Here is a 57671-nt window from a genome sequence, read left to right on the forward strand (position 1 = left end):
CCGAACACTCTGACAGGTACACAGATGAGTCAAACCGAAGTTACAATCTGGCAAGAAATCGCCGAAGTAAAAGATGCTGTCAGCCAGGTGCTGGCGCATGCAAAACAATTAGGTGCCAGCAGCGCCGAAGCCTCGATGAACCGCACCCGTGGTTTAAGTGTCGAAACCCGTCACGGTGAAGTGGAAACCGTTGAGTTTAATCAGGACGGTGGTTTAGGCATCAGTATTTATGTTGGTCAGCGTAAAGGTTCTGCTTCTACTGCAGATTTAAGCCCGGCTGCTTTAAAACGCACAGTCGAAGCTGCTATTGATATAGCCCGTTACACCTCTGAAGATCCACATGCAGGTTTAGCGGATGCGGCCTGGCTGGAATTATCGCCACCGGATCTGGATTTATTTCACCCTGCTTCTGTCTCTACCGAACAAGCTATTGAATGGTGTAAAGCCTCTGAAGAAGCAGCTTTTGCTTATGATGCCCGTATCACCAACTCGGAAGGTGCGTCCTTTTCCTCACATCAGGGCTTAAAAGTCTACGGCAACAGCCATGGTCAACTGGTCGGTTACCCAAGCAGCCGTCACAGCCTAAGCTGTGTCGTGATTGGTGAAGACGGCGATGATATGCAGCGTGATTACAGCTACACAGTGGCCCGTGAATTAGGTGCTTTACTGGACCCGGCCCAAATTGGCCGCGAAGCTGCACTGGAGACAGTACAACGCTTAAATGGCCGCAAGCTGGGCACGCAAAAAGTGCCGGTGATTTTCCGTGCTGATATCGCCAGCAGTATTTTTGGTCATCTGGTATCTGCGATCAGTGGTGGCAGTATCTACCGTAAATCCAGTTTCCTGCTGGATAAAGTCGGCCAGCCTGTCATGTCTGATAAAGTCACTATTATTGAACGTCCGCATTTAAAACAAGCTTTAGCTTCCAGTCCTTTTGATGGCGAAGGTGTGAAAACCCGCGATTTAACAGTGCTGGATAAAGGTGTATTAAATACTTACCTGACCACCAGTTATTCAGGCCGCAAGTTAGGTTTGCCAAGCACGGGTCATGCCGGTGGTATCCATAACTGGTTAGTGCAACATGGTGATGCCGACTTAGCTCAGCTGTGCCGTGATATGGGCACTGGCTTGCTGGTGACAGAACTGATGGGTCAGGGCGTCAATACAGTCACAGGTGACTACTCACGTGGTGCTGCTGGTTTCTGGGTTGAAAACGGCCAAATTCAGTTCCCTGTATCCGAAATCACTATAGCCGGTACTTTGCAGCAAATGTTTATGGATATTCAGGCCATAGGCAAAGACGTTGACCCTCGTGGTGGCGTGCTGACTGGTTCTGTATTGATAGGCCAAATGCAAATCGCCGGTCATTAATACCCGTCGTCCTTGAAGCTGCAGCTTTGTTGACTGCGCCACTTCGCCCCAGTCACATAGGTTAACTATGCTCCTGGGGCCTCACTGACTTGTCGCCTCGCTGCATCATCAAGTAACTTGGGTATATCTGCAGGTTGGAGTCTACGACTCTGATCTGTTTTCCTCCTTGATTTTTCTGAACTTTCCCCCAGCTATACCCACTAAAGCATTAATTATTTTTCCCGGAGTTTTGTATGAAATCTTTGTCTTTTTTAGTACCAGCTACCTTATCTTTTTTGCTGACCAGTTGTGGTTATTTAGCCGGAGACGAAAAGCAGCAGTTAGAACAAGCCTGGCTGGCGAAAGATCAGCAATTACAGCAGGCTGTAGAACAAATCCGTACTCAGGGGTTAGAAGCTGTTGCCAATGGTGCTGAAGCTGGCACTGTCGCCTCTTGTGTGGCTACCACTTTAGTGGCCGATCCGGTTGGCCGCTTAATCAGTGTGGAAGGCGCTTTGGTTGAGTCAGCCAAGGTGTCACAGTTACTGGCTGATTTACAGCAGGTGATGGAACAGGATGTATCACTGGAGCAAATGGCGGGCTTATTACAACGTGGCGCTGATGCTGCAGTCTATGCCAAAACCTTAATTGAACAACAAGGTGTAGAGCAGGCGTTGCAGACATTAAAGCAGATGGCAATCGCCAGCCAGCAGTTTGCCCAACAGGACTTAGGAGCACATTTGCAGCAGCTGTTAGGTACTTGTCATACCAAGCCCGCAGAGAATAGTGAAGCGTGACAAATAATTTGTAGAATATAGTCGCAACAACCTTCCTGATAGTTGCGACATACCGTCCATAAAAAAGCCGCTCAGTGAGCGGCTTTTGTGTCTTGAAACCAGCAGAACTTAGTTAATGCCAGTCTTTAAACCACGACGGATTAACAGAGCATCAGTGGTAGGTTCCTGACCACGGAAGGCTTTGTAGGCTTCCATAGGGTCTTTGCTGTTACCAATAGACAGGATGTTTTTACGGAAGTTAATGCCGTTTTCCAGCTTCAAACCGCCCTGAGTTTGCACATAGGCAAAAGCGTCAGCAGCCAGAATCTCACTCCACATATAAGCGTAGTAACTGGCTGAGTAACCACCAGAGAAGACGTGAGCGAAGAAAGTCGACTTATAACGTGGTGGTACAGCAGCCAAATCCACACCGTGTTTCTTCAGTGCCGCTGCTTCAAACTTTTGTACGTCCTGCAGTGGTGCATCGGCTGGCAGAGAGTGCCATTCCATGTCCAGCAGTGCAGAAGACATATATTCCAGTGTGTCATAACCCTGGTTGAAACTGCGTGACTTCATGATTTTTGCCAAGAGTTCAGCAGGAATGGCTTCGCCTGTTTTGTAGTGTTTAGCGTAGTTGCCAATCACGTCAGGGTGAGCTGCCCAGTCTTCCTGGAAAGTCGACGGGAATTCAACGAAATCGCGTGATACTGAAGTACCAGCTAAGCTCGGATAATTTACATCTGAGAATAAACCGTGCACCGCATGACCAAATTCATGGAACATAGTGGTCACATTGTCATAGCTCACCAGCGTAGGTTCACCAGCCGGGCCTTTAGGAATGTTCATCACGTTCACAACAACAGGCTTCTGGTTTAACAGCTTGCTTTGCTCAACAAAAGAACTCATCCAGGCACCACCACGTTTGCCGTCACGGGCAAAGTAGTCAGCATAGAAAATTGCAATGCTGGTACCATCAGCGTCAAAGACTTCATAAGCTTTTACATCCGGGTGATACACAGGTAAATCCGGACGGGCTTTCATGGTAATACCAAACAGCTTGTTCATGGTGTAGAACATACCGTCATTCAGTACGCGCTCAAACTCGAAGTACTGACGAACTTCTGCTTCGTCTAAATCGTATTTGGCTTTACGTACTTTTTCGCCGTAGAACTCCCAGTCCCATGGTTGTAATTCAAAGTCACCGCCGGTTTCTTTGATCATCGCCTGAATAGCTTCGGCTTCTTTTTTGGTGTTTTCCACTACGGCAGGAACCATAGAAGCGAACATATCCAGTACAGCTTTAGGTGTTTTAGCCATAGTAGGTTCTAACTGGTAGGTTGCCCAGTTGTCATAACCTAACAGCTTGGCACGTTCTGCACGTAACTGAGCTAAACGGGCTACGATAGGCTGGTTGTCTGTATCACCTGAAGTACCACGGTAAGCAGAGGCTTCCCATACTTTTTTACGTACTTCGCGGTTTTCCAGTGAAGCTAAAGCTGGCTGACGGGTGGTGTTGGTAATTTCAATAATAAATTTACCTTCTTTGCCTTTAGCTTTAGCGCCTTCAGCTGCTGCTGTAATTTCAGCTTCAGATAAACCTGCTAATTCTTCTTTGGTATCCACATAAACTGCGATCTGATCTTTCATCGCCATCAGGTTTTGCTGAAACTTGTTCGTCAGCGTGGACTGTTCTTCGTTTAACGCGCGGATTTTGGTTTTTTGTTCTTCGGTTAAGTTGGCACCGGCACGAACAAAACGCTCATAATAATCTTCCACTAAACGGGTGGCTTCACCGTCTAAACCTAAAGTAGCACGGGCGTCATAGACAGCTTTTACGCGGGCAAACAGCTGTGGATTCAGGTTGATGTTGTCTGAATGCGCGGCAAATTTAGGCGCCATTTCGGACTGAATTTTCAGGATTTCATCGTTGCTGATGGTACCCGTCATATTAAAGAATGTAGTGGAGGCACGAGTTAACAACTCACCACTTTTCTCCATAGCCACAATGGTGTTGTCAAAAGTGGCAGGTTCTTTATTCTCAGCAATAGTCAGGATCTCAGCCATATGCTGCTTAATCCCTTCTTCCATCGCTGGTTGGTAATGCTCAACTTTAATTTTATCGAATTCTGGTGCTTCGTACTGCAGAGTACTTTTTACTAACAATGGATTACTCACTGCACCTTGCTCCGCTGCTGGGGCTGCAGTTTGAGTTTGCTCAACTGCTGCTGTAGTTTTAGCTTCTTCGGCTGGTTTGGAACAGGCGCTCAAAGCGACTGCTGCTCCAATGGCGCTGGCGATTAAGGTCTTGCGCATGGCTATTTCCTTCTGGGTATCTTGGTTGCTTTTTTGTTATGAAATTACAGTAAAAGTCATCAACTGTTAACCGGTCGAGTATGCCAAAAGCGAGAGGCAAATAACAGGTTTTGCAGTAAGTGGCAGATTTAGCGGGATAAGTGGAGTTCAAAAGCCGGCTATGTATTTGTTTCGTGAAAACAGCAGTGTTGGCTGACTTCTGATTTGGTTACAGGATAGACTCAACCTAAAGGATTCTGCCCGCTTTCAGCGTCACATCTTCAGCGAGGTATCCCCATGTCTGATCTTCAAAGCCGTTTATTCTTTGGCTTGTGTTATCGGAATGCTGATTGTCGCAGCATGTCCACCATGTAATGACGCCGAAAAACCAAAATGTCCATTGTGCTGCATACAGACTCGCCGCACTATACTTAAACCAAGTGAATGATGCAGAGACTCGGCAGGGCGTCTGGAGGCGACGTTTTGACTAGCCGCTTGTCCGTCGTCATGCACCACAATATGGCAATATCCATCAGCAACATCAGCCGTCACATTAATCCGGGTTCCGGCGTATCGCATCGCGTTGCTCAGCAGGTTTGCTATGGCCCTGTGTAGTAGTCTTTTATTGGCAGTAATGATTAAGTCTGATTCAACTGCAACGTTGAAGGTCAACTGGTTATCCTGAGTGAAAAGGTCCACCATCTGATGTAAAAAATCAGCCAGGTTAAAGTTTTCGTAAGCCATTTCGTCAGGTGTATAGTGGTTCTGCGCCAGCATCAGATATTCGTTGATGTTGTCCTCAATTTCGCCCAAGTTGCGCATTAGTTGCTGTGCAGTCTGTGGATCCCCCTTCTTATCCAACTGGTGCGCTATAAAATGCATACGGGCCACGGGCGTTTTTATATCGTGGCAAATGGTTTCAGCAATTTCGGTTTGGAAATGGGTCAGTTCTGCAACACGGGCAGTCATATTTTGTAGGGAGTGCGCCAGAGGTTCCAGATAGGATTTTTTGCTCAGGGTAAATGCAGGCAGATGGCCGTGGCGTATTTCATTTAAGGCGGATGATCGCAATACAGCGGCATCTTTAAATAAGTTGCCTGTATAAATAAAAAACGCAATAAACAAAACACTATAAAACAACAGGCTGAACAGTAGTTTTTTATCCAGTGTTGCGTTTTCAGCTTCCAGCCGCAGGCAATATAAGCTGTTATCACTCTGGTGCTGACAAAGCAGGCGACGGTCTGCCGTTTCAGATAATTCCAGATATTTATCTTGTCCAGTGGTTTCAGTGTGTTGCCAGATCTGAGGCTTAATGTGAACAAATACAGCATCAGCACAATCTTCCTCTGCGGACATTATGCATACTACTTTGCCGGACGAGTGCTGATGAGTGGTAAAAGTCTGAGACAATAAGGTATCAAGAGCAATGACAGGAGCACTGTCTGCTGTATGCCAGCGATGCAGGGTATTGACTGTGTAAGCAAGAATGGGGACTGTCATAGCCAGCACGAAATAAAAGCGTAGCAATGATAAAGACAGCCATTCAGGTCGGTGTATATGCAAGATAGTAGCCCTCACCCCATGAAATGACTATGTTCCAGGCTGGGTCAATGCCCTGCAGTTTTTTCCGCAAGCGGGATACTCTGCCATCCATGGTGCGATCTATACCGTCATACACTTTGCCCAGATGATGTTGAAACAGCCAGTCCCGGCTGACAACTTCACCATACTGTTGCATCAACGCATCCAGCAAGCGGAATTCAGCTGTTGTCAGATCAAGCCTGGTGTCCGCCAGATAGGCGTTCTTGGCTTTGGTATCCAGCCTTAAGTTATGCTGTTTCAGCTCAGAGTTTAATACTATGGGTGCTTTGTCCTGAGCCAGAAATACTTTTAGCTTGGCCAGCAGCAAGCGTGGATCTATGGGTTTCAGCAAGTAGTCCTGAGCACCAAGCTCAAAACCATATAATTGTTGTTTCATTGAGACCTGAGCTGTCATAAACAGAATAGGTCCGGCAAAGCTGTGCCTAATTTCTTCGACAAAACTAAAACCACTTTTACCTGGTAATGTCACATCGCATATAACCAAATCAAAGCTTTGTTGATGGAAGAGTTGAGCAGCTCTGGCCGCGTTGTAAGCGGAGGTTACCGTATAACCTTCGGAGTTCAGGCAATCAACAATCAGTCGGGTAAGCTCCAGATCATCTTCAAGCAAAAGTATGTGCTTAGTCATCAGAATATGCTCCATGACAGCCGCCTTTGCTGTAACGCCTGTTGTTGATGTTGCAGAACTTTAAAGGCTCTCGTGGCGAGCACTTTTTTACTGCTTTGATCCATCAGACTAAAAAGCACTGTCTCGTTGCTCTGCAACGTCATGGTGTAGGCGTCTTGTTGCCTGGCGCAATGCAATACGGTTTTGGTGTTCTCATTCACCAGGCAAGCAACGGTATTGGTTTTCCAGCGCATCTGTAGTGTGGTGACACAAACGTCATTTTTACCAATAAGACAGAATTTGGGCAAAATCTCAAACTGTGCCGACTCGGAAGCAAAGGGCAGCGTAAGTAAAACAAGCAATGTAAAGCAGTTTGCTTTTACCATTGATACATGAAACCCATAAACCAAATGTCATGCTGGCGCGAACCAATAAATAAGCTCTGCATCACCTCTGCCGGATAAAACTCCCGTCTCAGACTCGCAGCAAAGCTTAGGTTCGAACTGAGATTCAGGCTGGCATCCAGTCTGACAGAGGGCAGCCACATGGGCCCTGGCTGAACTCTGAGCAGATTGGAGGTGTCGTGATAACCCAGGCCAAAGTAATAGTTAGCGAAACCTTGATCAAGCCGACGTATACCCAAGCTTGGGGCTAAGTTAAAAGACTGCCCCTGATACTGATATCTTAGTAAGGTATTCCACTCGTTGCCGTTATGTACTCCGGAAATATCGGTATGCCATTCACTGCGCAGTTCAAAATTATCTGTCCTGGCATATGCCGTTATTCCCGCTAAATAACTTAAATGGCGTCGTTGAAAATTGATGACATCCTGAATGGTTTCATCCCAAAGAACAGGTATTTTGACGTTATTTATCGCTAAAGATTTAATCAAGCCATCTTCAGCACTGTTATGCCGTACCGACAATGCGTCGAAACTTTGCTTGCCACTCAAATCCAGCGAAAAATGTTTTGTTTCTACCAGATTGAATCCAAGATCAAGGTTTTCCAGATAAAAACGCTTGTAGTACAACGACCAGCGCGGCAAGACATATAGATTGGTATGACTGGCATCGAACAACAAAGTGCCATACTGGCCATGCCCCACTGTCACACTAAACTGCCACTGCATCTGCTGCAGGTCTTGAGTCTCTTCTTCTGCCAGAGCAAAGAAACTTGCCGCAAAAAGTAGCCAGGTAGTAAGTAAAAGACGCAGATAGCCTGAAAGCATGTATTTAACCTGTAAATGGCTCACAAAAATTAAAAAGATCCCCAGCTTGTTTCACATTCCAATGACATCGGGTCTCAGGTTAATCATAGCTGGTGTTTTATTTATCCGTAACGAACCCAGGTGCGGCTTTTGTTCATTCCAGTCATCACATCAGAGGTCAAGCCATGGCGCCATTGCGGACGGGCGATGCTAGCGGATAACAGCATGTGAAAGTGTGCAAAAGTGTACATAGGCGGCAGAAACACAATGTAAAAAGCTCTGCTGCCTCCAAAATTCACACAAAGCTGAGTCGTTTCACTAAGGCAAATTCAGGTAAAACTTAGCTGCACACTTTCGTACAGTTTGCCGTTTTTTTGCACGTTATAACTTCGGGCCGAATGCAAAAGTACAACTTTTAATCATCCAAAGCATTCACTGGAGGAAGTGTGAAGTTAAAATCAGTTAGTCTGGCTATGCTGTCTGCGCTTTATGGCGTAGGGGTAGCATTGTCAGCTCAGGCGGCTCCTGCAAATGCCAATACCATCAAATTGCAGCAAATCAAACCAACACAAACAAAAAAACAAAATGTTGGTCATCAACCACAGCAACAAGGCAATGTCACCCGGTCTATGCCAAGTGGAAAAAACCAGCAAATTCAACCAGCGTCGGGCAAGGCGAAGTTTATTGCTGAGCCACAGCGTACAGGCGAAGATGTTTATATTGTGCGACTAAGAGACCTTCCGGTTGCAGTTTACGACGGTCGGGTTGAAGGGTACGCAGCAACAGCAAAAGGTGCAATTAAACAGGAGCTTGAAGTAAAGTCGGGGTCCTTAAAAGCCAATGCAGCTAAAGGCCGCCGAGCGGCAGAGGTAAGTTCTGCCGCTGTGGAAACTCTGGCGAATGACCGCGCTCAAAGCTACAGAAGCTATCTGACACAAAAACAAGACGCTGTTTTACAACTGGCAAGAAGCCAGGGGATCAGCGGTAAAACCAGCGCGCGCTTCACCACTGCGGTGAACGGCTTCTCAATGAAAATGACGCAGGAGCAAGCGAAAAAGCTGGCCAGCCTGCCTTCAGTTGAGTTTGTTGAACGCTCCACTATGCAAAAAATACTGACCGACCGTGGTCCGGGCTTTATCGGTGCCGATCAGGTCTGGTCTGGCAACACGGTCAGCGCTATCCCTCAGAAAGGTGAAGGTGTTGTAGTAGGTATTATTGATACAGGCATTAATACTGATCATGTCGCTTTTGCCGATGTGGGTGGCGATGGTTATGACCATACCAACCCTCTGGGCGAAGGGGTATACCTTGGTGATTGTGCGACAGATAAATTAGTCTGTAATGACAAACTGATTGGTGTTTACACCTGGCCTGTGATCACAGATTCATACAACGGCAATGGTTCAGCCACAGGTGAAGATTATCAGGGCCATGGTAGTCATGTGGCAGGTACTGCCGCTGGTAACTATGTTGAAGACGTGCCTTTACTGTCACCCTCTTCGGGCAATGGTGATGGTGACCCAATGGGCCATACCTTTGAGTCAACATCGGGTGTAGCACCTCATGCCAATATTATTTCGTATCAGGTGTGTTTGCTGGACGGCTGTCCTACTGAAGCCGTTCTTAGCGCTTATGAGCAAGCAATTGAAGATGGCGTAGACATTATTAACTTCTCTATCGGCGGCGCTGAGCGCTTCCCGTGGTCAGATGCGACTGAGCTGGCTATGTTGGCTGCACGCGAAGCCGGTATTCTGGTGGCTACCGCAGCCGGTAACTCAGGCGGTGATGCTGACAATACGTTTTTTGGTAGTCTGGGTCACAGTTCACCCTGGGCCATGGTCGTAGCTGCCAGTACTCATGACCGTGTACTGGATGTGACTAAAAACCTGATCAGCTTTAGCGGCGGCAGCTCAACTCCATATGTCAGTATTGATCCGGATGCAGAGTGGCCTGATGATATTGCAGGTTTTTCCACCGGTAGTATTGTTGATGGCAAGGCTGTATTAGCTGCTGATTTTGGCGATGAAAAATGTGAAAACGCCTTTGCGCCAGACACCTTTACACCAGATCAAATTGTTATCTGTAAGCGTGGTACCAATGCACGAGTGGCGAAAGCCCACAACGTATTGGCCGGCGGCGCTGGTGGTTTTATTCTGTATAACGAAGATTGGTACCAGGGCATTACCGATGTAGAAATGCAGATTATGGATGACACTTTCCCATTACCCGGCATCCATGTCAGTTATAACACGGGTCAGAATATCATTAACTGGCTCAATGATGGTGGCGCAGACCATAAAATCAGCATCACAGGTGGTTTAGTCGCCCGCACTATAGACCCGGCTGCTGGTGATATTTTGGCTGATTTCTCCTCACTTGGCCCATCTACTACCTATAAACACCATCTGGCACCCAATATTGCAGCGCCTGGCGTGAACATCTACGCACCCTATGCAGACGAACATCCGCTGCATCCAAATGCTGCATTGTCGCAGGATTGGGCCATGTTAAGTGGTACTTCTATGGCTTCGCCGCATATTGCCGGTGTTATGGCTCTGGTACGTCAGGCGCATCCGGACTGGACTGCGGCAGAAGTGCAATCAGCCATGGAAATGACTGCATCACAAACCGTGCGTCGTGATGTTGATCCTGAATATTTACCTGAAGGCCACCCAGCATCTCAACACAGAGCTGGTGCCGGACGAGTAGATGCTAAAGCTGCGATTGATGCTGGTTTGATTATGAATGAAACCGTGGCGAACTTTAAGTTGGCTAACCCAACTACAGGTGGCGATGTACGTCAGCTCAATTTACCTCAGTTGGTGAACAGCAATTGCCGTGCCGGAGTCTGCTCATGGGTGCGTACCGTGACCGCAACCCGCGATGGTAACTGGACATTAAGTTCTGATACCTGGGTTTATGATCGCTGGACCAACACCTTTGATGGTGAAATCAATATGCATAACGCCAGGATGGAGTTTTTCCCTGCAAGTTTCAGTCTGAAAGCGGGCGAGAGTCAGAATATCGTCATTAAAGCGGATATTGCTGACATCCAGGCACAATACAACTCACTGCTGGCTGGCACAGGCAATACCATAGAAGGGCTGGAGTTATGGACTAACGTTAATCTGATTGCTTCAGATGCCGCTATTCCTGCGTCACACTGGCCTGTGTCTGTCAATTTTGACCGTCTGGGTTTGCCAGAAGCAGTCAATCTGACGGTACATCGTGACAATGGTGGCTACCGTATTGCTGACCTGCCTTTAGCAGCCAGCAAAGATGTGGTTTACCGTGGTCATGGCCCGGTGAAAGCTGACACTTTTGAGCTGACCTTACCTCAGGATAATAACCATCAACCTATCTATTCAGATGGTGATTATGAGCAAGGCAATAACCAGATTTCCTTGATCAATGTACCCGAAGGGTCTGCACGCTTAGTGGTAGAAGTGTTAGAACATGTCAAAGGCCCGGGCTTTAACCCAATTATCGGTGACCTTAGTGGTTCACTCGCTATCCATATAGGTCGTGATTTTAATGGCAATGGCAAAGCTGATTTTGATGAAGAGTGGCTCTGTTCATCCACCACTCAAATTGAACTGAACTATTGTAGTTTGACCAATCCGGATGCCGGTTCATATTGGGTATTATTGTCTAATACCAGTTTAAACATGTTTGACTGGACACGTGAGGAAGGCCCGGATCCATCTGGTTACTATGGTATCAAAGTTGAAGATCTGGTTGACAGCTATAAAGTGGCGACTGCTGTAGTGCCTGCGGGCGAAAACGGTTTACAGGCTAGCGGTCCTGCAGTGACCACTGGTAGCCCGGTGGATGTCGACTTAAGCTGGGAGCTGGATGATCTGGTTGAAGGCGATGTGGCTTATGCTGGTGTAGATATTGGCAGCAGTGCAGCACCTGGCAACGTGGGCTTCATTCCACTGCGTTTAGAGCGTGGTATGGATGATGTGACTGTTCAGGTAAATGACACTGTTCGTGGTGGTGATGTCGTTGATGTGAAAATGCATATTGTGCAAAACAATAGTGGTGCAGATCGCGATTTCGACTTAACTGCTGTCATTCCGGCTGGTTTAACCTTGCTGCCGGATTCTGTGAAGGTGAGCACTGCGGAACAGAAGGCCAATCTGACGGTCGAGGGTAATACTATCCGGGTTGCTGGTGTACAACAGGACTCCACCAACTGGATGCGTAACTACACTGTAACCAACAGCGAAACTGATGCCATGTGTCGTGTGCCGAACTACGGCAGCAATGGTGCTGGTTTTGTCGGTTTAGCTGAAAACTACGGTTTTGTGCCTGAAATTGGTGGTGCAGCCGGTGACTGGGCTGGTTCAGGATATTATGACGATGATTGGAACTGGATTTACTCCAATCCGTTTGAAATCCAATTAGCTAACTATTGGGGTGAAGACGGCAGAATGAATCTGTTCCATAACGAAGATTATATGACCTATGATCGCTTCGTTGTATCACCACAGGGTTTTGTCAGCTTTGGTCCTGCATGGAATCAGGGACAACATTTGATCCACCAGAAGTTTCCGTACTTGATGAGCCCGTACGGACCTTTCATCGCGCCATTCTGGCGTGGTCAACCTGATTATAATAACGCAGGTTGGTCTACCCCTGTTGATGCCTTAGGTACGCCTTTAGAGCAAAATGTGCTCGAGCCTGCAAAAGGTTCAGGTATTGCTCTGGCCTATGCCGGTGATGAAATTATCATTGAATGGGTTAACGCCCGTACACAAGGTATGGATCTTTCCGGTTGGAGCGGCGAAGTGACTCCAAGTGGCACTGAAGCTAACGATCGCTATACCTTTGACCTGATTCTGAACAAAGCCTACCGTTACGGTTCAGGCGAATTCGAAATCGTTATGGCGTACGGTGATATGGACTTTGCCGGTACAGGTGACTTTGGTTCCATTGGTTTACATGGCAACTATGGTCCATTGGATATCTTCGGTTATCCTTATGGCCAGGAAACAGGTATCAGTGCTGCGTTTAATGGCTTAACTGATGTGGTGAAGCGCAATATGGTGATCTGTTATGACTATACCGGACCAGAAGCAACACAATTTGACTTGAGTTTCCAGGTGCGGGTTGCTGAAACAGCAGCAGGACAGACGCTTAAGCTAGGAGTTACCAGTGATGTAAGCGGCATGGGCCAGCAGATTATTGACAAAAATATCGAGGTTGCCGGCAATATCACAATGCCAGGCTTCAATAATGTGACTGTGAATGAAAATGGCTCCTTTGATATCCAGGTTGTTTACGCTGACATTGACGCCAATCCGAACACTGTCAGTGTCACTGGTGATCACATAAAAGCTGTGGTCAGTGCTCATGAAGTGGGGGCAAAAGTAACTATTACGCCTGATGCAAACTGGCACGGTGAAACTATGGTGACGGTCAAAGCAGCGGACAGCATCAACCCAACTGATGCTGCTGTGCAGAGCTTCGTGTTAACCGTTGTATCTGATGGTATCGAGTTGGGTTGTACAGACAGTGGAGCCACTAACTTTAACCCTGCGGCAACCAAGAGTGATGGCAGTTGTAAATTTCCGGCTGCTGTGACTCCGCCATCTCCAGCATCTTCAAGCGGTGGTTCAATGGGTTGGTTTGTGTTGTTGTTATTACCCTTAGTCTATACACGCCGGATCTTCGCGCTTAGGAAATAACTGGGTAATAGTGGCAATTAGCAAGGACGCTATTGTCACGCCTTACTCAAAGCCCTGCAAAGCAGGGCTTTGTTTTACCTCAAGCATAAATTCTGTTTGAACTGCTATTTTTTCAGCTTATGGCCTTTGATGGCATAAAACAAAATCATGCCGTAACAAGGCAGCAGTAGCCAGTAAGCGTTTTGGTTACCTTGTTGTTCTGCCAGATAGCCATAAGCCAACGGAATAAGTGCCCCACCTGCTATGCCCATAATCAGCAAGGCAGAAGCTGTAGCTGTCAGTTTGCCTAAACCGTCCAGCGCCAAAGGCCAGATGGCTGGCCAGACTAACGCATTGGCTAAGCCTAATAATGCCAGATACAACACAGGGTCAGGCACTGCCGGAATTCCGAGCCAGCCTAACAAACTGTCTGCAACAACAAAGGAGTTGGCATCAGACAGCAACACTCCTGCTGTAAATAACATACCAGAGAGGGCTGAAGCCACTAAAGCCTGTTGCTGACTCAGCCAATTGGGTATGAGTACAATGCCCAGCAGATAACCCAGTACCATAAAGGCCATAGTGTAGGAGGTTAAACTGCCAAAATGTGCAAGTCCTAAGCCTTGGCCAAACAAACCTATAGTATCGCCAGCTATCACTTCTACACCCACATAACAAAACAAGGTCAGAGTGCCCAGCAGTACCTGAGGGTATTTCAGCACGGCTCGCCAGTCGGTGTTTTTATCTGTTGGGTCATTTAACTCCAGCTCTGGCAGGGGTGAGAAATACACAAAAGCCATCAGACCAATCAGCACTAAAGCCATCAATACATATGGCTGTACCAGACGAGCTGATAATTCAGAGAGCATGGCCGTTTTTTCGGCTTGAGTTAATAAGGCTAAAGCTGAATCGCTGTAGGCATCCATCCCGGTTAAAATCCAGGCGCTGAATAACAAAGGCACGACAAAACCAGCGCCTTTATTCACTATGCCCATCAGACTAATACGCATAGCTGCACTTTCGCGTGGGCCAATACACACAATGTAAGGGTTGGTGGCGGTTTGCAGCAGCGTCAGGCCTGTACCGAGCACAAACAAGGCCAGTAAAAACAGCTCAAAAGTAGCGCTGAAAGCTGCCGGAATAAAAAGTAAAGCGCCAGCCGCCATTACGGCCAGACCTATAATCATGCCCTGTTTATAACCAAAGCGGGTTAATACAGCCGAAGTGGGTAAGGCCATCACAAAGTAGGCAATATAAAATACAAAAGTGACAAGCAGGGCCTGAAACTCATTGAGTTGACAGGCAATTTTTAGAAAAGGGATCAAGGCTCCATTCAGCCAGGTCACAAAACCAAATACAAAAAAGAGTATACCTATCAGTATCATAGGCAATAGGCTGCTGTGCCGCGTCTGTGACGCAGCATTAAAGTTGCTCATATAGTTCCCCGTTTTTATTGTCGTTTTATTGTTATTCGCCGCTCAGGCAGTTTTGCCCGCTATCCAGCTTTGTTGAATTTTATAGTTCTTATCCATCCAGATTAAATCGGCCTGAGCGCCGACCTGGATCCGGCCTCTGATCCGGCTTTGGCCAATAAAATCTGCTGCTGTTGCTGTCGCCATTTCAATAGCTGTAGCCAATTCAAGCTGCAGTTGCTCTGTAGCAAAACGCACAGCACTGGCCATATCCAATACTGAACCTGCTAAAGAACCTTCAGCATTGGTCAGTTTTAAACCTTGTCGGGTGACTTTGCCGTCAAAAAACTCAAACTCTTTTTGATCTGTGCCTACAGGTGACATAGCGTCAGTGACCAGTACTAAACGTGCTGCCCCTTTGGCCTGATAAGCCAGCCGTGCTGATAATGGGTGGACATGTTCGCCATCAAGAATAATGCCGCAATAAGCCCGTGGATCGGCAAGCGCAGTACCCACCATACCTGGTTCACGGGAGGTTAAAGCAGACATGCCGTTATACAAATGGGTAAAACCTGTAGCTCCCGCATCTAAAGCGGCCAGCACTGTATCGCTGTCAGCATTGGAATGGCCTAAACAAACAATGACACCGGCATCACACAGCAAGCGGATTTGTTGTGGGCTAACGGCTTCTGGCGCTACTGTCAGCATACGGACCCCTAAATCTGTACGTTGGTACAACGCCAGTTCAGCCGTTGATAAAGAGCGTAAATAGTGGCTCGGGTGACAGCCTCTTTTGGCATGCGACAAATGAGGGCCTTCAAAGTGAATACCAATAATACCGGGCTCGTTGCGGGCTAAAGCCGCCGCCACTGCATCAGCAGCTTGTTGCATGTTATGAATATTGTCAGTGATCACTGTAGGTAACATGGCTGTAGTGCCAAAAGCGCGGTGGGCCGACATCATCAGCCGTAAGGCTTCCACTGTCGGCTGCTGGTTAAACAAGATACCTCCGCCACCATTAACTTGCGTATCAATGAAGCCTGGTAACAACATACCGTCAGACAGCTCCAGCACAGCTATTCCGGCTTCTGCTTTGCTGCTGATCTGTTGAATCATTCCGTTGGCAATCAGCAGGTACTGTTGCTGTTGCCAGCGGCCATCAATCAGCGCTTTGTTGGCATGTAAATAAAAAGCCTCAGAATTCATAGCTTTGTCCTTCAGTTAAGGCTTTACCCAATAAAGCAGCTCCTCGTACACCACTGGCCGCGCCCCATTGAGCCTTTGTAAATTCAGGTACTGTAGCGCCTGCAAACAAATGAGCTGTTGTCGCCTCTGGCAAAGCAGCACTAATTTCCGGGATATCGGATAAACCGCCACCCAAAACAATAAGATCCGGATTTAAGCTCAGGATCTGATTGGCCATCACAGACCCCAGGGCGCTGATATAAGCTTCAAAAGTGCGAACTGCAGCGGGTATTCCGGCGCGGTAATCAGCGAGCCATTGGTAAGTATCGGTGCTCTGCCGGCCGCTAAAATGCTGATACAAACGTGCTAAGCCAGTGCCTGAGATATAAGGTTCGTTGCAACCTGTTAAGCCACAACCACAGTTGAACAAAGGCAAATTAAACTGTTGTACCACTGCCGCTGCCAGGCCCTGATGGCCATATTCGCCAGCCAGAGCAGAAGCGCCCTGATACAATTTGCCATTCAGACAAAAACCACCGCCAGCGCCCGTGCCCAAAATAAAACCCAGTACTTTTTTGTGCTGTTGACCAGCCCCCAGTACGGCTTCAGATAAAGCAAAGCAGCGGCAGTCATTGCCTATAGCCACAGGGCGTTTTAACAAAGTGGTTAAATCTTTGGCGACGCTTTGATTGGTTAAGCAAGGCACATTGCTGGATAATACTGTGCCGTCGTGCCGGATCACGCCGGGCAAGGCTATGCCCAGAGTGCCAGAATTCTCACAGAGTGCATCGGCTCGTTGGATTTGCTCCAGCACTGTCTGCAAAAACTCGTCATAACTTTGTTGTGGCGTGGGGACTCGCCAGCTGTGCTCTAACTCAAAGCCTGTAGTGAGCACCGCCAGTTCTATTTTTGTACCGCCTATATCCAGCCCGTACCACATGGCTTAGCCTTTGAACTGATACAAAGTGACACCTTGCACCACACGGTTGACCTGACCGCCAGGGCAAGGGTTATCCGGTGATACCTTGAGTTGCAGTGCTTTGTAAAAAGCCAAAGCCTGACACCAGATAATAAAAGGCAAGGTCAGCCAGACATCCGGCAAAGTACTGCTTCCAGCCAACAGAGTTTCGGACAATACAGCACAATCCAACGCCAGATCATCCCGTTGCAGTTCAGCCAGCAGATCCTGATCGTACAAACTGCTGTAGGGATCTGAGCTTTGCAGTAACAAAATTTGTGTCTCGCTGTTGATCAGCGACTTAGGGCCATGACGAAATCCTAATGGGCTCTCAAAGCTACTGATCACTTGTCCTGCGGTGAGTTCCAGATACTTGAGTGCTGCTTCCTGCGCTATGGCTTTGAGTGGGCCACTGCCTAAAAACACCATACGCTGGCAGGGTTGTTCGGCCTGAGTTTTGATCTCTGCTAATTTGTGTTGCAGCACCTTTTCTGCCAGTGAACAAGCCTGTTCAAAAGCACTGTGCTCTTTTGCAAAGGTTAATAAAGTCGCCAGATACATAGAGCTGAAGCTGCTGGTCATGGCAAAACTTTGATCATGACTTTGTTCAGGTAACTGATACACAGCACTGCGGTCAGAATGGCGTTTCGCGTAAGACGCCAGTTTGCCTTCTGCATTGCAGGTGATCATTAAGTGCTGCACCTGTGGCAGCAACTGATCGGCCAGTTCAACAGCTGCAACACTTTCAGGGCTATTGCCGGAACGGCCATAAGACACCAATAAAGTGGGCAGTCGCGCATCTAAATACAAAGATGGATGGCTGACTAAATCTGTGGTGCTGATGGCTTCCACTTTTTGTGTGGCAAAAGGCAGCTGTTGTTGCACAAAAGCTGCCAAAGCTGCGCCTATATAAGCCGAAGTACCAGCGCCAGTTAAGATAATACGTAAATCAGCTTTGGCCAGCAGAGGCTGCAGAAAATCCTGTAACTCTCTCTGTTTTTGCTGGTGCTCTTGCTTTACCTGCCGCCATAAGTCAGGTTGCTGCTGAATTTCACGGGCTGTCCAGTAGCCACCGGCTTGTTCCAGTTCAGTAGTACACAACTGTAAAAATAAATCCTGCATTGACATTAAATACTCCTGATTGTCGCAGCCACAATTACTTGGCGGATAAAGCACAGGCTTTGGCGTATGCAGCCAGCACCTGATCAATATGGTGGATCACAAGATCTTCAGCTTTGTTGGCTACAGTGCCACGCAATACAGCCTGATAAGAGGCAGGTAAAAACTGACTCAACAGCGGTAAAGGCAAAGGGGCTGATAAATTACGGAATAAGGTTTCTATCGACTGCTGCAATTCGGTTTCAGGCCAATAATAACGTACACGGTCGCTAAAGCTGTACAGCAGTTGCCACTGCTCAGTAGCGTCTGTGTAGAACTTTTGCCAGTAGCCTGGTTTGTCCTGCATCTGTGCCTTACAACGGGCGCGAAGCTGTGAACTTTGTTGAGCAGATACCAGTTCATCTTCAATAAAACTCAAAGCAAATAAAGCTTCCCGCAGAGCAAAGGTCAGGCCTGGTCCTACTTTTAAAATCGCAAAGTGACCTTGTACTAAGGCTGCCAGCTGTTCCGGCAACTGATAGTCAGTGGAATGGGCTTCATAGACCAAGCCTTGTTGGGTCTGAATATAAGCACTTAAGGCCTGACTGGCAGGTGCATCAAATAAATGTACCTTGCTGTTATCAAACTCAACACCGGGTTGTACCACTAAAGCTATGACTTTTTGCCAGACCTCATCTCCCAGTCCTGCCGCTGCAAAAGCAGCTTTATGAGTGGCTAGCGTATATTGCACTGCCTGAACCGGGGTTGGAGCTAATTCATGTTCCAGTTCAGTCACGCCACCTGGTGCCGGTACTTCAGTACCTATCACATAACATAACTGCTGATGAGGCTGACGATGCTGTTCGGCTACTTTGCATAAACGCGCAGCCCGTGTCGCTATCACTTCATCCGACAAAGCGGCAGGGTCGTCAGCACAGGCCATGCTGGTATCCAGATGAATTTTGCTAAAGCCCGCCTGCACAAAAACTGCAATCAGTTGCTCTGCCTTTTGCATTGCCTGCTCAGCTGGTTCTTTACACCAGACCACAGGGCCTAAATGGTCACCACCAAAAATCAGCTGATGCTGTTGCACCCCTTCAGCTTCCGCCAGTTGCCTGACATAGCCAATAAAATCGGCGGGTGACATGCCGGTGTAGCCACCAAACTGATTTACCTGATTGGCCGTGGCTTCGATCAGTAACACCGACTGATCGGCTTTAGCACGGCGCAAGGCCGCGGTTAATACCAAAGGCTGAGCAGAACAGACCGAATAAATACCACTCCCCAATCCTTGTTTATTCTGCTGCAAAATCTGCGTTAAGCTGCTCATAGTTAGCTTTTCCCTACAATGCCAAGTGGTATGCCGTTTTGCCAGGCGCCACGGGTAAAGTCAGGGAAGTCTTTGGAGTTGCTGCGATCAGACACTGAAGCCACTGACAGAGGCAATACGGCTGACCAGGCTGCGCCGTCGTACACATCCTGATCCAAAGCTTCACCGTTGCGCAGGCAATAAATCATCCGCCAGCACATTAAAAAGTCCATACCACCATGACCGCCATTACGTTCAGCTTCCTGGCCCATACGAACCCACAGCGGGTGATCGTATTTGTTGTACCACGGCTCCATATTCATATCCCAATCGTGGTAACTGCCCTTTTGATCCGATATGCCGCCACTTTCCAGCGCAATGCGGTTAGGGAAACCGGCAAAAACACCGTTCGTACCCTGGATCAGGTTATGTCTGGAGTAAGGCCGTGGTGTAGTGGTGTCGTGCTGGATCATAATGGTCCGGCCTTTGACGGTTTTAATCACGCTGGTATTGATATCACCATGAATGTACTTCAGTTTATTACGTGGGTGATCGGCCGGAAATTCACGTTTGGCATAAGCGGCACGACCTAAGGCAGGTGAGCTGACTGAACTTAAATAGTCAAAACGGTCGCCTCTGTTGATATTCATGTACTGAGCCACAGGACCTAAACCATGAGTAGGGTAAATATTACCGTTCAGCTTAGTGTGGTACAAAGTGCGCCATGAGCCGGTTTTACGGTCTATTTCTTTCATCTGCCAGCGTAATTCGTGGATATAGGCCGCTTCGCCATGTAGCAGTTCACCAAATAAACCCTGACGGACCATATTTAAAACCATCAGTTCGTCACGACCATAATTGACGTTTTCCATCATCATGCAGTTCAGCTGAGTGGCTTCTGCTGTATCGACCAGATCCCACATTTCTTCCAGTGTCAGCGCCATAGGCACTTCAACAAAAGCATGTTTACCAGCCAGCATGGCATCTTTGGCCATAGGATGGTGCCATTTCCATGGTGTGGCTATCACGACAATATCCACATCCTTACGGTTAAGCAGTTCCCGGTAGGCATAATCCCCATTGCCATAATAGGCTGCTGTTGTATTGCCATACTCCGCCATTTTTTTGCGGGCACGGTCGAGCACTAGGGAGTCAGGATCACAGATCGCGGTAATACGGGCGCCTTCAATTTTATTGAAGTGATCAACATAACCAGTGCCACGTTCACCCACACCAATTAAGCCAACCCGTACTTCATTCATTTTCGGCACCACTAAACCCATCACCGATTTGCCTTTTGGTTTAGTGGTGATGCCAGTGCTGCTGCCGTTGCTTTTAGCACAGGCTGCTAAAGCTCCAACTGCCGCTGTAGCCATAGATGCTTTTAAAAATGAACGACGATCAAATCCAGACATAAAGCTCCCCTTATTCCCCAGGCCCGCTATTGCTGTGACTTTGGGGGTTAGTTACAAGTTAGTTTTTTCTATGATGTGCAGTTGCACACCTTGTTTTGTTAAATGTTCCACATAGTGTTCAGGTATACCGCTGTCCGTCACCAGGCTGTGAATGTTGGTGCTGCTGCAAATCACATGGAAAGCGCGCTGGTCAAATTTGGACGAATCCGTCACCACAATAATTTCGTTGGCGATGTCACACATCAGCCGGTTTAAACTGGCTTCTTTTTCAAAGTGAGTGGTTAAACCTGCTTTTAAATCAAAGCCATCCACACCTAAAATCAATTTGTTGAAGTTGTAATCGCGCAGGCTTTTTTCCGCTACATTGCCGTAAAACGACATCGACTTTTTGCGCAATAAACCACCTGTTAGCATCACTTCCACTTCTTCGCTTTGTGCCAGCTCCATCGCAATGTTTAAGCCGTTGGTCATCACAATCAGATCTTTATGTCCGGCTAAATTGGCTGCGACCTGCTGTGTTGTGGTGCCAGAATCTAAAATCACTCTGTCGCCATCGCGGATCAAGCCTGCCGCTGCTGCACCCAGCTGTTGTTTTAATGCCGAATAACAATGGCGTTTTTCTTTTAACGACAACTCACGGCTCAGTTCATTGTTAATCAGTGCTCCACCACGTGATCGCACCAACAACTTTTTCTGATCCAGCACTGCTAAGTCGCTTCGAATTGTTACTTCAGACACCGCAAAACGATCGGCCAGTTGTCGGACTGCCACTTTGCCCAGCTGTTGAGTTAGCCGGACTATTTCTTGTTGCCGTTCAATGGTGTTTAAGTTGTCCATTTGTTTTCCTGTTCATGCAATGAAGTGATGCGCTGAACATAACATGCCGTTTTTAGTTTCGAAAGCTTTCGAAAGTCCATAACTTTGCCCCTGCTTTAGTGAAAGGCTTTGATTTATTTAGCCTTGCAGCGGGTTTCAGTGCTCTGCAGCTGCTTTCAGTTGAATCTAGCATGGCATGAAAAGAAAATAAATAAAAGTTTTTTTGTGTTTCGATGTTGATCATTAGTGTTTTTTAGCGCTATAAGTAAATTATCGCAAGTTAAATTTATCTTCGTTGTCTTGCGTAATCCAGGGTAATTATAAAAACACCAGAGCGGGGAACACATGAACAGAGTCGCAACAAAACCGGCCGTGCTTAGTCTGGCCATCAGCGCTGCCTTGGCAGGTTTAAGCTGGCAAGCCTCAGCAGAACAAGCACAAAGCAGTGCCATTGAAAGCAAAACCTCAGTACAGCCAGAACAACAAGCTGCTGCTAAAAACGATAAAGACGTTGAAGTGATCCAGGTGTCTGGTATTCGCAGCAGTATCAAAGAGTCATTGTTTCAGAAACAAAATGCCACCAGCGTGGTGGATTTAGTGGTGTCGGACGATATAGGTAAGTTTCCGGACGAAAACTTAGCTGAAGCTTTGCAGCGTATTCCGGGTATTACCATTACCCGTAACGGTGGAGAAGGTCAGAATATTCTGGTGCGTGGTTTAGGAGGTGGTTACAACATCACCACTTTGAATGGTCGTAAACTGGCGTCTGAATATGCGGGGCGTGATTTTAATTTCGACACCATAGCCTCCGAGTTAGTCAGTGTGCTTCGGGTGTATAAATCCCCTGAAGCACAGTTGCCTGAGGGCGGTATTGGCGCTGTGATCGATATTGAAACCCGTAAGCCACTGGATATGGATGGCACGACGATCTCTGCTTCTGCCAAAGGTATTTACGAATCACGCACTGAAGATACGCACCCGCATGCATCTTTTATTTATGGTCAGAAAAACGAAGACGACACTTTTGGTGGCTTGTTTTCTGCTGTCTATTCGAAGAAAACGCTGCGGGCCGATACCTATTCAGCCTCAGGTTTTTTTGATGAAGACGAGGGCTGGGGCGTGGATAGCGCAGGTGTGCCGGTCGATACCAATGAAAACGGTGTGATAGATACGGGCGAAACTTATGCCTCTAAGATCCCAAGTTACATGTACTTCGCTAATGCGCAGGATGTGCGTGAACGTTTAGGTGCTACGCTTGCTTTGCAATGGCGACCAACAGACCAGCTCGACATTAATTTTGACAGCCTGTATTCCCGCTACAACACAGACGGTAACCGCTATCAGATTGGTTTTGTTAACTATGATGAGACCCATACCCCTGGCACACCGTTATTCAGCGACGCAACTTTTGACGATATGGATCGCGTGATCAAAATGCGCCAGACCGGCGACAACACTATGGTGGAATTACTGAACATCAGTACTCCGCGTAAAACTGATACCTACCAACTGGGGTTAAATACCAAGTACCAATACAACGAGCAGTGGTCTTTTACTGTTGATGCCGCTTATTCAGAAGCCAAAGATCAAAACGCAGGCGATAACCGTTTTATTGTAGCCAGGGGTTTTGTTGACGCCATCGACATTGATTACAGCTCAGGTAACAAGCTGCCTGATGTGGTGATAAGCCCGGGCTTAACTGCCGATCAGGATTATGGCGCGCATTACAGCTACAACTCAGGTACAGGTGTGACGGACAAAATCAGCGATCTGAAGTTATTAAGCACCTACCTGCCTGAAGATGGCTTGATCACTAAAGTGGATGCAGGTTTAACTTATGTGAACCAGCAAAAAGGTCAAAATCAGTTTGCGTCTGCCAATCCAAGTCAGTTTAGTCGTGGTGGTTTTTATTTAACCCGCGACGGTTATGCTTTTGATAACAGCACTGTGTTCCAGAAAGGTGAATTTGAGCTGTTCCGCATTCCGGCCGATGTATTTGTGCCAGCCAATTTTGATAATTTCCTCGACGGTGAAAACAGCTTATCTCCTTCACCCTGGCCAAGTTTTGATTACGACAAACTACTGGCCTATTACCGGGGTATCAATGCTGAAGCGGCAGATAAAAGCATAGTCGCTGTGCAGGACAGAGCGGGCAGCTACGAGGTAGAAGAAGCGGTCAGCACAGCTTTTGTACAAGTGACTATGGAGCCAGAACTCTTTGGTTTGTCTTCTATGCTGAACTTAGGTTTACGCGGCAGCAAAACCGATGTCACCTCTTCAGGTTTTGGTTACGATTTAGCCAAAGTAGAGCTGGATGCCGGTGGCTTACCCACGAACAACGACTGGCGTCAGGTATTGCCTGTCAGCTATGACGACAGCTACAACAATATATTGCCAAGCTTAAACTTCAAATTGAACCTGACGGACGAGTTGCTGGTGCGTTTTTCTGCGGCTCAGGTGTTAAGTCGTCCTTCTTTGTATTATCTGCGCTCGTGGGCAGCACCAAACTTCACAGTCCGCGAACAAGGTTTACCCACTTTGGCTATGGGCAATCCTGGTGTTAAACCAGAAGAAGCCAACCAGGCTGATTTAACACTGGAATGGTATTACGGCGAAAGCAGCGCTTTAAGTGGTGGTGTTTTTGTTAAAGACATTAAGTCTTTTGTCACTGAAGGTAAGTTTGCCGCCAATGTAGCGGGTACAGATTATCTGGTGACCACCTCAGTCAATGGTGAGTACGGCGCTAAAGTTGAAGGTTATGAAATGGCCTGGCAACAGTCGTTACAAGAGTTATTACCTGAACCCTTTAATGGCTTAGGTTTCCAGCTGAACTACACCTATGTCGACAGCAGCTACGATGATCCTGATTTAAAAGCGAAAAACCTGCCATTCCAGGGCATGTCGAAAAACTCCTACAACGCTGTGGTTTACTACGAGCAGTATGGGGTGCAGGCCCGCTTAGCCTATAACTGGCGTTCGAAGTTTGTGACTAACCCGGAAGACTGGGGCGGTGCGTCATGGATAGCTTCTTATGGTCAGTTGGATGCCAGTGTCAGTTACGACATCATGCATGGTCTGACGGTTTTTGCGGAAGCCAGCAACTTAAGCAACAGCCGCTACTGGGGTTATGTCAAACGTGAAGATCAGGTCAACTATCTGGAGCGTTTTGGCACTCAGTTGGCTGTGGGTGTGCGCGGCAGCTTCTGATTCTGACCTGTTGAGGTATCAGATTGGATGGCGATTTGATACGGGGGCGTAGGGGCCGTGGCTTGTCCCGGCCCGTCAATGGGCACCGCGGTATCATAAACCGGGAGGGGACAAGCCCCTCCCCTACAAACCGGATAACAGTGCAGGACAACGGTATGATTCGATATGCAATGGCCCTTTCGGGCCTTATTTTTTTAACGGCCTGTGGCGGCAGCTCCACAGAACAGGCCGCGGTAGTTGCCGCACCAACACAACAGCCTTTGCCTTACCAGTTGAGTCTGGCCGCTAATAGCTGGGTCGATGGTGATGCAGCTGCCACAGCAACTATAGTGACAGAGCAGGGTATTCAAAACTGGCAACAGGGTGATGACGTGCTGGCTGTGTATCTGCATTTACCGCAAACAGGAGAGCTGGATCTGGCCTTAACAGGCCTGGTAACTCAAGGTGAATCAAAGCTGGAGGTTAGTTTAGGCGAGCAAAGTCACACTGTCACTTTAAGCGGAAGTTCCAGCAAACAACATGCTGTAGGGCGTTTTCAGGTGACCCAAAGTGGTTATCAGAAAATTCTGCTGCGGGGATTGAGTAGCAGTGGCCAGACTTTTGCTGAGCTAAGCCAACTGAATTTTGGCGGTTCTGCTGCGGCCAATGCCAGTTACATTAAAGATGAAGTCTATTGGGGGCGGCGTGGCCCTTCAGTGCATTTAACTTATCAATTGCCGGAAAACACTGATGTTCGCTGGTTTTACAGCGAAATGGAAATTCCGTCTGGCAGCGATACGTTAGGCAGTTATTTTATGGCCAATGGTTTTGCCGACGGCTATTTTGGTATTCAGGTCAATTCTGCCACAGAGCGCCGGGTATTATTTTCGGTCTGGAGTCCTTATCAAACCGACGATCCAACCAGCATCCCGGAACAGTATCAGGTGAAGATGTTGCGTAAAGGTGCTGATGTACAAACAGGTGAGTTTGGCAACGAAGGTTCAGGCGGTCAGAGTTTCTTGCGCTACCCATGGCAAACCGATACCCGCTATCGTTTTTTACTCAAAGCCGAACCTCAAGCGGACAATCATACCCATTACAGCGCCTGGTTTTATCCACCAGAGTCAGGGCAATGGCAACTGATCGCCAGCTTTAGCAGGCCGGATACGCAGCGCAACATAGAAAGGCCGCATTCTTTTCTGGAAAACTTTATTCCTGAAACAGGGGATACAGGCCGTAAAGTTTATTTCCCCAGCCAGTGGTTCGCAGATGCTGCGGGCAACTGGACACAAAACCGTAAAGCCAGTTTTAGTGTCGACAACACAGGCGACAGAGGCAACAGGCTGGATTACAAAGGTGGAGTCACAGAGCAGGGTTTTCTGCTGCAAAACTGTGGCTTTTTCAGCGAAACTACAGCAGCTGGGACAGAGTGGCAGCTGCCAGCTAGCAGCAATGCACCGCTAATAGATTTTGCAGCTTTACCTTAATTCCGGGTGATAAATCAGCAGTCAGAGCTTGTGGCTCTGACTGCTTTTCGACTTACTTCGGCAATGGAATAAACTCAACTTCATCCTCTATGACTTTGGGAAACTTACCGGCCAGCCAATCCTGCTTGGCTTGTTCTATCCGCTCTTTGCGACTGGAAATAAAATTCCATTCAATAAAACGTGGGCCTAAGTTCTTGCCGCCAATCAGCGCTATTCTGCTGTCTTGTGTGGCTTCAATCACCACGCCTTCGGCTTCGGATAAAACCACCATGTCATATTGGTTGATCACTTTATCTTTGAGCTTCAACTGGCCTTTGGCAACATACAGAGCTCTTTCTTCTGCATTCGCCAGCTCAAGGCGTTGACCGGCCTGCAAATCAGCTTCGATATACAAGGTGTCTGAATAGGTTTTTACCGGTGACACCAGGCCATAAGCATCACCTATTAACACCCGCAGCGACACGCCATCTATAGTGGCCGCCGGAATATCACGACTTGGGTAGTGGTAAAAGGCCGGATCTATTTCTTCAAATTCTGCAGGTAAAGCCATCCATAACTGAAGACCGTGCAAACGATGGGGTACACCATTCACTTCAGGGCGTTCACGTTCTGAATGCACTATGCCTTTGCCCGCCACCATCAGATTGATATCGCCCGGGCTAATGCTTTGTTTGCTGCCCAGTGAATCGCGGTGCAGAATTTCGCCTTCAAATAAGTAAGTGACAGTCGCCAGATTAATATGTGGATGTGGCCGCACGCTGATGCCTTTGTCTGCCGGAAAGTCGGCTGGTCCCATATGATCAAAAAATATCCAGGGCCCTACCATCTGACGTTCTTTATTCGGCAAAGTACGACGTACAGAAAAATCGCCTAAATCTGTAGAACGTGGGGTAATCACCAGTTCAATGGCGTCACAGCCGCCTTCTGTGTTGCACTCCAGTTCTGCGCTTTTGGTCGTAATGCTCATGCTTTGTCCCTGCTTAGTCAGTTAAATACAAAGGAATTGGCTGCTGTTGTTAGCCTCTGCATAAAGTGTAAGCATTAATGGCGGCAATAGAAAATAGTAAAAATAGCGGATTAGGTTCTGATTTTATGAATGGTTGCTGGTGCAGTAACAAAAGGAAACCCAGTGAAGCAGGCACCGAAGCAGTTAGTTTACTCTGGTGCCTGAGCTCTGTTTCAGAGCAGGTTATTTACTGGAGTTACAGTTTTACATCAGGACTGGCTTTTAAAAACTGGATTAAATCCCGGCTTAAGCGATCTTTTTCCGTCGCAAATAAACCATGAGGCGCGCCGTCGTATTCAATCAGTTCAGCCTCAGGTACAAAGTTACGTATTAAACGGGACGAGCTTTGAATAGGAACTGTGGCGTCTTCTGTGCCATGGATCACCAGCACAGGCACTTCAATGGCCTCTAAATCTGCTCTGAAGTCTGTTGAAGAAAAAGAGTTCAGGCACTGCAAGGCTGCACGTAAACTGCCTTGCATAGCTATACCCTGCATCCAGTCTAAATAAGCGGAGCTGACAGGATTGGACAATAAACTCACGCCAAAAAACTTCTGGAAAAACGCAGTGTAAAAGTGCGGTCTGTCGGTTTTTAATGCCAAAGCAGTTTGTTCAAAAGTGGCGGCGTCAGTACCGCTTGGGTTGTCCGGTGTCAGTAAACGAAAGGGTAAAACGGAAGATATCAGCGCAATTTTTGCAACTCTTTTGCCTTCAAACCGTGACATATAACGGGCTACTTCACCACCGCCCATCGAAAAACCAACCAGTGCAACATCGTTTACGGCTGTGTGACTGATCAAAGCCGCCAAATCATCGGCTAATGTATTGTAATCGTAACCATGCCAGGGTTGGGATGATCGGCCAAAACCTCGTCTGTCGTAAGCAATCACTCTGTGACCGGCGTTGACCAGCGCTATAGCCTGATCTTCCCAACTGTCTGATGATAAAGGCCAGCCGTGGATCAAAATGACGGTGCTGCCACTGCCCCAGTCTTTGTAATAAATCCGGGTATTGTCTTTGGTGGTAAAATAGCTCATGTCGTACTCCGTGTTATGACCAGATCACCGAGCATGGACTGATTTTAACCACAGATCTGTGGGATAAGGCACAAAGCAAGCGGTGGCTTTGAGTTTTGCTGCTAAATGCTATATGGTGTCTGCAATCGAATTCCCTTTTCCATTGCAACTAGACGGAGGTTATTTTGTTCAAAACAGCAATAAAGTCGCCGTCTTATCACGCTGCTTTTTTTACCGTCTTCCATTCTTAAGCCGGCTCCATCTTTATGGGGTCGGCAGGTTTTTATATCCCCTGATTTTCTGACTATATAAATTCCGGAGTCTGGAATGACTATGTTTACCAAAAATGCATCGGGTAAAACCGATGTGTCGGCTGTATTTTTTATGGCAAGTTCGGCTATTCAGCCGCTGCCTCCCTGGCAATTACAACAGCTGCTGCTGCAACTGGAATCGGCTGCAAAAAGCAAACGCAAAGCTTTAAGTGAAACCGGCATGTTGCCGGGCTGTTCTGCTCGTCTGCTGGACTTATCTGATCAAACTGAAGTATGGCTGACTCTGGTGTATCCACAGCAGGAGCAACCAGAGCAGGGTTTTATTTCCGTGTTGTCCCCTTTAGGTGCCGCTTTACTTGGCAAAAATGTCGGTGAAGTGGCCGAAGTCACGCTGTTTCGCCGTACCCTGAGATTTATGTTATGTGACCTGATGTCGGTGAAACAACCACCGGCTTTCCGCCCTTTTGTACAGGAGAAAACCATGAGTCAAACTCTGGCTAAACAGGCTTTGCCTGAACCAGCTTTACCAAACATAGTACTGTCCAGTCTGGATCTGGACAGGTTAGATCAACTGTTAAGCCGCTTACCTGCCACAGATCCGGCTCGTTTGCAGCTCGAACAGGAGCTGGACCGTGGGGCTGTGGTTGAACCTGCAGCTATGCCTGCCAATGTAGTGACCATGAATTCCACAGTGCGGCTGCGTTTACTAAAAACAGGTGAAGAACCTTGTCTGACGCTGGTCTATCCAAAGGATCTGGATGCAAGCGGGGATAAAGTATCTGTATTGGCGCCTGTAGGTTCAGCTTTACTAGGCCTTAGTGAAGGCGATCAAATTCATTGGCCTATGCCGGATGGTGAGATACAGCCTATCCAGGTGCTGCAACTGGTTTATCAGCCAGAGCGATCAGGCCAGCTGCACAGGTAAAACTTAAATTGGGGTCAGATCACATTGTTAACAGTTAACAATGTGATCTGACCCCAATTTGCTGGCTTGAGTTTGTGCAGGGTTTAAGGCTATGATGAGAACAATTCTTATCGAGGGCTTTATGCCAAAACCCATTCTCCGCTTTGTGTTGTTAATGCTGATTATGCTGAATCACGCCGTTTCGGCCTGTGAAAGCATTGTTATGCATTTACCGGCGGAGGATCATCCGTTTTCTGTACTGGACAATTCCAGTCACACTGAACATCAGCACTGTGCTGTTGAAGCAAGTGCCGACGAAAACGCAGAAGATGCTGCAGAACATCAGGCAGCACATAACGACGACCATCATCCCACTCATGCTCATGTTGCTTGCTATATAGCCGAACTTTATTCGGTATCTGCAGCTCCTGCTGTGCATAAGGCGTCAGCTTTAGCTCAATACGCTTTAATTACCACCACTTACAGCCCGCCAGTACCGCCGCCTAATCAGTAAATATTGATTTAAAAATTAGATTTTCAATTTTATACCCAAGTAACTTGAAGTTACGGGGAGGCGACAAGCCAGTGAGACACCAGGAGCATAGTAAACCTATGTGACTGGGGCGAAATGGCGCAGTCAACAAAGCCGCAGCTTCAAGGACGACGGGTATATTTCAATAATTTATTGGATGTAGTTATGACTATAAAATTTAGCCACGCGGCTTTTATGCTGCTGGCCTTACTCTGGCTGTGGGTTAATCCATCCCAGGCGACAGAACTCAGCCTTGCCGAAGCCTTAAAACGCACGCTAGTGCAAAGCCCAGGCTTGCAGTTGTATCCCTATCAGCAGCGTATCAATGATGCAGCTGCTATCAGTGCCGGAATGCGGCCTAACCCTGAACTTCAGCTGGAACTGGCCGATGTGCTGGGTACGGGCGACAGCTCTGGTGTTAAAAGCGCTGAACTGACCTTAAGCCTGAGCCAACTGATTGAGCTGGGTGATAAACGTCAGAAGCGACTTGAGCTAACCCAATGGCAAAGCAAATTAACAGAGCAACAGTATCAGCTGGATAAAGTGGATGCTCTGGCGGCCACTATGCGCAGCTTTTTGCAGTTGTTGCATCAGCAGGCTTTGCTCAGGTGGACAGAGCAAAAAATTGCCACTGAGCAACAAGCACTTGAAGCGGCAAAACAACGCGCCAAAGCGGGTAATGTGACAGATGCCGATATCACCAGGCTGGAACTGAAAGTACTGCAAAGCCGGATGGAGCAGAAAAGTCTGTCGGCTGAAAAGCTGGTTAACTTGCGTCTGCTGGCTAGTCATTGGGCGCAGGCGCCTGACTTTGATGCGGTATCCGGTGATTTAACTGTGCTTCCCACTTTGCCTCAACTCGCTGATGTGTTGACCCAATTGCAACAAGCGCCACAGCTGCAATGGTGGCTGACGCAAAACAGGTTGCTGGATAGTCAGTTGCAGCTCGCCAAAGCTTTAGGTCAGGCTGATTTAACTTTGGGCGCAGGACTACGGCGCAATGAACAAAGCAACGACAATGCTTTTGTGTTGCAGGTCAGTATGCCGTTGATGCTGGAAAATCCGAATCAGGGCGCCATTTTGTCCAGCGAAGCTTTGGCCGAACAAGCCAAGCTGCAGCAGCAACAGAACATGCAGCAACTGCAATTGCAAATAGAGCGCAGTCATTTGCAACTGACTCAGCTGAGCGAGCAGATCCGCGATTATCAAAAAGCCGTTATCCCGCTTGCGCAAAAAGTACTGGATCAGATGTTGGTTGGTTATCAGCAAGGCGTATTTGATATGACCGACTTACTCTCAGCGCAGCAGGAGATATTGCTAGCCAAACGCAACGTCATTGACCTGCAATACGCTCTGCATTTGCAGCTGTTAGAACTGGAACGCCTGACCGGTTTACCTATGGTAGTGAATGGTCCACAAGCCTTCACTCAGCAATACAGCGGATCCTCTCTTCCTCCACAACAGGAGCTTTCTCAATGAATTTTTTCCGGTTTATATCTATTCTAGTGCTCGCTATTAGCCTTAGTTTTAGTGCTACTGTCAGTGCCCATGGTGATGAGCACGACGAGGCTGAACATCAGCATGCAGAAGCGGCTAAAGGCCCACATGGCGGGCGCTTGCTTACTCAAGATGACTTTGCTCTGGAAGTCACTATTTACGAAACTGAAGTAGAGCCAGAATTGCGTGTGTATCTGTATCAAAACGGCGAGCCAATCAAAACCCCGGAGCTAAAACTGCAGGTGACTTTGCAGCGTTTAGGCGAGCCAGCAGAACTGATTAACTTCAGCCCTGAACTGGATTATTGGCTGGGGGATACAGTGATCCGTGAACCTCATTCCTTTGAAGTAGAAATCAGCGCCAGTTATCAGGGCAAAAATTTCGAATGGCATTACGACTCTTTTGAAGGCCGCACTGAGTTATCAGCGCGTTCTGTGCAAAAAGCCGGCATAGAGCTGGAGCAAACCCAGCCAGGCCAAATTCATACTCAGCTGCATTTATTTGGTGTCGTAGCGCCTGTACCAGAGCAGCAGTATCAGGTGGGAGCTGCTTATGCAGGTGTGGTGCAACAACTGGCAGTGAAAGTCGGCGATAAAGTCACTAAAGGTCAGCTGCTTGCCACAGTGCAAAACCCGGTGAGCTTAAAAAACTACAATGTTTTTGCGCCAGCAGCAGGTGAAGTAACAGCTAAATATGTCAGTGTTGGCACCAAAATTTCAGAGCAATCGATAGTGGAAATCAGCGATTTTTCATCGGTTTATATCGAAATGTCGGCTTTCCCTTCGGATACAGAACAGCTGACGCTGGGGCAACAATTTTTGGTCAAAGACTTACATGGCCATCAATCTGCAGTCAGTCAAATCAGCTACATAGCTCCACAAATGACGGGTGGTCATATAGCCCGCGCCCGTGGTGTGTTAGCCAATCCGGACGGCCATTGGCGGCCTGGTATGCATGTCAAAACCGATGTCACAGTGGCGACAGTGGATGCAGCTTTGGTGATCAAAAAATCGGCCTTGCAGTTATGGAATGGCAAAACCGTGATTTTTATCAAAGTAGGGGATGTATTTGAAATCCGTATGCCTGAACTAGGTCGCGCTGACGATAACCAGGTTGAAGTGTTATCCGGTGTGCCGCAAGGTGTGCAGTACGCCACGACTAATAGTTTTATCCTCAAAGCCGACGTGATGAAGTCTGGCGCCAGCCATGATCACTAGGAGCTTCTGATGATAAACAATGTATTAAAAACAGCGCTGGCAAGGCCTGTGTTGATCATGTTGCTGACGCTGTTATTGGCCGCAGCTGGCCTTTGGCAGGCATCACGTTTGCCAGTGGATGCCGTGCCTGATATCACCAATGTGCAGGTACAAATTAATACCGCAGCTGAAGGTTTTTCACCGCAGGAAACCGAACAGCGAATTACTTATGCCATTGAAACGGCGATGGCGGGCTTGCCACAGCTGGAATACACCCGATCGTTATCCCGTTATGGTTTGTCGCAAGTGACGGTCGTCTTTACTGAAGGCACTGATATTTATTGGGCCAGACAACAAGTGTCGGAGCGGCTGCAAAATGTCAGAAACGAACTACCAGCTGATATAGATCCGGAAATGGGGCCTATAGTCTCAGGCTTGGGCGAGATATTTTCCTACACAGTCAAAGCCGTGCCTGATGCAAAAAAAGCTGATGGCTCTGCTTATAACCCGGAGGATTTACGCACTATTCAGGACTGGGTCATACGGCCGCAGCTACTGAAAGTGCCGGGTGTGACTGAAATTAATACCATTGGTGGTTATGTCCGCGAATATCAGGTATCGCCTGATTTAGTGAAGTTGCTGGCTTTTAAATTGACGCTGGATGATTTGGCGCAAGCTTTGGAGCAAAACAACAGCAATGTCGGTGCTGGTTATATTGAGCGGAACGGCGAGCAGTGGCTGATCCGATCGCCTGGCCAGCTGAAATCTTTAGAGGACATCGGAGCGCTGGTGATTGCCAAACGTGATGATGGCCCGGTTCGGGTAAAAGATGTAGCCGATGTCGCTATAGGCAAACAACTTCGCACCGGTGCCGCGACACAGGATGGTAACGAAGTGGTGCTGGGCACAGTGATGATGCTGGTGGGGCAAAATAGCCGCACTGTATCGCAGCAAGTCGCCAGTCGTCTTGATGATATCAACTTACGTTTACCTGCAGGTGTTATTGCTGAAGCCAATTACAACCGAACTACCTTAGTGGATAAAACCATCAGAACAGTGGAAACCAACCTGCTGGAAGGGGCTGTGCTGGTGGTGGTGATCCTGTTTTTGTTTCTCGGCAATGTCAGGGCTGCACTCTTAACTGCGCTTGTGATTCCCTTAAGTATGCTGTTTGCCATCAGTGGTATGGCGGCCAATAAAATGAGCGGCAACCTGATGAGTTTAGGCGCTATTGATTTTGGCCTGATCGTCGACGGCTCTGTCATAGTGGTCGAAAACTGCTTACGCCAATTAGGTTTAGCTCAGCATCAGCAAGGCCGTTTGCTTAGTTTAAAAGAACGCTCTGCTGTGGTATTAGCAGCCACCAAAGAAGTGATGACACCCGCTATGTTTGGGGTTTTTATTATTATGCTGGTGTACCTGCCGATTTTTGCCTTAAGTGGCGTCGAAGGCAAAATGTTCCAGCCTATGGCCTTTACCGTCATAGCAGCTTTGTTAGGTGCTTTAGTGCTGGCTATTACTTTTATTCCGGCCTCTATTGCCTTGTTTGTCAGTGGCAAAATTTCGGAAAAAGAAAACGCCTTAATGCTGGCTTTGCGCAGAGCCTATAAACCTTTATTGGCGCTGTCGATTAAAACACCCTTGTTAGTATCAGGTGTTGCGATACTGCTGCTGACCAGCGCTTTATGGTCGGCCAGTAAAATGGGCTCTGAGTTTTTACCTCAACTGGATGAAGGCGATATTGCTATGCATGCTTTGCGTATTCCTGGCACCAGCCTGAGCCAGTCGGTACAAATGCAAATGCAGCTGGAAGCGGACATTGCTACTTTGCCTGAAGTAGCGCGGGTGTTCTCAAAAATTGGCACGCCTGAAGTGGCGACAGATCCTATGCCCCCTAATGTCGCTGATACCTTTATCATCATGAAAAACCAGCAGGACTGGCCCAATCCGGCGAAAAGCAAAGCCCAGTTTGAAGACGAATTACGCTCTTTAGTGGAGCAAATTCCTGGTAATAAATACGAATTTACTCAGCCAATAGAAATGCGCTTTAACGAGCTGATTGCCGGGGTTCGTACTGATGTGGCAGTGCGGGTGTATGGCGATGATCTGGATGTTTTGGCCGAAGTGGGTGAGCAGGTCGCAGCAGTGCTTGCTGCTGTGCCTGGTGCTGAAGATGCCCGAATGGAACAGTCGGCTGGTTTGCCTTTGCTGTCGATAGAACCACAGCGTGACCATTTAGCTTTAGTGGGTATGGACGTAGCGCAAATGCAGCAGTTGATCCAAACCGCTATTGGTGGCCGTCAGGTCGGGCAGATGTACGAGGGTGATAAGCGCTTTAAGTTGGTGCTGAGGTTGCCTGAAGAACTACGCCAAGACCCGGCAGCTTTGGCGCGTATTCCTGTGACTTTACCAGTCGATGATTCACCTGAATTACGTTATGTGCCATTAGGTGAAATTGCGACTATCCAGGAAATCACAGGCCCAAACCAAATCAACAGGGAAAGTGGCAAACGTAATGTGGTGGTGACAGCCAATGTCACAGACCGCGATCTCGGCAGTTTTATCGCCGAAGTACAGCAACGTATGCAGGATTTGCCTTTGCCGGACGGTTACTGGCTGGATTATGGCGGTACCTTTAAGCAGTTGCAGTCGGCGACAGAACGTTTAAGCATAGTGGTGCCTTTAACCTTGCTGCTGATCATTGGCCTTTTGTACGGCGCGTTAAATTCAGTGCGGGACACCTTAGTGGTCTTCAGTGGTGTACCTTTGGCACTGACAGGCGGCGTATTCGCTTTGCTGCTGCGCGATATGCCGTTGTCGATCTCAGCCGCCGTTGGTTTTATTGCCTTGTCTGGTATAGCAGTGCTGAACGGCATAGTGCTGGTCAGTTTTATCCGCCAGCTGCGTGATCAAGGGTTGGAGCTTTTGGCTGCACTGGAACAAGGCGCTATGTCGAGGTTAAGGCCGGTGCTGATGACAGCGCTTGTGGCTAGTCTGGGTTTTGTGCCTATGGCTTTTAATACAGGCACAGGTGCAGAAATTCAGCGGCCACTGGCTACTGTGGTGATAGGCGGTATTATCAGTTCTACGTTGCTGACCTTGCTGGTGCTGCCAGCTTTATACCGGCTGGTGAACTTCAGAAAGGCTTAAGCATAAAATTGGGGTCAGATCACATTGTTAACTGTTAACAATGTGATCTGACCCCATTTTCAATAAATTACAGCTTAGTCACGTCCGTTTTGCTGACATTACAGCTGGCGCTGTTCCAGTATTCTTTGTCTTTAACAGATTTACCCTGGCCTTTTTTCACACCCGTATAGTGTTCACAGACAGGCGGTTTGCCTGCTGCATAATCTTTAATTTTCAGATTACGGATAGTGGCCACATCTTTGTAGTTGCTGTTTACCCCTGCAATGCTGCCAATTTTGCCGTTAATGGTAATACCGGATATCGTCAGATAACGTGGGCCGCCATTGTCTGTGCAGTCACCACAAGAGCGCCATAATTTGCCGTTTTCGCCAGTCAAAGTGAAGTTGCCTGTCAGCACTGTGGTGCTGTTTTTTGAGTTGTGCTGAAACACTTTGTCAGGTTTACCACCAGGACCATTGGCACTGTTAAAGGCCATACCGCCTTTAACTGTCATGGTTTTACCGTTATTGGTGGCTGCATCTTCACAAATATCTTCCCAGACTACGTTTTCAATAGTGCAGTTGCCGCTGCTGCAATGAATACCGTCGGCTCCGCCGCTGGCTGAAATACGTAGGTTTTTCACTGTCGCATTTTTCAGCGTGATCACTGGCTTTTGGCCTTCAGCATCGCTGGCACAACTGCTGCCTACTGTGATACCGCCGCAATCTATGCTTTCATTTTCGAAGGTTGCGCCAGCTTTGCAGCGGCTGGCATTGGCTGTGGTAGCAAAAGGCTGAAAGCTCAGTTGAGGTACTGTGGCTGATAAGTTAGAAAGATGTTCCTGACCATCAGCATCCACCACTTTGAGCCAATACCAATAATCCTGATTCGGATCAAAGCCACTGTCCTGTGCCACTTTCTGATAAGGATCTAACACTGAAATACGTTCAGCTTGTTCAAAAACACTGCTGGTGCTGCGGTAAATTTCCTGTCGGGCCACTTCCTGCACATCAGTTGACCAGCTCAGATAGGTGTTGCCTGCTTTTTTCGTCAGCATCAGTGTGGTGCTCGGTTCGCTTTGCGCAGCAATAGATAACGACAAAGGCAATAACAGGGCACAAGTTAATACTTTGATGGAACTGCGTAGTAAGTTCATAGAAACTCCGGTTGTTGTGTTCCCGGCAACACTACGGCATTTATTAACAATAAATAAACCATTTAGCAACTTAATGTATTGAGTTTCCAATAGTGAAACTTTTCAGCTCAGGAAGGGGCTTTACGAACATCGCCAGTTTTGTAGCTGGCCCGACTTTATTCTGCAAATCAGCCATTTAGCGTTAAGATAGTATACAACTACAGAGCCCTCTCCCTTAAGCAGGCTCAAGACTCAGAGCACGGCAATGCTCTGCTCTTACGGAACTTCTTATGCAACAATGGTTTAATGCATCCTTACAGCGAAAAATCAGTGGTTTACTGGTGGTGCTGCTGTCTTTTTTATTTGTTGTCATTATCTACTCCATCTACAAACTCAAACTGATCGACGCTGAGATGCATGAAGTGGCAGAAATTGATGTGCCGCTGACAGAGATGGTCAGCGAGCTGGAAATGATGCAGTTAAAGCAACATTTGCTGATTGAGCAATTCCGTTTAAAAGGCGAACATGCCAAAGTAGCACTCAAACCTGAGCAGGCTTTTGCGGCGCAGCGGGATGGGCTGAAGCTGATACTGGCGAAAGCCGAGCGGGTGCTGAATAAAAGTCTGCAACAGCATCAGGTACGTTTTGCTGCGGCTGAACATCAACAAATTCTGGCCAGCATCGAACAGTTTCATCAGCAAAGTGACAGCTTTGAACAACAGCTGAAACTAGCCTTACAGCAAGGTCACACTACGAACCAGCAATGGCTGAAGTTTGAAGAAGAGGCGGCCAGTTTAGATCAAAGCATTGTCGCCATTTTGCGGCATATGGAAAAGCTGACACTCGAAGCCAGCCGCTACACCGACAAACACGAAAACGAATTTATGCTGGTTAACACTGGCCTGGGTTTTTGTGCTTTTGTGATAGGTTTATACCTGACTTTTTATATTTTGCAGATCTTCCGCCTGCGTATTGGCCGCATTCAGGCCGAAATTAAAAATGTGCATCATTCGATTGAACAGGGTGAGCCTATCACCAGCCCGGTCTTTCACCAGCCTGAACATCAGGATGAGCTGACAGAGCTTGAGCACGACTTGAAAATGATGGTGCAGCGGTTATCACAGGAAATCAGCAACAGGCAGGAAATAGAGCAACAACTGCTGGTGCTGGCAACCCGGGATAAATTAACAGGGGCTTTTAACCGGCATAAATGGGATGAGCAACTTCGCATGGAGTTGAGCCTGGCAGAACGTGGCAGTGTTTTTAGTATTGCGCTGTTGGATGTGGACTTCTTTAAGAAAGTGAACGACCAGTTTGGCCATCATACGGGTGACAAAGTATTGCAATCTTTAACAGAAAATATCAGTAGGCGCTTACGAAAAACTGATAGCTTGTTCCGATTAGGCGGCGAAGAGTTTGTGATTTTATTGCCACAACAAAAAGCCGAAGCGGCCTGTCAGTTGGCTGAAATGCTCAGACAATCTATCGCCAGTCTGGAAGATGCTGATTTACCTGCCTTTACCATCAGTTTTGGCGTCACCCAATACCAGCCGCAGGATGATGAAGATTCAATTTTGAAAAGGGCTGATTATGCCTTGTATCAGGCAAAAGATATGGGTCGTAATAGAGTGCAGTTAGGTTAAAAAACTAAAGATTTCCGCTGATTTAGCCGCTACTAAAGATCAGCTGAAAGCGGCATGGATGCGGATACAGTGTTGAGATCTGTTGTCAGGGAGAGTGCAGAAAGATGTATAGGTTGTTATGGCTGGCCCTTGTTATTTCACTGTTTAATCCTGTGGACGCCAAGCCCCAGCTTCGCTGGTGCCTTGGAAATTTTCCGGGATTTTATGGTTTTAATGCCATAACTAAACAGCCGGAAGGTCCGTCGGTGCTGTATTTACAGGAAATCGCCCGCAGAGCCAACTTTACCCTGATCCCCAGTGCAGAAACACCTTCATCACGTTGTTTTGCCCAAATGAAGTCAGGAGAAACGGATCTGATGATCAGTATTCTCAAACCCGCTGCAGGCAATCCGTTTATTCATTATCTTCAATTTGGTGCCCGTTGGCCGGACCGGCTGTATTACGCCCATAGTAAAAATCTGCGACTGGACAGCCCTGGGCAGTTGTCACCTTTGACGCTGGCTACAGTAAGAACTTACAAAGTAGCGCCAGAAATTCAAATCGTAGTGGATAACATGAAAAAAAGGCAGCTGGTGCAGGTCGACTCAGTGTTGACCGCTTTGCAAATGACGGCAAAACAACGCATAGATGCAGCCTTGTTGCCGCCCAGTCAGGTGGAGGCAGTGTTAAAGGATCATCCCGAATTAGCCGCAGAACTTAAAGAAATTAGCTTCTCAGCTGAGCTGGTAAAACCCCAGCCGATTTATATGGGCTTATCCAGTCACTGTAACTGCCCGGAGCTGGAAACCGCCATCAAACACAGCATTAGAAGCATGCAAGCGGACGGTACCAGTCAGAAGATTTTTGCCGGCAAAATTATTATGGAATTCTGACCCTTGCTGTTAATAACTGAGTTTATAAGCCTGGACTGAATTACCCAAAAAAGTCGGAATATACAAAGTATTAGTTGTCTGATCCCAGCCAATATCTGCGGTATTGAGCTTTAATGCTTTGGTGTCCAGCAACTCTTTAATACGGCCATCTGCAGAAACGTAATACACAAGACCAGCCCAGCAGCTGACTATAAAGTCACCATTACCAACTGGCTCCAGACCATCAGCCCTCTCAGCAAAACCAACTGCAACTTGTGTGATGCTCTTGTTGTGATCAGCTAAATCGACTTTCAGCAGTTTATCGCCAGCTGCAATATACAGCTGTTCAGCCACTACTTTTAAACCATTAGCAGCTTCTACATTCTCCAGCCAACTACTGATTTTGTCCTGCTCCAGCTTATAAATCCGGTTTTTACGGGTATCCGAAATATAAACCCCACCTTTGGCATCAACAGTCACATCATTTAAAAACACCGAATCGGGCGCTTTGATTTTCTGCAGTATTTTGGCTGACGCTATATCCACAATCACTACTTCAGTTAAATCAGCGATATAAAGTTTGCTCTCAAATACTGCCAAACCTTTAGGCGCATTCAAGCCTCTTAGCCAGTCTTTATTGCGTATTGTGCCATCGGTATTTAAAACTGCCACACCACCTACAGCATCTGCAGCACTTCCCTGGCCATCAATTTCCGACACAAACAACAAGGTATCGGTTTTGCCGTTGCTTTGCTGCTGGTGCCAAAGCACAGACTCAGGCACCCGCAAATCTTTGGTATGCCACAACGCTTCTAATTCGGGTTGGCTTGATATGGCTTCTTCTGCGAGCACTGTGGTTGTGATTAACGCCGGTAAAATACATAACAACAGGGGGAAACAGGCTTTCATTTTATAATCCGCTAAATCGATTTAATGGCACCACCATACCCAGAGCAGAGTAAAAATGCGAATACTGCTAAGTGAAGTGGCTGCCAATGCAAGGAATTGTTTCAAATATGAAATTTCAGAGATAGCCAGTGAGGGCAAATCGCAATCCGACTTATGCCCATAACAACGGAAATTACCAGCTGTGACGCTTCGGTGTATGTTAGCTTACTGAGTTTTGATGAGCACCCAGTTAAAGCAACTTTTGCCAGTAGCCCACATCGCGCCACTGCTCAAATTTAAAGCCGACTTGCTGAAAGTGGCCGCATTTCTCGAAACCAAACTTTTCATGCAGCGCTACGCTTTTTTCATTAGGTAAAGTGATACCACCTATCACCAGATGCAAACCCAAAGCCTTTAATTCAGCCAGGAGTTGCTGATACAACTGGCTGCCCAGGCCTTTGGCTGTGACAGCTTCTTTAACATAAACAGTGCTTTCCACCGAAAAACGATAAGCCGACCGCACCCGCCATTTAGTGGCATAAGCATAAGCCAACACTTCACTGTTTTGCTCCAGCACTAACCATGGCAAGCCATCCGCTTTTACCTGCCCAATGCGCTCCGCCATTTGTGAAGTAGCAACAGCTTCTTCTTCAAAAGTGACGCTGGTATTCAGCACATAGTGGTTATAAATGGCTGCAATAGCCGCTGCATCTGCTGAGGTTGCCTGGCGGATCATCTGGTATCTCCATTAAATACAAGGTTTTGCGTGCTTCAGATACAACAATGCCAGTCATAGGACTGGCATTGCAATAGAGCCTTTGTACTTAAACACTTATTCCGCTATCAAACCATATTCGCGGCCCAACACCTCAATAATTTCGGCTTTAGGATTGGCGGCTAACTCAATTTTACGGCCTGTGACTTTTTCCGCTATGCCCAGGTAAGTGCGGGAAATATCCATCATCACTTCAGTTGGCAAGGCGTTGTCGCGGGCCAAAGCTGCGCGCTCTGGCATACGGTCTTTATTCAGTAAAATATCCGGATCAGGGAAGTTGCTCAGCAGCCACTGACGGAAGCCTTCTTTCGATTGCTCGACAATACTGCCATTGCGCCAGCTGGCGCCATCCCAAATACGTGAGCTGTCTGGTGTGCCCACTTCGTCCATATAAATCAGTTTGCTGTTGCCATTGGCATCGTTGACATAACCAAACTCAAACTTGGTATCAACAAACATCTGATCCAGCGCAGCCAGGGCGTCGCTTATCACGCCAAAACCTTGTTTTAACAGAGTTTCGTACAGACTGATGTCGGATAATTGTTCAAAACCAAAGGCAGCGCTATGACGTTCAATATCGGCGCGGGAAATGTTTACATCGTCCGCTTCAGGCACACCGGCTAAGCCAGTCAGAATGCCCTTGGTGGACGGAGTAATTAAAATCTCCGGCAGTTTTTGATCTTTTTGCAGGCCTTCAGGCAGGGTAATACCACAGAATTCACGTTCGCCTTTGCTGTAAGCGCGCCACATAGAGCCAGTAATGTACTGACGGGCTATAGCTTCAATTTTCAGCGGACGGGCTTTTTGCACTATCCACACCAGCGGGTGCGGAATATCCAGAATATGACTGTCGGCTAAACCATGTTGTTTAAACAAGGCAAACCAGTGATTCGATATAGCGTTTAACGCCGCGCCTTTGCCAGGCACACCGTTTAAGCCATTTTCGCCATGCCAGATGCAGTCAAAAGCGGAGATGCGGTCGCTGATCACCATAATGGCCAGCGGCGTGTCTGGTGCTACAGGGTAATTTTTTTCCCGGATCAACCGCTCGCTGTCAGCGGCAGTCAGCCAGTACACACTGCGAACTTTACCTGAATGAACAGGTAAATCTGTACGAATAGGCAAGTCGTCATTGACCGCCAGGACCTGAGTTGCAAGAGTCATCTTCACTTCTTCTGTGGCTGAAAAAAGGCGCGGTGGAGTTTAACAGAAAGTGTGGGTGAACTGAATCGGTCTGGTGCATAGCTTTGTGGTAAAAATAACGGCTATAGCTCGAAGAAATGCTTCAAGGGCTCCATCTGTTGATGCAGTAATCTGATGACAAAAATATCTTTTTCACGTTTTCGGTAAAAGATGGCGTGCCGTTGGTGATCATGCCGACGTACCCCAGAAGCTATTTCCGGACAGTCATGTCCCATAAGCGGAGAGCTGTAAAGAAAGTGAAAGGTTTTTTCCAGTTGGCTGGTGTATATGTCTGCCTGACGAACACCAAAGTTAAGCAATGTATATTCATAGATAGCCGTGAAGTCTTCCACAGCTAGCTTAGACAGTTTATACATTGTGTTTCCGTTTTAGCTCAGCAGCTATGTCTTGCAGACTCAGATCACTTTCTCCGCTCTTCTCACCAGCTTCAACAGCATTTCTGAGTGCCGTTGTCTGATTTTCTTGTTGTTCCAGCAAGCGTAAGGCTGAACGAACTACTTCACTGGTTGACCCATATCGTCCAGATTCAATCAGTTTGCCTACAAACTCATCCAGTTGAGAACCTATAGTAATGCTCGTTGTTCTGGCCATTAGTAATTACCACTGTGTTAATAGATAACACAAGCCTAGCACTGCGAGAGGTTGGCATCAAGTTACGAGTTTTATTCCTGAACGAATGTGAGCAGGATAGGGCGATCTCTCTTTTTGACAAAACGGCATTCGTGGTCCCTTTGCTATTTTTTATCGAGGTAGATCACACGCCTTAGTTCCCGCGAACCAAGCTTTTTAACCACTTCCACCCTGTACAAACAATTTGCTTCAAATTGACAGGAATTAACACCAGCAAGGCGCTGCCTTGTGAGAAGTTAGGGTTGAGCTGGCAGTAAAAGGCAATTTCTGCTTTGCTGCTGGCTTTTAAACTTTGTACTTCGTCGTCACTGTAATTGGTGGAGCGGCCTACGGTTTTTAAGCAGGCGAGGTTCTGCCATTGGCTGGGTTCTGCGTCTGGTACTAAGGCCTGATACAGCTGAATTTCGTTTTCTGTCATGGCAGGGTTGGGGTAAATAAAGGCGACTTTTTTACCCATGGCGCGGTACATAGCCGGGCTTAGCATGGTGTCGAGGTAATACAGGTTGTGATTGATATGGCTTAGCCAGGTTTTAAGCGCCCATAAAAATGAAAATGCAAAAGTGTTGTTATTGCCTCTGTAGCTGCCCAGAAAAGCGGCCGATGCGCCCATCACTATGCTGTTATCAGTGTTTTTGCGAAAGGTAAGTAAGCAGTAGCCAACCAGTTGATCCTGCTGATAAAACAGCCTTACACAACGCTGATAGAAAACCGGGTTATTAAAGTAATGCTGAAAATAAGCCTGGCTATCCACGCCTTTAAAGCTGCTGGCAATCAGACTAGTGATCTGGCTTGTTTCCTGTTCATTCAGCCAGTTTTTAGTGTTTACTTTGTCAATCTGGTAATGCTTCATGCCGCTTTATACCGCTGCCCGCAGTGAAAACCACAACATAACAAAGCTGGCTGGAAAGTACGAGCTTGCTTTGGTTTATCCCTGAGTGTTTCTAGCTGCATTTTACAAAGACATGCAATATCTACTGTTTTAACCTAAAACAATGGAAGTTATCGAAGCTAAACCAAAACTTGTGCGGCACAGAGTTTTCTACAAAAAATGCTTATCCGGCTGATTTTTCTGGTAAACCTTTTATGTCGAATTGACGTAAACTAAGTTCACTTAGCCAGAAGAGTAATTAATCTGCGATGCGTTATATCAACACCCCCAACTATGATCATAAGCAAAACGACAAAATTGGTATTTTGCTGACCAATTTAGGCACACCTGATGAGCCAACTCCTAAAGCGCTGAAGCGTTATTTGAAGCAGTTTTTATCTGACCCAAGAGTGGTGGAAGTACCACGTTTATTGTGGTGGCTGATTTTAAATTGCGTGATATTGCAATTCCGGCCACGCCGCTCGGCCAAAGCTTATGCCACAGTTTTTACCGATCAGGGCTCGCCGCTTCTGTTTAATACTCAGGCGCAAAGCGATGCTATTGCTGCGCAGTTGCAGCAACAAGGCATGCATGATGTGGTAGTCGATTTTGCGATGCGTTATGGCAACCCAAGTTTTGATACTGTGCTGGATAAAATGTTTGCGCAGGGCGTGCGTAAGTTGCTGGTATTGCCTTTGTATCCACAGTATTCGGGCTCTACTTCAGCTTCGACTTTCGATGAGCTGGCCACTAACTTTATGCGTCGGCGCTGGTTACCTGATTTACGTTTTATCTCGCATTATCCTGACTACGCCCCTTTTATTCGTGCCGCTGCGGAAAAAATTCGCCAGCACTGGCAACAACATGGTCAGGCCGAAAAACTGATTTTGTCTTACCACGGCATTCCAAAACGTTATTTACTCAATGGCGACCCTTATCACTGTGAATGCTATAAAACCTCGCGCTTAATTGCTGAGGAGTTGGGGCTGACGAAAGAGCAGTATCTCACCACTTTCCAGTCGCGTTTTGGCCGCGAAGAGTGGTTAAAACCTTACACAGATGAAACCTTAAAGGCGTTGCCAGCTCAGGGCGTAAAAAGCGTTCAGGTGTTTTGCCCTGGCTTTGCTGCTGATTGCCTTGAAACTATTGAAGAAATTGGCGAAGAAAATAAAGAGTATTTCCTGCATGCCGGTGGCGAACGTTACGAATACATCACAGCATTAAACGCCGAACCTGCGCATATCGACGCTTTATGTCAGTTGATTAAAAATAATCTGCAAGGCTGGCAAGTAGAGGCTGATGCGGAGCGTGCTATTCGAGCTGATGAGTTGCGGGTGGAGAAGTATCCGGGGTAGGTTAAGTATATGAGGGGCCACGTTAAAAAGTGGCCCTAACCCTTACACCATGTACTTTTTCATTTCTTTGACATGTTTTGTCATCGAGTTCACCATAGTGTCGTAGTCAGCCTGACGTTGGGTCATAATGTCAGGCGTAAAACTACCCTTCGGTGGTGTTTTATACAATTCCCTTTCTATATCATCCGGTCGCTCAGCTACAGATGAATTGTGAAAATATCTCGGGTGCAATTTGTTGTTGTAACTTTTTATTTGTTCAATGATTTCCTCTTTTGACAAACCCGTTTCGATTGCGCGCTCGTAAATTTCAATACGATCATTGGCCTGTTTATCTATTTCTTTTTCGTAGTTAAGCCAGGTTTGATAGTCCAAAACCTTATTGTCCGTTGGCCAGCGTGGCGGCGATGCTGTAAAGTCAATTTTTTGTCCTCCTCGTCCATACACCATCTCCTCCAAAGCACTTGCAGGTTGTGGTGGTATTCTGTGTGAAGTTGAACCAAAAACATCAGGAATTCGAATGTCTTTTGCAGAGGCTCCTGATTGCGAAGATCGTATCGCTTCATCAGACAATTTCACTATTGAGCTCGGAGTTTCCTCAGTTTTTTGTTCTGGCGTCTTTTCATATGTATTCTGAATTATGCCATTTGAAAATTTCTCAACTGAGTTGTTAGGTGCTATTCCGCCCAAAATGTTCATCATCAGCTCCTTTTTAAAATAGTGCTGATTTAAAGCAATCTTTGTACCCTTTATTCTTTGTTTTACAAATGTTCACATTTGAAGCGTCGATTGGGCTTCCCCTAAAGCACTTGCCACTCCAGAGGTATGGCAGGGCAGCATGTGATCAAGCAACCTGTCGGAATGCTCATCTTGCCCAAAACATCTCCTGATACTCGCCAGCCCGCATATTCAGTACCGTTTTTCAAACGCTTCGGAAGGAGGAGACTGGCCAATGCCAATAACAGTAAAGCACTGTCGTTTTGCCAGATTATCCACGTAATCAGTCGCAGCTTTTAGATGAGCAGTGGCTCTAAGCACTGGCAGAACTGTATAGTGTTGCGGAATCAGATATGATGGTTTTACGACATCTTGTTTGAACAATGCCATGCATATTGAACTGAGTTCCCCATTGTCACTGGATCAGCAAGTTCCAGGTACTTTGTTATTCTCCAATGTTCATCAGGCTGATAAAGGCTTGTTGGCGCAGATATTTCACCGTCACCAGCAACAGAATTCTCTTCTTATCCCTGCAGTACCAGAACCTCTGTTGGTATGGGTGGTTTCAGGTGAAGCCAGAGTCGGAGAGAGGGAATTGGATGGAGAATGGCACTTCAGCCAGGCCAAAAAGGGAGACTTCTTTTTAACCTGCAGCAGCACTCCTTCCGAATTATGCTGGCAAAGTACAGCAACAGATGCCTTTATCGTGATGCATTTGTATTTGAGTTTACCTCTGCTGCAAAGCGCTTTTTTTGATCTTTATGGCCACAGCGCTAAAGACATAGGTTTGAAGGAGCTGTCAGCGCAACAAGATCCAACACTGAGTTTTTATCTGAGACAAATTCAGACGGAACTGATGCAAAACAAAAGCAGCCAACTTATGATGCAAGGCCTGGGGCAAAGTCTGACAGTTTATTTGCTGCGCCATTATGGCAGCGACAAAAACAGAACTGTATTCAAAGGAGGCCTTCCAGCTTTTAAATTGCAAAAAGTACTGAGGCTGTTAGAACAACAGCTGGCAGAACCTTTTCAGCTGTCCGCTTTAGCTCAGGTTGCTGAACTCACTGAGGCTCATTTTTGCCGGGCATTCAAAAAATCCACAGGTGTATCGCCTTCTCAGTATCAAATTCGGTTGCGTATTGAGTTAGCACAACGACTCTTAAGACAAAGCAACGATCCTGTTATCGATATAGCCTTACAGGTCGGTTATCAAAACCCTAGCCACTTCAGTCAGTTGTTTAAACGTGAAGTCGGAGTAACTCCAATCCAGTACAGAAATGGCCCCTTATAATCACTGAAAAACTCACTGCATAGCAAAATCACAACAGTCTGCTCAAAAGCGCAGCGGCGGCTTGCCTGTATCACTGTCACTATCAGCACACGCTAAAACATCAGGGTTTTAGTGAATCAAAAATTGCTGAAACAGAGGTGATCTATGAGTATTCAACACAAAGTCGCATTAATTACAGGTGCATCCAGCGGTATTGGTAAAGCCACAGCCTTAAAACTGGCGCAAGCTGGTGTCAAAGTTGGGTTAGCTGCAAGGCGCAGTCAGCAACTGGAAGAACTGGCTGCTCAGATCCGTCATGCGGGTGGAGAAGCCCTGGTTCTGACCATGGATGTTACGGATCCTGACTCTGTGCAAACCGGAGTAGAGTTACTGGCCAGTACTTATGGCTCAATCGACATAGCGTTTAATAACGCAGGTTTGATGCCAATTTCAGACGTTGAACAGTTAAAGACGCTCGAATGGCAACAGATGCTGGATGTGAATGTGCAGGGACTGCTCAATACCACTGCAGCCGTTTTACCTTATATGCAACGTCAGGGCAGCGGACATATAGTGAACACCTCTTCCATTGCCGGGCGTAAGGTGTTTCCTGGCCTGAGTGTGTATTGCGCCACTAAACATGCGGTGACCGCTTTCTCTGAAGGCTTAAGACTGGAAGTTGCACCTAAACACAACGTCCGGGTGACCTGCATTCAGCCCGGAGCTGTCGAATCTGAATTGTTTGAACATATTTCAGATGAAAACTACCGCCAGCAAATGGAAGGTTTAAAGCAACAAATGACCTTTCTGAAGGCAGAAGATATTGCCAACACTGTGCTTTTTGCCCTCCAGGCCCCTGCGCATGTCAACGTAGCCGAAATTTTCGTGCTGCCAACCAATCAACCCTGGTAAGTCAACACAGCCTGCATTTGCAGGCTGTTTCTTTTACATCATCTGGGCTGGTACCAGCCGCATTACTGGCTTTAGCTCGCTTTGGGTGCGGCTTGAGTGTGAGTCGCTGACAGTGTAGAGAATCATCTGATGTATCTGAAATTCAGATGGTTTGTATTGAATAATATAGGCTACAAAAATATATGGCCGGTGTTTACACTTTGACTTATGCCGTTCAGATAAAGCCTTTGCCTGACACTGAACTACGGATAACCAGCTATGTATTGAGTCACTACAAACACTATTAAGGAATTGAACATGAGCACTACTATACGTTTTCACCAATATGGCTCTGCCGATGTGCTGAAGATTGAAGATGAACAGGTTGGCATTCCCGGCTCAGGTCAGGTACGCCTGCGCCAGGAGGCCATTGGCGTGAATTTCATCGATACATTATTTCGCCAGGGCGTTTTCTCTGTCCCTCTGCCGTCTGTGGCTGGTGTTGAAGGCGCTGGCATCATCGAAGCTATAGGCCCTGATGTGGATAATTTCATGGTCGGGGATCGGGTCGCCTATTTTCTGAGCCCAGGTAGTTATGCCGAAGTTCGTCTTATTAAGGCTACCGACTTAATCAAGGTACCGGACGATCTGACTTCAGAACAAGTGGTTACTGTTCTGACCAAAGGCTTAACGGCTTGGGCTGCACTTAATGGCTTTTATTCGTTAAAAGCGGGAGAAACAGTGCTGGTCCAAGGCGCTTCGGGTGGCGTCGGATTGCTTATTGCACGTTGGGCCAAAGCACTTGGAGCCACAGTGATAGGCACAGCGGGCTCGGAAACGAAACGTGTTGCACTTGCCGGTTCTATTGACCATGCCTTACTGTCTGACGACCCGGATCTTGACACACAGATCCGTACTATTGCACCAGGTGGCGTAGATGTGGTTTACGAACTGGTTGGCCAAGCGACTTTTGCGACATCAGCACAGGTGGTTCGGGATGGCGGAACTATAGTGATGATCGGGGCGGCATCAGGCCAGCCGTCCATCGATCAACAGCAGTTGGCAGCAAGGAGAGTGAAGATGACCAGCGGTCCAATGGCGCAACACGTTCAGGCGTCTCTCCCTCAAGTGACAAAAGCGGTTTTTGACGCTTACCGCCGCGGTGTGTTTGGACAGCTGGAGGTCACACGTTATCCATTGACGCAGGCCGCCGCTGCACATGATGATATTGCGTCACGGCGTAAATTCGGCACGCAGATCCTTATTCCGTAAGCTTCTATTATGAACAGCCTTGCCTTTAGCTGCGAAACGAAGGTCGTTACTGTCTTTGAATACACTCAGACGGAGCGACCTTTATGTCCAACTGTTCGACCGGATTCACAGTGCTGGGTTGTGAGATATGCGGCCTGCTTTTTAAAAACAGCATCACCAATCGTTGACAACCTGACTACTTTAATTGGTCGATAAAAGCTCTGCCAGCGGGCCCCGGCGGTGCATCTTTGCGATAGACGACCTGCATGGGCAATCTGGAATATTGGGTTTCATTACCAGCAATCACAATCTTTACCAGAGTGCCTTCTGCAATATCGCGTTCTACCAGATGCAATGGCATATGTCCCCAACCAAAACCGGCTTTTAAAAACGCATGTTTTGCCCCCAGGTCGGCAAGTTTCCAGGTCAAAGGAGATAAGACACCAAAGTTTTTCCCATCGGACAATGAGGTGCGGTCCGTTAGCATGAGCTGAACCTGTTCCGCAAGTTCCGTTGTGGTGATGGGGTCTTTAATGGCAGCAAGTGGGTGTTCAGCGGAAACGACAGTAACAAAGGCTAATTCAAATAATGGCTCTGATTTTAACTCGTCAGGTACGTGCGGCAGAGTCCCTATAATCCCAATTCGGCAGGTTCCGTCCAGCACTGGTTTTATCACGCCTCCAAGTGCTTCGACATAGAGCCGCAAAGGGGTGTGAGGAAAAGCTTCGCGGCAGTATCCCGCTGCGCGAGTCAATCCCTCGAGCGGGAACATCACATCCACTGCAACGGAAATTTCGGGTTCGAGACCCTCCCGCATCGTGGATGCTCTCGCCTTAAACCCATCCATATTATTGGCTACAGTGCGCGCGTCATGCAGCAAAGCCCTGCCTTGAGCTGTCAATTGCGGGTAACGTCCAGTTCTATCAAACAAAGTCACACCAAGCTGCAATTCCAGATTTGCCAATGTTTGACTGACAACGGATTGAGCCCGTCTTATTTTCCTGCCGGCCGCCGAAAAACTACCTTCTTCGGCAGCGGCAATAAATGTTCGGAGCTGATCGAGGGTAACGGCGTCTAACATATGTATCGTCTGTTTCGATGGGTTTAGCTTGATAATATAGGGAGATTAGAAAGATACAACAAGCAAAATACCGCTTAATTTGCTCTATATCTGCGGCTGAACTGAAGAGGTTCAAAAGCTGTTTACCACAGCTAAAGAACCCCTTCGCTACTGTAGCTAAAGACCAGCACAGGGGCTGAAAAATAGTCTCTTTACACCATCATATTCAAAGTAAGTTTTACAGCGGACGTAAAACCATACCTGCATGATAAAGCACATTATTTATAAATTCACCGTCGGCAGTAAAACCCGTGTCATCCCAATATTCAATGTAGTTACCAGTGATCTGATAACGTCCCTGATAGGCTTTCTCTTTGGTTCCACGGGCTTCTATATAACGGTTATTCGGCAGAAGCTGGTGACGTATATGCTGATCTTCAGTCACCCACATACCCACATAAGGATGTAACTCTTGGTTCATCTGTCCGGCCATTACTTTCCCTCCTCCATTGCCTGGTAATAAGAGGCAATATCTTCCGGCTTTACCACCCATGCATAATTCAGTTCCTGACGAATTTTCCATTCCCCTGCAATGCACTGCCAGCCTAACTGAGAGCGTGCGTTAAAGGCGATAACATCCCCCGATTTTGGGGTCAAAGTTCCTACAAAACCCAGAGTAGTTGATGCCACTTTATCGCTAATCAATTCACTGTGGCCTTCTGTCAGAGCATGACGGACAGATTCAGCGTTGGCCTGAAGTCCTTCCCAGTTGGCACCGTAAACAGATGCGTTATCAAACAACTGAGTTTTGCCTGGGGCAAAATTATCCCAAAAAATGCCTGCCGGATTGTTCAGATCGTAATAACGAGCCATTTTTTTCGCGAATACAAATTCAGCATCATTTTTCCTTTTTTCCCAGCCCTCCATAATCCAGTGTTTATGCAAGGCTAAAGGTGCATTCGCTCCTGTTTGAGCACAGGATTTTTCTGCAGCCTGAACCCCTCCTGCAACCAGAGCTGAGCAAAGTACTAAAGAAAGTGTTGTGGCTAAATAGTTCATAAGTTCCCTCGTTTATCTGTAGTGTGGTTGATGTTTTAGAGCTATGTCTCAACTTGCATAAGCAGTATAAAAAAGGGATATTGTTTTCAGTAGATGGCTATTGGTTTACATATTGGTAAGCAAACGATGACAATGAAGATTGACCTGAACATTCTGCCTGTGTTTACGGCAGTCGCTGAAGAGAGCAACTTTCAGGCCGCAGCAAACCGTTTAGGTATTACACGCTCGGCCGTCAGTCAGATGATACGCAAGCTTGAAAATCAGCTGGGCATAGCGCTGTTCACCCGTACAACCAGAAGCGTAAAATTAACTGAGACAGGTGAACATTTATTCAGCCTCGTCAGTGCTCAGCTGAATACTATGCAATCTTCGCTTGAAAACATTGCGAGTTATAAAACTCCGCGTGGGCAGCTGAAAATTGCGGTGACATCTATTGCAGAACCATTTTTATCGGGCCAATTGATTACCGCTTTTTCAGAACAATATCCAGAGATTGAATTAGATATTACGGTAACAGATGACGAGTTCGACATTGTGAAAGCCGGGTTTGATGCAGGGGTGCGCCTGGGTGACAGCATAGAGCAGGACATGATCGCACTGGCTATATCTGGCTTACAACGCGATATGGTCGTAGCAGCTCCTTGTTATATTGAACAATACGGCAAGCCAGAGCACCCCAGAGACTTATTGAATCACAGATGCATTGGCTGGCGTCCGAAACTAAACAACAGCCCTTACCACTGGGAGTTTACTGAAAACGGGCAAGATTTTGATGTGTCTGTTGGTCCCTGCATAACCACTAATGATCTGCAGTTGATGCTTCGCACAGCTCTTGCAGGTGGCGGCATAACCTTTGCCGCAGAAGAAACCTTCCAATCCCACATTAAAGCCGGAGCTTTAGTTCCTCTGCTCGAAGCTTACTTACCTTATTACTCGGGCTTCTATTTCTTTTATCCAAACAGGGAAAACATGGCTCCCAAACTAAGGGCTATGGTCGATTTTATAAAAAACTGGAAGCGTACTTAAGAAAATGCCTCTGGGCTGGTTTGATTTCAAACTACTTTTTGTAAATCAAGTAGTTGAACTACATTGTTGCTAGTTTTCTGGTATTGGGCCCCATCAGGAGTACTCGGCGCTTCCTGCGCCTCGCCCTGTCGGGCGTCTCTTCGCTCCGTCCCAAACTGCTGTCCTGCGCACTACTCGTATCATCCTGAGACCTCTGCCTCCGAAGAGAAAAAGCTCTAAGGCTGAATCTAGCGTTTGTCGAATAAAAAAGCCTAACTGGTCATCTCTCAGTACATTCTCGAACCAGGAACTCTCGAATGCTCCTAGGATGTTATTCAAAACTCCGACTATTCCCAAGAGAGAATCAGGGGCGTCAATAGCTATGAGTAACGCCGTATAACGTTGTTGCTGTGCTTCGTCTGTAATACCTAAATCTTTAAAAGCTTGCTCATACATACCGACGCTCATTCATCTTTTGCTTTTTTTTTGGCTATATTGCGTGGCGATTTGTAGATGGGATAGTCGGAAACAAAATAGGGACCAACAGCAGATTTGAGGATATCCATTTGTGCCGCGACTTTACTGCCAAATGAAAAAAGAAGTGCACTACCGGTAAGATCATCCATTGCCATGGCGAAAATTTCACTGTCTTTGAGCTTACTGAATTCTCTGACTTGCAAAGTATGTAGTGGTGAAATCGCGGCTACTTCCTGATAATCAGTGCTTGCATGGTACGCACACAGCAATTCATATTGCCTCAAACCAGCAATAACAAAATATCCATCAACTGATTTCTCTCTACTTTTAACAACACAGATAGGATAAAGGTTAATCAGTCGATGCAGACCTTCAGGAGTAATATCGTTGATGCTGGCGCAGTACATCAAACCGTGTAATTTGGCAATTGTACTTTTTAACAAAGGATGAATGCCGAGCAAGCTCTCGAAAGGCAGATGGAGACATTTTGCCATGTTGCTAAATCATTCTTTGCTTTGTCAGCAGGTAGAATAGCTGAAATTTCAATTTAATGGTTTGTCTGTGTTGTTTACACTTATTCATCAATGCGAATTTCAAAAATTTTAGCCAAGTATTTAAATAGTATGCTTTTAGATCATTTGCGATCCAGTATTTGTAGTTCACCACGAGTCATTTAACCGCTTCATCTATGATTTGTTTTAACAGTTTGTCGCAAAGTGGGTTTTTGCTTAGGGTGTCTTCAATGGAAGACAGCATTTGCTGAGTGGACCTGCTGAGTAAAAAAGCATCCCCAAACTGGTGTCGTATCAGATGGGAGACCAAACGTTTACGTAAGAGTCCAAGATCTTTCTCTTCCCGATAAAGACTAATCAGTGTGTTGACTTCATTTTGCTGCAAAGGTGGTTTATTTGCAGTTGACATGTTGTCTGGCGCTTTTTTCACATCCACTTTGCCGGACGACGTGCGGGAAATAAGGTCAGTACGATTTAGTTTATCAATCATGATTATTGTAGACATTCAGCAAGAGAGAATGATTCAACCCTGTTTTAAATTCAGCGTCTTCTGGCCGCAACAAGTCGATGATATGTTGTATATCAAGATTAATCTCTTCAATACTTACGTTACTTTCAATACCTTGCCGAAACAGGTTTATGGCACTGTCTGTGTCATCGTTTTTTAGCAGGACACAAAAACCGTTCGTAAAATGCATGAGGAAATTGGGTAGATCAATTTGTTCCTCTAAGTATTCAAACTGCCTCAGTGCCGCTGGAAGGTTACCTAAATTCACCAACAAAAAACCATACTGATAGCGGCAAACATGATAAGCAGGTGCCGCACTCAGAACCCTCTCAAATACCTCACATGCTGCTGCGGCGGCATTGTTTTCAATCAAAAGCGATGCTAACACAAAGAGTCCTGAAGGCTCGGCAGGATCCATATTCTGGGCTTCACACCATATCTGAATTGCATCAGCGTGATGCCCTGATTGAGCCAGTATTGTCACTCTATCTATCAGCGTTGAGTTCATGCTTTTATCTGGCAGCAAACTGAATTCCTCTTAAGCATACTTTTAAACAGAACAGTGCGACAAATTCCACCATGGAACAAGCTTCCGTTACAAGTAAAAATCGGTGAAAAAAATATTTATCTTTTTTGTGCACGAATGCGATTTTTTTTTGAATGTATAGGGATAAACGAAAGGGCTATTGGTAGTTGAGGTTTTTATGGCAGGCATTATCGCAAACGCACAAGCTGGTTTATTTAATTCGTCATATCAGGGCGCTTTGGGGGGATACACCGGGTTGGGACAAAGCAATGAAGGTGTTTTTGCTAATGTCGCAACAGGTAATCTGATCCTGCAAAGGCAAGATGACGTTTTAAAAGGACTCGGTGTGGATGCTTCTCTGCTACGAACCTACAACAGCTCCGGTATTTTTGATGGCGATAATGCAGATGGCTGGCGCTTAGGTTTTATGCGCAATCTGGTATTCACAGGTCCGGTCAATACTCAGGGCAGCCGTATCAACCGTATTCATGCCGACGGCGCCATTCAGTCCTATATTTACAATGCTGCTTCAAACAGCTACATCAGCACGGATGGCTCTGGCGCGCATGATTCGATCCACTACAACAGCACTGAGCAGACCTACCTTTATAAAGATGGTGATACGCTTTCCACAGAACAATACGATGTAAATGGTCGTCTGCAGAATATCCTGGATGAAAATGGTAAAGGTATTTATCTCACCTATGACGCAGCGGGTAAAATTGATACTGCATTGGTGGATGGTGCATTAAACCAGCAAGTAATAGACTTTCAGTATGAAAATGATCTGCTTATTGCTTATCAGGTCATGGAAAATGGCGTCTCAACTAAAGCTGTCACCTATGGTTACGATGCGAACGACCGTCTGGAGACTGTCACTATTGATCTTACTCCGACTGATTTAACTGATAATGTTCTGCAGGCTGGGCAAAGTCGCGATGGCAAACTCTTTGTTACCCGTTACGCTTACGACAGTAATGACCGTATCAGCAAAATTTATAATAACGATCAGCAAGTTCAGGCATTTGAATATTATGCTGATGGGCGTTTGAAAAGTATTACAGCTGCAAATAATCAAAAAACAAGCTTCACTTATACCTCGACTAATGAAACCAGAGTGAGGGTGGGCGACAGCACCAATATTTACCGCTTTAATGCTCAGGACCAGCTGTTGTCGCACCATATTTTGGAAGCTGATGGCAACGAGTCTTTAGTTGTGTCGTATCAGTATGAGCAAAAAGATCAGAATGCTGATGGTGTGGCAGATGGCAATATTCTCAGTATGACAGATGGAGAGGGACGTCTGGTTGAGTACAGATATGATGCGCAGGGCAACAGAATTCGTGAACGGGATTCTGCCGGCAACACCTTAGTTCATGAATACAATAGCCAGAATCAGTTAATTCGTAGTCATCAATTTAAATCTCAACCACTGGTATCGCTTGACAGTGTCACAGTTCCATCTGCAGCGCAAAGTACCCAGTATGTTTATGATGCCAGCGGTCGCCGATTACGTTTTCAGGTGAGCCCGGAAGGACGAGTGACAGAGTTTGTCTACAATGCTTTTGGTCAGATAGAACAAGAACGGCATTATCTGACCAGCTATGACCAGTCGCAAGGTTTAAGTTTGGCTCAATTGGACAGCTGGGAAAGCGACTACCAGCTAATTCGCTACAGTTATGATTTTCGTGGGCAATTGGCCAGCCAAACCCGTTTTAGTGGTGTCAATGGTGGGGGCGTTGCCAGCACAACTGAGTATGTGTATGACCAAAGAGGTCGTTTATTAAAGCAAGTGACCCCTGAAGGCGTTGCCACGACGCAAAATACAAACGACTTTGTCAGTCATTATGTGTATGACACCTTGGGCCGTTTAATTCAATCTACAGATGCCGAAGGTCAGGTTACTCATATTGCGTATCAGGAAAGCCAGCAGCGTATTCTGACTACTGCTGCGAATGGTTTAATTACGACCAGAGTCGTAGATTTCGCCGGACGCACAGTCAGCATGACTCAAGGCAAGGTGTTAGGTCAATCTCAGGATTTCGATGCCTTTGGCAGTCAATCCTTTTTCTATAACGATGAAGGGCAACTGGTTGTGAGTGTCGATCAACTCCAACAGCCAACTTATTATTTTTATAATGAAAAAGGTCAGTTGGCCTATCAGGTTGATGTTCAGAACAGAGTCACAGGTTTTGAGTACGATCAAGCCGGTAACTTAATCAAAACAACTCGTTTTGCATCACTAAATGGTCAAAATCTGGGGACTCAGGCCAAAGATAACAACGGAAATCTGACTGTCACAGGACTCATAAGTACAGAACAATTTGCTGCAAATCAGATTGTTGATACTCAGGATCGGGTAAGCAGAAGTTTTTATGATGATGCCAATCGTAAGGCATTTGATCAGGATGCCGAAGGTTTTGTTATCGCTTATCACTATGATGACTTTGGCCGCTTACTGACGAGCAAAGCTTATGACAAAGCGAATGTCATTTCTGTTTCAGGTTCTAAGGCAAGTCTGTTAGCCACTGCTGGCTCCTATCGTCTTAGTCGTAATATTTATGATAAAGATGGGTTGTTATTAGGAACTCTGGATGCTGGCGGTTACCTGATTGAATATCGTTATGACGGCGCAGGCAATCAAATTGCCCGGATCAGTTATGCCGATAAAGTGCCCGTCAGCAGTGGTGCCCGTGAAACAGCTGACTTAGCTGCATTACGACCCGTCACTACCACTAATGGAAATAACCGGACTCATTACTGGTTTTACAACGGTCAGGGCCAGTTAACAGGAGAATTGTCAGCTGACAATCAAGTCACAGGTTATCAGTATGATCGTAATGGCAATGTGCAATCTGTTACGCAGTACCACGATTTGGTGACGAACTACAGTGGTGGAAAATTAAGTTTTCCGACAGGAAACAGCACGAAAAACCAGACCACTATTCATACTTATGACGAACTTAACAGATTAGAAAGCACAACCTCTGCCAATGGCTTGCAGACCAGATTCAGCTACGATAGCGCAGGTAATCTGGTTTTACAGCAAAGTCAGGCGGCGGATGAAAGTGGACAAATCAGAACTCAACGCTGGAAATACGATGAGCGGGGTTTATTGATTGCCGAG

The 57671-nt window shown here is 46.9% G+C and carries 46 protein-coding genes and 1 pseudogene (1 of these 47 cut by a window edge); 19 read left to right on the forward strand and 28 right to left on the reverse strand.

Features of this window, described 5'->3' with window-relative positions:
- Positions 1 to 24: 24 nt before the first annotated feature.
- Positions 25 to 1371 carry a metalloprotease PmbA gene (pmbA, locus tag LSG34_RS11715; protein ID WP_233009284.1) on the forward strand — a complete coding sequence of 449 codons (1347 nt, stop codon included), beginning with the start codon at positions 25 to 27 and terminating at the stop codon, positions 1369 to 1371.
- A 233-nt stretch (positions 1372 to 1604) separates the two neighbouring features.
- Entirely contained in the window at positions 1605 to 2147 is a 543-nt protein-coding gene (locus LSG34_RS11720) for a hypothetical protein (protein ID WP_233009285.1), read from the forward strand.
- A gap of 108 nt (positions 2148 to 2255) precedes the next feature.
- On the opposite strand, the gene LSG34_RS11725 is transcribed toward LSG34_RS11720, so the two are convergent.
- From LSG34_RS11725 to LSG34_RS11745, 5 genes are all read right to left on the reverse strand, one after another.
- The gene (locus tag LSG34_RS11725) at positions 2256 to 4439 is read right to left on the reverse strand and encodes a M3 family metallopeptidase (RefSeq protein ID WP_233009286.1); all 2184 of its coding nucleotides are present in this window, start codon (positions 4437 to 4439) and stop codon (positions 2256 to 2258) included.
- 297 nt (positions 4440 to 4736) lie between these two features.
- Complete coding sequence (locus LSG34_RS11730; RefSeq protein ID WP_233009287.1) at positions 4737 to 5918, reverse strand: sensor histidine kinase; 1182 nt, start codon at positions 5916 to 5918, stop codon at positions 4737 to 4739.
- A 43-nt stretch (positions 5919 to 5961) separates the two neighbouring features.
- Positions 5962 to 6648: a response regulator transcription factor gene (locus LSG34_RS11735; protein WP_233009288.1), complete on the reverse strand. Its 687-nt coding sequence runs from the start codon at positions 6646 to 6648 to the stop codon at positions 5962 to 5964.
- A complete protein-coding gene (locus LSG34_RS11740; protein WP_233009289.1) occupies positions 6648 to 6935 on the reverse strand; it encodes a DUF3019 domain-containing protein in 288 nt (95 codons plus the stop codon). The genes LSG34_RS11735 and LSG34_RS11740 overlap by 1 nt, the downstream gene beginning before the upstream one ends.
- Before the next feature lie 71 nt (positions 6936 to 7006).
- On the reverse strand, positions 7007 to 7855 hold the full coding sequence (locus LSG34_RS11745; protein ID WP_233009290.1) for a MipA/OmpV family protein: 849 nt from the start codon (positions 7853 to 7855) through the stop codon (positions 7007 to 7009).
- Between the two features lie 425 nt (positions 7856 to 8280).
- Here LSG34_RS11745 and LSG34_RS20760 point away from each other — a divergent pair, with 425 nt between their 5' ends.
- Complete coding sequence (locus LSG34_RS20760) at positions 8281 to 13527, forward strand: S8 family peptidase (RefSeq protein WP_332909088.1); 5247 nt, start codon at positions 8281 to 8283, stop codon at positions 13525 to 13527.
- 104 nt (positions 13528 to 13631) lie between these two features.
- Here the strand turns inward: LSG34_RS20760 and LSG34_RS11765 are convergent, their stop codons facing one another.
- The 7 genes from LSG34_RS11765 to agaR are packed head-to-tail and all read right to left on the reverse strand — an operon-like array spanning position 13632 to position 21720.
- Positions 13632 to 14942: a sugar MFS transporter gene (locus LSG34_RS11765; protein WP_233009291.1), complete on the reverse strand. Its 1311-nt coding sequence runs from the start codon at positions 14940 to 14942 to the stop codon at positions 13632 to 13634.
- A gap of 42 nt (positions 14943 to 14984) precedes the next feature.
- On the reverse strand, positions 14985 to 16124 hold the full coding sequence (gene nagA, locus LSG34_RS11770; RefSeq protein WP_233009292.1) for an N-acetylglucosamine-6-phosphate deacetylase: 1140 nt from the start codon (positions 16122 to 16124) through the stop codon (positions 14985 to 14987).
- Positions 16114 to 17043 (reverse strand): ROK family protein, encoded by a 930-nt coding sequence (locus tag LSG34_RS11775; RefSeq protein ID WP_233009293.1) that lies wholly within the window; start codon positions 17041 to 17043, stop codon positions 16114 to 16116. Before LSG34_RS11775 ends, nagA begins: the two co-directional genes overlap by 11 nt.
- 3 nt (positions 17044 to 17046) lie before the next feature.
- On the reverse strand, positions 17047 to 18189 hold the full coding sequence (locus LSG34_RS11780) for an SIS domain-containing protein (RefSeq protein WP_233009294.1): 1143 nt from the start codon (positions 18187 to 18189) through the stop codon (positions 17047 to 17049).
- A gap of 28 nt (positions 18190 to 18217) precedes the next feature.
- A complete protein-coding gene (locus LSG34_RS11785) occupies positions 18218 to 19489 on the reverse strand; it encodes a class II D-tagatose-bisphosphate aldolase non-catalytic subunit (protein WP_233009295.1) in 1272 nt (423 codons plus the stop codon).
- 2 nt (positions 19490 to 19491) lie between these two features.
- A complete protein-coding gene (locus tag LSG34_RS11790) occupies positions 19492 to 20883 on the reverse strand; it encodes a Gfo/Idh/MocA family protein (RefSeq protein ID WP_233009296.1) in 1392 nt (463 codons plus the stop codon).
- A 51-nt stretch (positions 20884 to 20934) separates the two neighbouring features.
- The gene (gene agaR, locus LSG34_RS11795; protein ID WP_233009297.1) at positions 20935 to 21720 is read right to left on the reverse strand and encodes a transcriptional repressor AgaR; all 786 of its coding nucleotides are present in this window, start codon (positions 21718 to 21720) and stop codon (positions 20935 to 20937) included.
- A 324-nt stretch (positions 21721 to 22044) separates the two neighbouring features.
- Between agaR and LSG34_RS11800 the strand changes: the two genes are divergently transcribed.
- Positions 22045 to 24906, forward strand: coding sequence for a TonB-dependent receptor (locus LSG34_RS11800; RefSeq protein ID WP_233009298.1), 2862 nt, complete (start codon positions 22045 to 22047; stop codon positions 24904 to 24906).
- A 155-nt stretch (positions 24907 to 25061) separates the two neighbouring features.
- Positions 25062 to 26372, forward strand: coding sequence for a DUF3472 domain-containing protein (locus tag LSG34_RS11805; protein WP_233009299.1), 1311 nt, complete (start codon positions 25062 to 25064; stop codon positions 26370 to 26372).
- Positions 26373 to 26424: 52 nt separating this feature from the next.
- Here LSG34_RS11805 and LSG34_RS11810 read toward each other — a convergent pair whose 3' ends face one another.
- On the reverse strand, positions 26425 to 27339 hold the full coding sequence (locus tag LSG34_RS11810; RefSeq protein ID WP_233009300.1) for a pirin family protein: 915 nt from the start codon (positions 27337 to 27339) through the stop codon (positions 26425 to 26427).
- 235 nt (positions 27340 to 27574) lie between these two features.
- On the reverse strand, positions 27575 to 28414 hold the full coding sequence (locus LSG34_RS11815; RefSeq protein WP_233009301.1) for an alpha/beta fold hydrolase: 840 nt from the start codon (positions 28412 to 28414) through the stop codon (positions 27575 to 27577).
- A gap of 471 nt (positions 28415 to 28885) precedes the next feature.
- Here LSG34_RS11815 and LSG34_RS11820 point away from each other — a divergent pair.
- The 6 genes and pseudogenes from LSG34_RS11820 to LSG34_RS11845 form a co-directional block, all read left to right on the forward strand.
- A pseudogene (locus LSG34_RS11820) lies at positions 28886 to 29053 on the forward strand (GreA/GreB family elongation factor); the annotation flags it as partial.
- A gap of 93 nt (positions 29054 to 29146) precedes the next feature.
- A complete protein-coding gene (gene rnk, locus LSG34_RS11825; protein WP_233009332.1) occupies positions 29147 to 29590 on the forward strand; it encodes a nucleoside diphosphate kinase regulator in 444 nt (147 codons plus the stop codon).
- 91 nt (positions 29591 to 29681) lie between these two features.
- Entirely contained in the window at positions 29682 to 30083 is a 402-nt protein-coding gene (locus LSG34_RS11830; protein WP_233009302.1) for a cobalt transporter, read from the forward strand.
- A 183-nt stretch (positions 30084 to 30266) separates the two neighbouring features.
- The gene (locus tag LSG34_RS11835) at positions 30267 to 31580 is read left to right on the forward strand and encodes a TolC family protein (protein ID WP_233009303.1); all 1314 of its coding nucleotides are present in this window, start codon (positions 30267 to 30269) and stop codon (positions 31578 to 31580) included.
- Positions 31577 to 32815: an efflux RND transporter periplasmic adaptor subunit gene (locus LSG34_RS11840; RefSeq protein WP_233009304.1), complete on the forward strand. Its 1239-nt coding sequence runs from the start codon at positions 31577 to 31579 to the stop codon at positions 32813 to 32815. Before LSG34_RS11835 ends, LSG34_RS11840 begins: the two co-directional genes overlap by 4 nt.
- Before the next feature lie 9 nt (positions 32816 to 32824).
- Positions 32825 to 35944, forward strand: coding sequence for an efflux RND transporter permease subunit (locus LSG34_RS11845; RefSeq protein ID WP_233009305.1), 3120 nt, complete (start codon positions 32825 to 32827; stop codon positions 35942 to 35944).
- A gap of 67 nt (positions 35945 to 36011) precedes the next feature.
- On the opposite strand, the gene LSG34_RS11850 is transcribed toward LSG34_RS11845, so the two are convergent.
- Complete coding sequence (locus LSG34_RS11850; protein ID WP_233009306.1) at positions 36012 to 37079, reverse strand: pectate lyase; 1068 nt, start codon at positions 37077 to 37079, stop codon at positions 36012 to 36014.
- Between the two features lie 269 nt (positions 37080 to 37348).
- Between LSG34_RS11850 and LSG34_RS11855 the strand changes: the two genes are divergently transcribed.
- On the forward strand, positions 37349 to 38701 hold the full coding sequence (locus LSG34_RS11855; RefSeq protein WP_233009307.1) for a GGDEF domain-containing protein: 1353 nt from the start codon (positions 37349 to 37351) through the stop codon (positions 38699 to 38701).
- Positions 38702 to 38805: 104 nt separating this feature from the next.
- The gene (locus LSG34_RS11860) at positions 38806 to 39573 is read left to right on the forward strand and encodes a substrate-binding periplasmic protein (RefSeq protein ID WP_233009308.1); all 768 of its coding nucleotides are present in this window, start codon (positions 38806 to 38808) and stop codon (positions 39571 to 39573) included.
- Between the two features lie 9 nt (positions 39574 to 39582).
- Here LSG34_RS11860 and LSG34_RS11865 read toward each other — a convergent pair whose 3' ends face one another.
- From LSG34_RS11865 to LSG34_RS11890, 6 genes are all read right to left on the reverse strand, one after another.
- Positions 39583 to 40461, reverse strand: coding sequence for an SMP-30/gluconolactonase/LRE family protein (locus LSG34_RS11865; RefSeq protein WP_233009309.1), 879 nt, complete (start codon positions 40459 to 40461; stop codon positions 39583 to 39585).
- A gap of 229 nt (positions 40462 to 40690) precedes the next feature.
- Positions 40691 to 41176 (reverse strand): arsinothricin resistance N-acetyltransferase ArsN1 family B, encoded by a 486-nt coding sequence (locus tag LSG34_RS11870; protein WP_233009310.1) that lies wholly within the window; start codon positions 41174 to 41176, stop codon positions 40691 to 40693.
- A 96-nt stretch (positions 41177 to 41272) separates the two neighbouring features.
- Complete coding sequence (locus LSG34_RS11875) at positions 41273 to 42379, reverse strand: phosphoribosylaminoimidazolesuccinocarboxamide synthase (RefSeq protein ID WP_233009311.1); 1107 nt, start codon at positions 42377 to 42379, stop codon at positions 41273 to 41275.
- A gap of 101 nt (positions 42380 to 42480) precedes the next feature.
- On the reverse strand, positions 42481 to 42774 hold the full coding sequence (locus tag LSG34_RS11880) for a type II toxin-antitoxin system RelE/ParE family toxin (protein WP_233009312.1): 294 nt from the start codon (positions 42772 to 42774) through the stop codon (positions 42481 to 42483).
- Positions 42767 to 43009, reverse strand: a complete 243-nt coding sequence (locus LSG34_RS11885) for a type II toxin-antitoxin system ParD family antitoxin (RefSeq protein ID WP_233009313.1) — start codon at positions 43007 to 43009, stop codon at positions 42767 to 42769. Before LSG34_RS11885 ends, LSG34_RS11880 begins: the two co-directional genes overlap by 8 nt.
- 172 nt (positions 43010 to 43181) lie before the next feature.
- Complete coding sequence (locus LSG34_RS11890) at positions 43182 to 43898, reverse strand: hypothetical protein (protein ID WP_233009314.1); 717 nt, start codon at positions 43896 to 43898, stop codon at positions 43182 to 43184.
- A gap of 287 nt (positions 43899 to 44185) precedes the next feature.
- Here LSG34_RS11890 and hemH point away from each other — a divergent pair, with 287 nt between their 5' ends.
- Complete coding sequence (gene hemH, locus LSG34_RS11895; protein ID WP_233009315.1) at positions 44186 to 45271, forward strand: ferrochelatase; 1086 nt, start codon at positions 44186 to 44188, stop codon at positions 45269 to 45271.
- A 42-nt stretch (positions 45272 to 45313) separates the two neighbouring features.
- Here the strand turns inward: hemH and LSG34_RS11900 are convergent, their stop codons facing one another.
- Positions 45314 to 45967, reverse strand: coding sequence for a hypothetical protein (locus LSG34_RS11900; RefSeq protein ID WP_233009316.1), 654 nt, complete (start codon positions 45965 to 45967; stop codon positions 45314 to 45316).
- Between the two features lie 406 nt (positions 45968 to 46373).
- On the opposite strand from LSG34_RS11900, the gene LSG34_RS11905 reads away from it, so the two are divergent.
- The 3 genes from LSG34_RS11905 (at position 46374) to LSG34_RS11915 (ending at position 49418) form a co-directional block, all read left to right on the forward strand.
- Positions 46374 to 47276: a helix-turn-helix domain-containing protein gene (locus LSG34_RS11905; RefSeq protein ID WP_233009317.1), complete on the forward strand. Its 903-nt coding sequence runs from the start codon at positions 46374 to 46376 to the stop codon at positions 47274 to 47276.
- Between the two features lie 144 nt (positions 47277 to 47420).
- Positions 47421 to 48167 carry an SDR family oxidoreductase gene (locus tag LSG34_RS11910; RefSeq protein ID WP_233009318.1) on the forward strand — a complete coding sequence of 249 codons (747 nt, stop codon included), beginning with the start codon at positions 47421 to 47423 and terminating at the stop codon, positions 48165 to 48167.
- A 297-nt stretch (positions 48168 to 48464) separates the two neighbouring features.
- The gene (locus LSG34_RS11915) at positions 48465 to 49418 is read left to right on the forward strand and encodes a quinone oxidoreductase family protein (RefSeq protein WP_233009319.1); all 954 of its coding nucleotides are present in this window, start codon (positions 48465 to 48467) and stop codon (positions 49416 to 49418) included.
- Between the two features lie 175 nt (positions 49419 to 49593).
- Here LSG34_RS11915 and LSG34_RS11920 read toward each other — a convergent pair whose 3' ends face one another.
- The 3 genes from LSG34_RS11920 to LSG34_RS11930 all read right to left on the reverse strand — a co-directional run bounded on the left by LSG34_RS11920 (position 49594) and on the right by LSG34_RS11930 (position 51516).
- A complete protein-coding gene (locus LSG34_RS11920) occupies positions 49594 to 50478 on the reverse strand; it encodes a LysR family transcriptional regulator (RefSeq protein ID WP_233009320.1) in 885 nt (294 codons plus the stop codon).
- 217 nt (positions 50479 to 50695) lie between these two features.
- A complete protein-coding gene (locus LSG34_RS11925) occupies positions 50696 to 50938 on the reverse strand; it encodes an Atu4866 domain-containing protein (protein WP_233009321.1) in 243 nt (80 codons plus the stop codon).
- A gap of 11 nt (positions 50939 to 50949) precedes the next feature.
- Positions 50950 to 51516, reverse strand: a complete 567-nt coding sequence (locus tag LSG34_RS11930; RefSeq protein ID WP_233009322.1) for a hypothetical protein — start codon at positions 51514 to 51516, stop codon at positions 50950 to 50952.
- 93 nt (positions 51517 to 51609) lie between these two features.
- Between LSG34_RS11930 and LSG34_RS11935 the strand changes: the two genes are divergently transcribed.
- Positions 51610 to 52542, forward strand: a complete 933-nt coding sequence (locus tag LSG34_RS11935) for a LysR family transcriptional regulator (protein WP_233009323.1) — start codon at positions 51610 to 51612, stop codon at positions 52540 to 52542.
- A gap of 443 nt (positions 52543 to 52985) precedes the next feature.
- Here the strand turns inward: LSG34_RS11935 and LSG34_RS11940 are convergent, their stop codons facing one another.
- The 3 genes from LSG34_RS11940 to LSG34_RS11950 all read right to left on the reverse strand — a co-directional run bounded on the left by LSG34_RS11940 (position 52986) and on the right by LSG34_RS11950 (position 54526).
- Entirely contained in the window at positions 52986 to 53492 is a 507-nt protein-coding gene (locus LSG34_RS11940) for a hypothetical protein (protein ID WP_233009324.1), read from the reverse strand.
- 175 nt (positions 53493 to 53667) lie between these two features.
- Positions 53668 to 54000 (reverse strand): hypothetical protein, encoded by a 333-nt coding sequence (locus LSG34_RS11945; RefSeq protein ID WP_233009325.1) that lies wholly within the window; start codon positions 53998 to 54000, stop codon positions 53668 to 53670.
- Entirely contained in the window at positions 53993 to 54526 is a 534-nt protein-coding gene (locus LSG34_RS11950) for a hypothetical protein (RefSeq protein WP_233009326.1), read from the reverse strand. Before LSG34_RS11950 ends, LSG34_RS11945 begins: the two co-directional genes overlap by 8 nt.
- Before the next feature lie 196 nt (positions 54527 to 54722).
- Here LSG34_RS11950 and LSG34_RS11955 point away from each other — a divergent pair.
- The coding region annotated (locus tag LSG34_RS11955) for a putative Ig domain-containing protein (protein WP_233009327.1) crosses the window boundary (this coding region is incomplete at its 3' end): on the forward strand, positions 54723 to 57671 show 2949 of its 21583 nt. 18634 nt of the annotated region lie beyond the right edge of the window.

Origin of the sequence: Rheinheimera faecalis (genome assembly GCF_021290965.1) — a bacterium.
GTDB lineage: Bacteria > Pseudomonadota > Gammaproteobacteria > Enterobacterales > Alteromonadaceae > Pararheinheimera > Pararheinheimera faecalis.

Coding starts and splice junctions, on each gene's coding strand:
- pmbA (WP_233009284.1), top strand. CDS start 25: ATGAGTCAAACCGAAGTTACAATCTGGCAAGAAATCGCCGAAGTAAAA.
- LSG34_RS11720 (WP_233009285.1), top strand. CDS start 1,605: ATGAAATCTTTGTCTTTTTTAGTACCAGCTACCTTATCTTTTTTGCTG.
- LSG34_RS11725 (WP_233009286.1), bottom strand. CDS start 4,439: ATGCGCAAGACCTTAATCGCCAGCGCCATTGGAGCAGCAGTCGCTTTG.
- LSG34_RS11730 (WP_233009287.1), bottom strand. CDS start 5,918: ATGACAGTCCCCATTCTTGCTTACACAGTCAATACCCTGCATCGCTGG.
- LSG34_RS11735 (WP_233009288.1), bottom strand. CDS start 6,648: ATGACTAAGCACATACTTTTGCTTGAAGATGATCTGGAGCTTACCCGA.
- LSG34_RS11745 (WP_233009290.1), bottom strand. CDS start 7,855: ATGCTTTCAGGCTATCTGCGTCTTTTACTTACTACCTGGCTACTTTTT.
- LSG34_RS11765 (WP_233009291.1), bottom strand. CDS start 14,942: ATGAGCAACTTTAATGCTGCGTCACAGACGCGGCACAGCAGCCTATTG.
- nagA (WP_233009292.1), bottom strand. CDS start 16,124: ATGAATTCTGAGGCTTTTTATTTACATGCCAACAAAGCGCTGATTGAT.
- LSG34_RS11775 (WP_233009293.1), bottom strand. CDS start 17,043: ATGTGGTACGGGCTGGATATAGGCGGTACAAAAATAGAACTGGCGGTG.
- LSG34_RS11780 (WP_233009294.1), bottom strand. CDS start 18,189: ATGTCAATGCAGGATTTATTTTTACAGTTGTGTACTACTGAACTGGAA.
- LSG34_RS11785 (WP_233009295.1), bottom strand. CDS start 19,489: ATGAGCAGCTTAACGCAGATTTTGCAGCAGAATAAACAAGGATTGGGG.
- LSG34_RS11790 (WP_233009296.1), bottom strand. CDS start 20,883: ATGTCTGGATTTGATCGTCGTTCATTTTTAAAAGCATCTATGGCTACA.
- agaR (WP_233009297.1), bottom strand. CDS start 21,720: ATGGACAACTTAAACACCATTGAACGGCAACAAGAAATAGTCCGGCTA.
- LSG34_RS11800 (WP_233009298.1), top strand. CDS start 22,045: ATGAACAGAGTCGCAACAAAACCGGCCGTGCTTAGTCTGGCCATCAGC.
- LSG34_RS11805 (WP_233009299.1), top strand. CDS start 25,062: ATGATTCGATATGCAATGGCCCTTTCGGGCCTTATTTTTTTAACGGCC.
- LSG34_RS11810 (WP_233009300.1), bottom strand. CDS start 27,339: ATGAGCATTACGACCAAAAGCGCAGAACTGGAGTGCAACACAGAAGGC.
- LSG34_RS11815 (WP_233009301.1), bottom strand. CDS start 28,414: ATGAGCTATTTTACCACCAAAGACAATACCCGGATTTATTACAAAGAC.
- rnk (WP_233009332.1), top strand. CDS start 29,147: ATGAGTCAAACTCTGGCTAAACAGGCTTTGCCTGAACCAGCTTTACCA.
- LSG34_RS11830 (WP_233009302.1), top strand. CDS start 29,682: ATGATGAGAACAATTCTTATCGAGGGCTTTATGCCAAAACCCATTCTC.
- LSG34_RS11835 (WP_233009303.1), top strand. CDS start 30,267: ATGACTATAAAATTTAGCCACGCGGCTTTTATGCTGCTGGCCTTACTC.
- LSG34_RS11840 (WP_233009304.1), top strand. CDS start 31,577: ATGAATTTTTTCCGGTTTATATCTATTCTAGTGCTCGCTATTAGCCTT.
- LSG34_RS11845 (WP_233009305.1), top strand. CDS start 32,825: ATGATAAACAATGTATTAAAAACAGCGCTGGCAAGGCCTGTGTTGATC.
- LSG34_RS11850 (WP_233009306.1), bottom strand. CDS start 37,079: ATGAACTTACTACGCAGTTCCATCAAAGTATTAACTTGTGCCCTGTTA.
- LSG34_RS11855 (WP_233009307.1), top strand. CDS start 37,349: ATGCAACAATGGTTTAATGCATCCTTACAGCGAAAAATCAGTGGTTTA.
- LSG34_RS11860 (WP_233009308.1), top strand. CDS start 38,806: ATGTATAGGTTGTTATGGCTGGCCCTTGTTATTTCACTGTTTAATCCT.
- LSG34_RS11865 (WP_233009309.1), bottom strand. CDS start 40,461: ATGAAAGCCTGTTTCCCCCTGTTGTTATGTATTTTACCGGCGTTAATC.
- LSG34_RS11870 (WP_233009310.1), bottom strand. CDS start 41,176: ATGATCCGCCAGGCAACCTCAGCAGATGCAGCGGCTATTGCAGCCATT.
- LSG34_RS11875 (WP_233009311.1), bottom strand. CDS start 42,379: ATGACTCTTGCAACTCAGGTCCTGGCGGTCAATGACGACTTGCCTATT.
- LSG34_RS11880 (WP_233009312.1), bottom strand. CDS start 42,774: ATGTATAAACTGTCTAAGCTAGCTGTGGAAGACTTCACGGCTATCTAT.
- LSG34_RS11885 (WP_233009313.1), bottom strand. CDS start 43,009: ATGGCCAGAACAACGAGCATTACTATAGGTTCTCAACTGGATGAGTTT.
- LSG34_RS11890 (WP_233009314.1), bottom strand. CDS start 43,898: ATGAAGCATTACCAGATTGACAAAGTAAACACTAAAAACTGGCTGAAT.
- hemH (WP_233009315.1), top strand. CDS start 44,186: ATGCGTTATATCAACACCCCCAACTATGATCATAAGCAAAACGACAAA.
- LSG34_RS11900 (WP_233009316.1), bottom strand. CDS start 45,967: ATGAACATTTTGGGCGGAATAGCACCTAACAACTCAGTTGAGAAATTT.
- LSG34_RS11905 (WP_233009317.1), top strand. CDS start 46,374: ATGCATATTGAACTGAGTTCCCCATTGTCACTGGATCAGCAAGTTCCA.
- LSG34_RS11910 (WP_233009318.1), top strand. CDS start 47,421: ATGAGTATTCAACACAAAGTCGCATTAATTACAGGTGCATCCAGCGGT.
- LSG34_RS11915 (WP_233009319.1), top strand. CDS start 48,465: ATGAGCACTACTATACGTTTTCACCAATATGGCTCTGCCGATGTGCTG.
- LSG34_RS11920 (WP_233009320.1), bottom strand. CDS start 50,478: ATGTTAGACGCCGTTACCCTCGATCAGCTCCGAACATTTATTGCCGCT.
- LSG34_RS11925 (WP_233009321.1), bottom strand. CDS start 50,938: ATGAACCAAGAGTTACATCCTTATGTGGGTATGTGGGTGACTGAAGAT.
- LSG34_RS11930 (WP_233009322.1), bottom strand. CDS start 51,516: ATGAACTATTTAGCCACAACACTTTCTTTAGTACTTTGCTCAGCTCTG.
- LSG34_RS11935 (WP_233009323.1), top strand. CDS start 51,610: ATGGCTATTGGTTTACATATTGGTAAGCAAACGATGACAATGAAGATT.
- LSG34_RS11940 (WP_233009324.1), bottom strand. CDS start 53,492: ATGGCAAAATGTCTCCATCTGCCTTTCGAGAGCTTGCTCGGCATTCAT.
- LSG34_RS11945 (WP_233009325.1), bottom strand. CDS start 54,000: ATGATTGATAAACTAAATCGTACTGACCTTATTTCCCGCACGTCGTCC.
- LSG34_RS11950 (WP_233009326.1), bottom strand. CDS start 54,526: ATGAACTCAACGCTGATAGATAGAGTGACAATACTGGCTCAATCAGGG.